52 protein-coding genes (2 of these 52 only partly in view) are annotated in these 57,671 nt (G+C 55.0%); 40 read left to right on the top strand and 12 right to left on the bottom strand.

The window, feature by feature from the left end; all coding sequences use genetic code 11:
* Together MIH19_RS05925 and MIH19_RS05930 are read left to right on the top strand one after the other, a co-directional pair.
* A protein-coding gene (locus MIH19_RS05925; RefSeq protein ID WP_249014199.1) for a hypothetical protein crosses the window boundary here: on the top strand, nt 1-228 show its 3' portion. Its footprint begins 69 nt before the window's first position; only the last 228 of its 297 coding nucleotides appear in the window; the start codon falls outside the window, past its left edge; it ends in the stop codon at nt 226-228.
* Nucleotides 229-265: 37 nt separating this feature from the next.
* Nucleotides 266-2,596 (top strand): DEAD/DEAH box helicase, encoded by a 2,331-nt coding sequence (locus MIH19_RS05930; RefSeq protein WP_249007985.1) that lies wholly within the window; start codon nt 266-268, stop codon nt 2,594-2,596.
* Nucleotides 2,597-3,245: 649 nt separating this feature from the next.
* On the opposite strand, the gene MIH19_RS05935 is transcribed toward MIH19_RS05930, so the two are convergent.
* Both MIH19_RS05935 and MIH19_RS05940 read right to left on the bottom strand, forming a co-directional pair.
* The gene (locus MIH19_RS05935; RefSeq protein WP_249007986.1) at nt 3,246-3,968 is read right to left on the bottom strand and encodes a nucleotidyl transferase AbiEii/AbiGii toxin family protein; all 723 of its coding nucleotides are present in this window, start codon (nt 3,966-3,968) and stop codon (nt 3,246-3,248) included.
* Nucleotides 3,969-3,978: 10 nt separating this feature from the next.
* On the bottom strand, nt 3,979-4,647 hold the full coding sequence (locus MIH19_RS05940) for a transcriptional regulator (protein ID WP_249007987.1): 669 nt from the start codon (nt 4,645-4,647) through the stop codon (nt 3,979-3,981).
* A 496-nt stretch (nt 4,648-5,143) separates the two neighbouring features.
* Here MIH19_RS05940 and MIH19_RS05945 point away from each other — a divergent pair, with 496 nt between their 5' ends.
* The 4 genes from MIH19_RS05945 (at nt 5,144) to wecA (ending at nt 9,251) form a co-directional block, all read left to right on the top strand.
* Nucleotides 5,144-6,166 carry an NAD-dependent epimerase/dehydratase family protein gene (locus MIH19_RS05945; RefSeq protein WP_249007988.1) on the top strand — a complete coding sequence of 341 codons (1,023 nt, stop codon included), beginning with the start codon at nt 5,144-5,146 and terminating at the stop codon, nt 6,164-6,166.
* Nucleotides 6,167-6,202: 36 nt separating this feature from the next.
* Nucleotides 6,203-6,946 (top strand): YdcF family protein, encoded by a 744-nt coding sequence (locus MIH19_RS05950; RefSeq protein WP_249007989.1) that lies wholly within the window; start codon nt 6,203-6,205, stop codon nt 6,944-6,946.
* A gap of 215 nt (nt 6,947-7,161) precedes the next feature.
* Nucleotides 7,162-8,205, top strand: a complete 1,044-nt coding sequence (locus tag MIH19_RS05955) for an SDR family oxidoreductase (protein ID WP_249008953.1) — start codon at nt 7,162-7,164, stop codon at nt 8,203-8,205.
* Nucleotides 8,202-9,251 carry a UDP-N-acetylglucosamine--undecaprenyl-phosphate N-acetylglucosaminephosphotransferase gene (gene wecA / locus MIH19_RS05960; protein ID WP_249007990.1) on the top strand — a complete coding sequence of 350 codons (1,050 nt, stop codon included), beginning with the start codon at nt 8,202-8,204 and terminating at the stop codon, nt 9,249-9,251. Before MIH19_RS05955 ends, wecA begins: the two co-directional genes overlap by 4 nt.
* Nucleotides 9,252-9,737: 486 nt before the next feature.
* Here the strand turns inward: wecA and MIH19_RS05965 are convergent, their stop codons facing one another.
* Together MIH19_RS05965 and MIH19_RS05970 are read right to left on the bottom strand one after the other, a co-directional pair.
* Nucleotides 9,738-11,108, bottom strand: coding sequence for a TrkH family potassium uptake protein (locus MIH19_RS05965; RefSeq protein WP_249007991.1), 1,371 nt, complete (start codon nt 11,106-11,108; stop codon nt 9,738-9,740).
* Nucleotides 11,105-11,758 (bottom strand): NAD-binding protein, encoded by a 654-nt coding sequence (locus MIH19_RS05970; protein ID WP_249007992.1) that lies wholly within the window; start codon nt 11,756-11,758, stop codon nt 11,105-11,107. The genes MIH19_RS05965 and MIH19_RS05970 overlap by 4 nt, the downstream gene beginning before the upstream one ends.
* Nucleotides 11,759-11,929: 171 nt before the next feature.
* On the opposite strand from MIH19_RS05970, the gene MIH19_RS05975 reads away from it, so the two are divergent.
* The 8 genes from MIH19_RS05975 to MIH19_RS06010 all read left to right on the top strand — a co-directional run bounded on the left by MIH19_RS05975 (nt 11,930) and on the right by MIH19_RS06010 (nt 20,304).
* Nucleotides 11,930-12,856 carry a LysR substrate-binding domain-containing protein gene (locus MIH19_RS05975; RefSeq protein WP_249007993.1) on the top strand — a complete coding sequence of 309 codons (927 nt, stop codon included), beginning with the start codon at nt 11,930-11,932 and terminating at the stop codon, nt 12,854-12,856.
* 286 nt (nt 12,857-13,142) lie between these two features.
* A complete protein-coding gene (locus MIH19_RS05980) occupies nt 13,143-13,802 on the top strand; it encodes a cysteine hydrolase (protein WP_249008954.1) in 660 nt (219 codons plus the stop codon).
* Between the two features lie 9 nt (nt 13,803-13,811).
* Nucleotides 13,812-14,660: a DUF2877 domain-containing protein gene (locus MIH19_RS05985; RefSeq protein ID WP_249007994.1), complete on the top strand. Its 849-nt coding sequence runs from the start codon at nt 13,812-13,814 to the stop codon at nt 14,658-14,660.
* A 49-nt stretch (nt 14,661-14,709) separates the two neighbouring features.
* Complete coding sequence (fdrA, locus tag MIH19_RS05990) at nt 14,710-16,245, top strand: acyl-CoA synthetase FdrA (protein ID WP_249007995.1); 1,536 nt, start codon at nt 14,710-14,712, stop codon at nt 16,243-16,245.
* A gap of 45 nt (nt 16,246-16,290) precedes the next feature.
* Entirely contained in the window at nt 16,291-17,700 is a 1,410-nt protein-coding gene (locus MIH19_RS05995; protein WP_249007996.1) for a DUF1116 domain-containing protein, read from the top strand.
* A gap of 9 nt (nt 17,701-17,709) precedes the next feature.
* Nucleotides 17,710-18,684: a carbamate kinase gene (arcC, locus tag MIH19_RS06000; protein ID WP_249007997.1), complete on the top strand. Its 975-nt coding sequence runs from the start codon at nt 17,710-17,712 to the stop codon at nt 18,682-18,684.
* Nucleotides 18,677-19,060 carry a hypothetical protein gene (locus MIH19_RS06005; RefSeq protein ID WP_249007998.1) on the top strand — a complete coding sequence of 128 codons (384 nt, stop codon included), beginning with the start codon at nt 18,677-18,679 and terminating at the stop codon, nt 19,058-19,060. Before arcC ends, MIH19_RS06005 begins: the two co-directional genes overlap by 8 nt.
* 2 nt (nt 19,061-19,062) lie before the next feature.
* Nucleotides 19,063-20,304 carry a cytosine permease gene (locus MIH19_RS06010; RefSeq protein ID WP_249007999.1) on the top strand — a complete coding sequence of 414 codons (1,242 nt, stop codon included), beginning with the start codon at nt 19,063-19,065 and terminating at the stop codon, nt 20,302-20,304.
* Here MIH19_RS06010 and MIH19_RS06015 read toward each other — a convergent pair.
* Nucleotides 20,282-22,897 carry an EAL domain-containing protein gene (locus MIH19_RS06015; protein ID WP_249008000.1) on the bottom strand — a complete coding sequence of 872 codons (2,616 nt, stop codon included), beginning with the start codon at nt 22,895-22,897 and terminating at the stop codon, nt 20,282-20,284. The two genes, MIH19_RS06010 and MIH19_RS06015, sit on opposite strands and share 23 nt — an antisense overlap.
* A 196-nt stretch (nt 22,898-23,093) precedes the next feature.
* Nucleotides 23,094-24,101, bottom strand: a complete 1,008-nt coding sequence (locus MIH19_RS06020) for a hypothetical protein (RefSeq protein WP_249008001.1) — start codon at nt 24,099-24,101, stop codon at nt 23,094-23,096.
* Between the two features lie 182 nt (nt 24,102-24,283).
* Between MIH19_RS06020 and MIH19_RS06025 the strand changes: the two genes are divergently transcribed.
* Complete coding sequence (locus MIH19_RS06025; protein ID WP_249008002.1) at nt 24,284-26,050, top strand: autotransporter assembly complex family protein; 1,767 nt, start codon at nt 24,284-24,286, stop codon at nt 26,048-26,050.
* Nucleotides 26,051-26,145: 95 nt separating this feature from the next.
* Nucleotides 26,146-29,847, top strand: coding sequence for a translocation/assembly module TamB domain-containing protein (locus tag MIH19_RS06030; RefSeq protein WP_249008003.1), 3,702 nt, complete (start codon nt 26,146-26,148; stop codon nt 29,845-29,847).
* An 18-nt stretch (nt 29,848-29,865) separates the two neighbouring features.
* Here the strand turns inward: MIH19_RS06030 and MIH19_RS06035 are convergent, their stop codons facing one another.
* Nucleotides 29,866-30,585, bottom strand: coding sequence for a type 1 glutamine amidotransferase (locus MIH19_RS06035; RefSeq protein ID WP_249008004.1), 720 nt, complete (start codon nt 30,583-30,585; stop codon nt 29,866-29,868).
* Nucleotides 30,578-31,579, bottom strand: a complete 1,002-nt coding sequence (locus MIH19_RS06040; RefSeq protein WP_249008005.1) for an amidoligase family protein — start codon at nt 31,577-31,579, stop codon at nt 30,578-30,580. The genes MIH19_RS06035 and MIH19_RS06040 overlap by 8 nt, the downstream gene beginning before the upstream one ends.
* Nucleotides 31,580-31,781: 202 nt before the next feature.
* On the opposite strand from MIH19_RS06040, the gene lexA reads away from it, so the two are divergent.
* Together lexA and MIH19_RS06050 are read left to right on the top strand one after the other, a co-directional pair.
* Nucleotides 31,782-32,390 (top strand): transcriptional repressor LexA, encoded by a 609-nt coding sequence (gene lexA, locus MIH19_RS06045; RefSeq protein WP_007348730.1) that lies wholly within the window; start codon nt 31,782-31,784, stop codon nt 32,388-32,390.
* A gap of 42 nt (nt 32,391-32,432) precedes the next feature.
* Entirely contained in the window at nt 32,433-32,897 is a 465-nt protein-coding gene (locus tag MIH19_RS06050; protein ID WP_249008006.1) for a SulA-like leucine-rich domain-containing protein, read from the top strand.
* Nucleotides 32,898-32,939: 42 nt separating this feature from the next.
* Here the strand turns inward: MIH19_RS06050 and MIH19_RS06055 are convergent, their stop codons facing one another.
* Both MIH19_RS06055 and MIH19_RS06060 read right to left on the bottom strand, forming a co-directional pair.
* Complete coding sequence (locus MIH19_RS06055; RefSeq protein WP_249008007.1) at nt 32,940-33,218, bottom strand: hypothetical protein; 279 nt, start codon at nt 33,216-33,218, stop codon at nt 32,940-32,942.
* A gap of 48 nt (nt 33,219-33,266) precedes the next feature.
* Complete coding sequence (locus tag MIH19_RS06060; RefSeq protein WP_249008008.1) at nt 33,267-33,743, bottom strand: DUF6586 family protein; 477 nt, start codon at nt 33,741-33,743, stop codon at nt 33,267-33,269.
* Nucleotides 33,744-34,114: 371 nt separating this feature from the next.
* Between MIH19_RS06060 and MIH19_RS06065 the strand changes: the two genes are divergently transcribed.
* The 22 genes from MIH19_RS06065 to MIH19_RS06170 all read left to right on the top strand — a co-directional run bounded on the left by MIH19_RS06065 (nt 34,115) and on the right by MIH19_RS06170 (nt 56,194).
* A complete protein-coding gene (locus MIH19_RS06065; protein WP_249008009.1) occupies nt 34,115-34,441 on the top strand; it encodes an SOS cell division inhibitor in 327 nt (108 codons plus the stop codon).
* Between the two features lie 153 nt (nt 34,442-34,594).
* On the top strand, nt 34,595-36,046 hold the full coding sequence (locus tag MIH19_RS06070) for a sigma-54 dependent transcriptional regulator (protein WP_249008010.1): 1,452 nt from the start codon (nt 34,595-34,597) through the stop codon (nt 36,044-36,046).
* Nucleotides 36,047-36,313: 267 nt separating this feature from the next.
* Nucleotides 36,314-37,543, top strand: coding sequence for an ATP-binding protein (locus MIH19_RS06075; RefSeq protein ID WP_249008011.1), 1,230 nt, complete (start codon nt 36,314-36,316; stop codon nt 37,541-37,543).
* A 71-nt stretch (nt 37,544-37,614) separates the two neighbouring features.
* Complete coding sequence (locus MIH19_RS06080; RefSeq protein ID WP_249008012.1) at nt 37,615-39,105, top strand: sigma-54 dependent transcriptional regulator; 1,491 nt, start codon at nt 37,615-37,617, stop codon at nt 39,103-39,105.
* Nucleotides 39,106-39,396: 291 nt separating this feature from the next.
* Nucleotides 39,397-39,765 carry a flagellar hook-basal body complex protein FliE gene (gene fliE, locus MIH19_RS06085; RefSeq protein ID WP_249008013.1) on the top strand — a complete coding sequence of 123 codons (369 nt, stop codon included), beginning with the start codon at nt 39,397-39,399 and terminating at the stop codon, nt 39,763-39,765.
* Between the two features lie 85 nt (nt 39,766-39,850).
* Nucleotides 39,851-41,548, top strand: coding sequence for a flagellar basal-body MS-ring/collar protein FliF (fliF, locus tag MIH19_RS06090; RefSeq protein ID WP_249008014.1), 1,698 nt, complete (start codon nt 39,851-39,853; stop codon nt 41,546-41,548).
* Nucleotides 41,541-42,584: a flagellar motor switch protein FliG gene (gene fliG, locus MIH19_RS06095; RefSeq protein ID WP_249008015.1), complete on the top strand. Its 1,044-nt coding sequence runs from the start codon at nt 41,541-41,543 to the stop codon at nt 42,582-42,584. The genes fliF and fliG overlap by 8 nt, the downstream gene beginning before the upstream one ends.
* Nucleotides 42,584-43,360: a flagellar assembly protein FliH gene (locus tag MIH19_RS06100; protein WP_249008016.1), complete on the top strand. Its 777-nt coding sequence runs from the start codon at nt 42,584-42,586 to the stop codon at nt 43,358-43,360. Before fliG ends, MIH19_RS06100 begins: the two co-directional genes overlap by 1 nt.
* On the top strand, nt 43,341-44,780 hold the full coding sequence (gene fliI / locus MIH19_RS06105) for a flagellar protein export ATPase FliI (RefSeq protein WP_249008017.1): 1,440 nt from the start codon (nt 43,341-43,343) through the stop codon (nt 44,778-44,780). The genes MIH19_RS06100 and fliI overlap by 20 nt, the downstream gene beginning before the upstream one ends.
* Entirely contained in the window at nt 44,780-45,223 is a 444-nt protein-coding gene (gene fliJ, locus MIH19_RS06110) for a flagellar export protein FliJ (protein ID WP_249008018.1), read from the top strand. Before fliI ends, fliJ begins: the two co-directional genes overlap by 1 nt.
* A gap of 178 nt (nt 45,224-45,401) precedes the next feature.
* A complete protein-coding gene (locus tag MIH19_RS06115; RefSeq protein WP_249008019.1) occupies nt 45,402-46,706 on the top strand; it encodes a flagellar hook-length control protein FliK in 1,305 nt (434 codons plus the stop codon).
* 80 nt (nt 46,707-46,786) lie between these two features.
* Nucleotides 46,787-47,296, top strand: a complete 510-nt coding sequence (locus MIH19_RS06120; protein ID WP_249008020.1) for a flagellar basal body-associated FliL family protein — start codon at nt 46,787-46,789, stop codon at nt 47,294-47,296.
* 71 nt (nt 47,297-47,367) lie between these two features.
* Complete coding sequence (gene fliM / locus MIH19_RS06125; protein WP_249008021.1) at nt 47,368-48,363, top strand: flagellar motor switch protein FliM; 996 nt, start codon at nt 47,368-47,370, stop codon at nt 48,361-48,363.
* On the top strand, nt 48,363-48,881 hold the full coding sequence (fliN, locus tag MIH19_RS06130; protein WP_249008022.1) for a flagellar motor switch protein FliN: 519 nt from the start codon (nt 48,363-48,365) through the stop codon (nt 48,879-48,881). The genes fliM and fliN overlap by 1 nt, the downstream gene beginning before the upstream one ends.
* 61 nt (nt 48,882-48,942) lie before the next feature.
* Nucleotides 48,943-49,383, top strand: coding sequence for a flagellar biosynthetic protein FliO (fliO, locus tag MIH19_RS06135; RefSeq protein WP_249008955.1), 441 nt, complete (start codon nt 48,943-48,945; stop codon nt 49,381-49,383).
* Complete coding sequence (gene fliP / locus MIH19_RS06140; RefSeq protein ID WP_249008023.1) at nt 49,367-50,146, top strand: flagellar type III secretion system pore protein FliP; 780 nt, start codon at nt 49,367-49,369, stop codon at nt 50,144-50,146. The genes fliO and fliP overlap by 17 nt, the downstream gene beginning before the upstream one ends.
* A 45-nt stretch (nt 50,147-50,191) precedes the next feature.
* Nucleotides 50,192-50,461: a flagellar biosynthesis protein FliQ gene (gene fliQ / locus MIH19_RS06145; protein WP_249008024.1), complete on the top strand. Its 270-nt coding sequence runs from the start codon at nt 50,192-50,194 to the stop codon at nt 50,459-50,461.
* Nucleotides 50,462-50,464: 3 nt separating this feature from the next.
* Nucleotides 50,465-51,244, top strand: coding sequence for a flagellar biosynthetic protein FliR (gene fliR / locus MIH19_RS06150; RefSeq protein ID WP_249008025.1), 780 nt, complete (start codon nt 50,465-50,467; stop codon nt 51,242-51,244).
* A gap of 33 nt (nt 51,245-51,277) precedes the next feature.
* Nucleotides 51,278-52,411: a flagellar biosynthesis protein FlhB gene (flhB, locus tag MIH19_RS06155; RefSeq protein ID WP_249008026.1), complete on the top strand. Its 1,134-nt coding sequence runs from the start codon at nt 51,278-51,280 to the stop codon at nt 52,409-52,411.
* 20 nt (nt 52,412-52,431) lie between these two features.
* On the top strand, nt 52,432-53,217 hold the full coding sequence (locus tag MIH19_RS06160) for an enoyl-CoA hydratase/isomerase family protein (protein WP_249008027.1): 786 nt from the start codon (nt 52,432-52,434) through the stop codon (nt 53,215-53,217).
* Between the two features lie 2 nt (nt 53,218-53,219).
* Nucleotides 53,220-55,364, top strand: coding sequence for an acetate--CoA ligase (locus tag MIH19_RS06165; protein ID WP_249008028.1), 2,145 nt, complete (start codon nt 53,220-53,222; stop codon nt 55,362-55,364).
* Between the two features lie 26 nt (nt 55,365-55,390).
* Complete coding sequence (locus MIH19_RS06170; RefSeq protein WP_249008956.1) at nt 55,391-56,194, top strand: enoyl-CoA hydratase-related protein; 804 nt, start codon at nt 55,391-55,393, stop codon at nt 56,192-56,194.
* A gap of 265 nt (nt 56,195-56,459) precedes the next feature.
* On the opposite strand, the gene MIH19_RS06175 is transcribed toward MIH19_RS06170, so the two are convergent.
* Together MIH19_RS06175 and MIH19_RS06180 are read right to left on the bottom strand one after the other, a co-directional pair.
* Nucleotides 56,460-57,098: an SCO family protein gene (locus MIH19_RS06175; protein ID WP_249008029.1), complete on the bottom strand. Its 639-nt coding sequence runs from the start codon at nt 57,096-57,098 to the stop codon at nt 56,460-56,462.
* A gap of 33 nt (nt 57,099-57,131) precedes the next feature.
* A protein-coding gene (locus MIH19_RS06180) for a hypothetical protein (RefSeq protein WP_249008030.1) crosses the window boundary here: on the bottom strand, nt 57,132-57,671 show its 3' portion. It continues 312 nt past the right edge of the window; only the last 540 of its 852 coding nucleotides appear in the window; the start codon falls outside the window, past its right edge; it ends in the stop codon at nt 57,132-57,134.

Consider the following 57,671-nt stretch of genomic DNA (forward strand, 5'->3'; position numbering starts at 1 on the left):
CTTGAGAGATTGAAGACGAACGCTGCGCAGTGGCTGAAAACCGAACGGTTACGACAATATATCGATGCGGTAGAACAGTCTGCGGTCAGGAATGGCGAGCTAAGCGAGAAGCTTACGGTCTGGATTAGCTGGGCGCGGATAAAAGCAGATTGCATTGACCCATTGGTAGCGGTATCCGATGCTATTCTGGACACCTCGGAACTAAGGTCGCCGGGCTACTATTACTGAATGGGTGGGTTTCACTTGTTAGGAGTCAAGTATCCGAATGGAAGAAGAGCTCGCAGCCATTGCACTGAAGTTATCCGAGCTTGAGAAGGAAAAGGCAGCCCTTCTTTCCCGGAGAAATGAGCTTTATCGCATTGCGCAACGTCCCGCAGGAGCGCAGCTAACACCCGTTCAAAAAGCCGAACTGTTCCAGAAGCTCTTTCGTGGCAGGAGCGATGTCTATGCGTTTCGCTGGCAGGGTTATGGTGGCCGTTCCGGTTATGCTGTTGCCTGTGAGAATGAGTGGGTACCGGGCATCTGTCAGAAACCCCGGATCAAGTGCGGGGAGTGCCCGCACAAAAATTTCAAGCCTCTGGATTTCAATGCGGTGTATGACCACTTGTCCGGCAAGCATGTGGTTGGGTTATATCCTTTGTTGCCGAACAGTTCCTGTTATCTCCTGGCTGTAGATTTTGATAAGGAGGACTGGAGGGCGGACGTTCGTGCGTTGGCCCAAGCTTGTCGTGGTGAAGGCATCCCTTATCTTGTTGAGGTCTCCCGCTCCGGTGCTGGTGCACACCTATGGGTCTTCTTTTCGGACGCCGTACCGGCCTGGTCTGCGAGGGCTTTGGGGTTCAAGCTGCTGGATCAAGCCATGGAACGCCACCCGGGCTTGTCCTTTGAGTCCTATGACCGTTTATTTCCCAACCAGGACACGATGCCCGATGGTGGGTTTGGCAATTTGATTGCTCTTCCGCTTCAACATCAGGCGCGAAGTCGTGGATGTACTGTTTTCGTCGATGATGAGCTAAATCCTTACTCGGATCAGTGGGCACAACTCAGTCGGCAAAAGACACTTTCACCGGTCCAGCTTGGAGAGATGGTCGGAAATGAGCCTGGAACTGAAGTTAGAGAAGAGGTGGTGTTGCCGTGGGAACAGTCGTTAACGGTCGGGACTGATATGATTTCAGGATGCCCTGAGATCATCACGCTCACTCTGGCCAATCACATATACATCAAGTTGTCAGACCTACCGGGGAAGCTGGCTGCGCGAATTAAGCGCATGGCGAGTTTTGCCAATCCGGTATTTTTCAAAACCCAGGCACTTCGTTTCTCAACTCACGGAATCCCTCGCTACATATCCTGTGCCCGGATTGAGCAAGGTTATCTCTCGGTACCGAGAGGCTGCTTTGATGAGCTTCAAGTATTATTGCTGGAACAAGGTATAACGGTAGACATCGATGATCGCAGGACCCAAGGACAGCCTCTGGAGGCTGTCAGCCTGAAAGCAACGTTGCGTGGTGATCAGAAGGCGGCTGTAAAGTTGCTTGCCGCCCACGATACCGGAATACTTCATGCTCCGACCGCTTTCGGCAAAACCGTAACCGCCATTGGCATTGTGGCCAAGCGGCAGGTCAACACACTGATCCTCACTCACAGTCGCCAATTGCTTGATCAATGGAAGGAGCGCCTGGAAACCTTCCTTGAAGGCGCCTCCGTGGGGGTAATTGGCGGTGGCAAGAAGAAACCTACCGGTCAGATCGACGTTGCAACCTATCAAAGCCTGATTAATAAGAACGACAATACGGTGTTAAACCTAGTCCGGGAATATGGCCAGATCATCATCGATGAATGTCACCATATCTCAGCTCCCCGTTATGAGATGCTGCTAAACGAAGTCTGCGCCCGATATGTCGTAGGCCTTACTGCAACGCCTGACCGCCAGGATGGCCACCAAAAAATCATGTTTATGGTTGCGGGACCCGTTCGCCATAAAGTCCGGGCTGATCATGGTTCCCGGTTTGTCCAACGCGTTATCGTTCGAGAGCGTCACGAAATGCCCCCCATTGACATCTGCCAGTCTGGTCAGCGGCCTCACATAGCATCAGTTTACCGTTGGCTTGCCGAGAGTAACGCCCGGAATCAGGGCATTGTTCAGGATGTCGTACGCTGTGCGCAAAACCAGGCAAACTGCCTTCTGCTGACTGAACGACGAGAGCATGCTGAGACGCTGGCAAAGCTGCTGGAGGCTGAATCCGTCTCGTCGGTCGTGTTGCGAGGAGGGATGCGTGTCAGAGAGCGCCGGGCGACGGACGCGCAGTTACATGAAGCACAGGTTGTCGTTGCAACCGGAAAATTCATCGGAGAAGGTTTTGACTTGCCTCGACTGGACACTTTATTTTTAGCTCTGCCCATCGCCTGGAAGGGAACGCTGTCGCAGTACGCTGGCAGAATCCATCGGGATGTTGACGGCAAGCAGGAAGTCACTGTCTATGACTACTTGGATACTGGCCTACCCATGCTTGAGCGCATGTTCCGAAAACGAGAGAAAGGCTACAAGGCGATGGGGTATCAGCTGGAGTCTTCTGAGCATCAATCCAGGTTGCTCTAGGCTTTAATACAAGCAATTACCCCTCTCAAGTTATCAAAACCTTAGCTGAAAGAGCCTGTGGTTTGTTGGCTCAGCCCAGGGAGTAATGACCGATTTGGTTTGCTTTCAAGACGTATGTGATTGGACTCGATGTTTTAAAATCAAAATCGTCTTGAGTTGTAAGGTTGCATGGGTTGGCGCTGATGGGGCAAGAGGTTACTTTACTGCAGCAAAGTGGGCTCTGAATGCATGAGCTTAGCGCTGTCGCCGTCAGAATAGTGTCCACTTATCCAATGTACATTCAGCATGAACAGCGCGGTGTGTTGAGGAATAAGAATAGAATCTAAGTTTTATCAAACTTTATTGTCAGCGGTTGATTAGAGTATCGTGCGGCTAGGACGAAAAAGTATCAAACTTTCACATCTTTGAATGTTGAAAATGCGTGAAATTGCGGGTTATTTTTATCAAACTTTAATACACTCTGACAGCAATTGTGGAATCGTAATAAAGTCGGTAACAATATTATAGAGTTGGTAACTCTTTCCCGGTGGTTATGTACGTCAACCTCGACGCTGTTTTTTCTGGCGACACTATGGTTCCCGTGGCGCAAAGGATTCGCTGGTCGAGCGATGGTTTTGACCATAAAGCACCCCATTCACAATAGAATCACTCAGGGCTGAAACAAGATCAAATTGCTGTCGTCCCCGCGGTTATCATTCCACTTCTCGATAACATCCAGATCACCATAAAGGCGCCCATTCAGAATACTATCCACCTTATAGGCGTCTGCGTAGCGCATCATAAGCGCTTCAGTATCCGCAAAAAAGACCTCAAGATCGCTAATGGTTTCATCCGACAGATCATCTTCGTACTCACTGGCAATAAACGCCAAGTCGTGCAGATCCCTTGCTGCTGTTCGATACGGCATCTCCGGGTTTGCTTGAGCCGCGAGTAACTTGAGTCGGGCTATCTCGTCAATGTTGTAAACCCTGATACCGTTTAGCTCTTGGACAACACTCGGATCAGGTAACCGTCTGGCCGAAATCTCCAGCTTCACACTTACCGGCATCTTTTCCCCCGGCAATTTGAATAAGGCGCGAGCACGATGGGTTGTATCAGTCATTTTGAGATCAGCAAATTTACTCAGCTCAATTCCTTCTCCCTGCTTGTTAAGTTTTTTCAGGCCATCCTTACAAATGCTTTCAAGGTTCAGGTGCGTTTTCAGTTCACGCAAAAGATCGAAGTCCAAACCCTCACTGAACCGGTCTATCTGGTAGCAGAGCATCAAGGCGGTGCCACCCTTCAGCACCAAAGGCTTATTTCCCGCTCCGATTACCTCACAGATCGCCCTCATGATCTTTGCGTGGGCTTTTTCGCGCTCAGACAGTTTCATGGCCACCACCCTAATGATTTATCCACTTGAGCATCGTGCTTGCCCCCTTAGAAGACAGGAACGGGCGAAAGTCCTTCACCCACTGCTGAACCTTGCCCATGTTCACCACATCATCGATATCGCTGACTTGGATGTTAGGCATTGGTTTCTGGCGCACTTCGAAGAAGTGATACATCAGATCGAACAACGCACGCTCATGTGTCGCTGACCAGATCCGTGCAACCTTGACCCCGAGACTTTTGATTTCTTCTGTCGCATCCCAGAGCTCATGAGCCCCGAAAAGATGACTGGCGCCATTGATGCCTGCACCGGCTATCTGCCAACGACTTGGATTGGACAATGATGATGAATACCAGAGCGCCGGCATTTCGCCTTCTTTAGCCAGTGATAGTGCTGAGGCCCCGGTGAGGTAGTGCTGTGGAACCGAAGGATTGGACGCAGGCGAGGTCATGACCAAATCAAACAGCCACTGAAGACCTAATGCCTGAGCGACAGCACAGTAACTGCCAAATGCTACCGAAGGATCACCCTTTTCAATTTTCGTCAGCGTCCGCCGTGATATATCAACGCGGTCAGAAAGTTCGCTGCCACTTTCCGTGCCCCGAGCCAAAGCAATAGAGCGCCCCAATTCTTCATAGAAGGGCTGCGACATCTCCTTTAATGCTACGGCCGTACTCATGATTGATCCTCCAGTAACCGTCAAATACGCGCAACATTATACGCATGGCAGTATTATGCCACATTTAGTAGGGATGTAGAAAGCAAGTGTTTACCCTGTAAATGTGAATTCCCTGGCCATGACGAAAACGAAGCTTGCCAAATTCACTCTGGATACAGGCTGGGGAATGCTGGAAATCATATTAACGAGGTAACCAGAGTCTTAGCCTGAAATTGGAAGCTGGAATTCGTCGTGCCAGCCAAGTTTTAATAGTTACCGACTTTATTATCATGCAGTGCCAGCTCTGCTACTTGGGCCGACTCCAAAGTTACCAACTTTATTTTCGTCACGTCGATGTTGAGGTTAAAATGCGTGCCCTACAGCAACTTTTAGTTACCAACTTTATTCCTATCCCACAGCAATGTGCCTAGACGCTATTATCAGCCCGCCATCTGGACCGAATTAGTGAAAATTGGCTCGTAAATGCCTATCTTAATTTTTTCTGCATGAGGATTTTATGACAAAGTATCAAGAACTAAAAAATACGCTGGCCGGTACTCCTAAAATCTGGTTAATCACTGGTATAGCCGGTTTCATTGGCTCTAATCTGTTGGAGCACTTGCTGAAGCTCGACCAAACCGTTGTGGGTCTTGATAACTTTGCCACAGGGCACCAGCACAATCTGGATGAGGTGCAGTCCCTGGTCACTGAGTCGCAGTGGGCAAGGTTTCGGTTTATGGAAGGGGATATTGGCAATCTGGTGGATTGTCAGATCTCTTGTAGGGGAGTCGATTATGTGCTCCATCAAGCTGCTTTGGGTTCTGTTCCACGCTCTATTAATGACCCCATTGCCACCAATGCTGCTAACGTTTCCGGTTTTCTTAATATGCTCGTGGCGGCGCGGGATGCCGGGGTGCAGAGTTTTACTTATGCCGCATCCAGCTCTACTTATGGCGATCACTCCGCCTTGCCCAAGGTAGAGGGTGTGATTGGTAAGCCGCTGTCGCCCTACGCGGTGACCAAGTATGTGAATGAACTCTACGCCGACGTGTTTGCGCGCACCTATGGGTTTAAGGCTACGGGGCTGCGCTATTTCAATGTGTTTGGCCAGCGCCAGGATCCAAATGGGGCCTATGCGGCGGTTATTCCCAAGTGGGCTGCGGCCATGATTGCGGGCGAGTCGGTCTATGTGAATGGCGATGGCGAAACCAGTCGGGATTTTTGTTTTATCGAGAACGCGGTGCAGGCGAATCTTTTGGCGGCGACTGCACACGAGGCTGCAAGGGGCGAGGTTTACAACGTTGCTTTTGGTGACCGAACCACGCTGAATATTTTGTTTGAATCTCTCGCACGCGCACTGACAATTCTTGGGCGCCCTTACGAAAAACAGCCGGTGTATCGAGAGTTTCGGGTGGGTGATGTTCGGCACTCCCAGGCCAGTATTGAAAAAGCTAAAGACAACTTGGGATATGTGCCCGAATTTCCGATTCAAGAGGGCATAACCAAAGCGATGCCCTGGTACCGCGCCAACGTCGATTGAAGAATTTAATCCTCCGTGTAGCTATCGGGTACCCGTATGTTTTTTATGTCAAAACTCGTCATATTTTTAATTTCCCCACTGGGCAGTGCGTTGCTCTTGGGAAGCTTTGCTTTGCTGTGTTCGGCTTTGCGTTTCCGTCGCCTGGCGATGGCGTGCGGGTTGTTTGCATTGTTGTGGCTGTGGGGCTGGTCTTTACCGGTGGTGAGTTTGTGGGCGCAGCAACATCTGGAGGCGCCTTACCCTGCGTTGACGATGAAGCAGTTGCCCAGTGCTGCAGCAGCTGTGGTGTTGGGTGGGGGTGTTCGCCCTGCGAGTTATCAGGAGGATTATCCAGACCTGGGGAGCAGTGCCGACCGGGTGTGGCATGCGGCCAGGCTTTTTCATGCGGGTAAGGTGCCATTGTTGGTGCTGGCGGGTGGCAGCGACGATCGGTTTAGCCGCATGTCAGAGGCAGAGGCGATGCGCATTCTGTTAGCGGATTTTGGAGTGCCTGCTTCGGCAATGGTGTTGGAGGAACGAAGCCGTACCACGGGCGAGAATGCGGTGTTTGTACGCGAAATTTTGGCAAAACGGCAGATTGATCGGGTGTTGCTGGTGACCTCGGCTTTGCACATGTCCCGCGCGTTGGCGTTGTTTCAGGGGGTGGGATTAGAGGTGATTGCCGTAGCGACGGACCACAGTGCCTATCCCGCACCGCGCTGGCGGCTATGGTTGCCGTCGGCCAGGGCGCTGGATGACAGCGCTGCGGCGCTGAAGGAGTGGGTTGGGCGCCTGGTATAAAGCGGGGGCAGATTCATTTTTTAAAAGGGGACAGATTTGAAATCTGTCCCCTTTTTCTTTTTTCCTCTCTGTCATTAATTTGGCGGCATTTTTTTGCCTAAAAAGTACTTGAAACGAGTAATTGTCGCAATGTATTCTACTCATAATGAACTTATGTATTCTTTTTTAGGTTTATAAGCCGATGTCGACTGCATTTTGATAAGGATGATCTGATGATGAATGCGTTTTTAATCCGCCGTAACCACCTTAGGGAGAACCCTAAGGTGTGGTTAGTGACTGGCGTAGCCGGTTTTATTGGCTCTCATTTGCTGCAGTGGCTGCTGGAGAATGGCCAGTCTGTGGTGGGACTGGACAACTACGCAACCGGGCACCCGAAAAATCTGGCCGAAGTGCGGAATTTGTTTGAGCCGATGCAATGGAAAAATTTCCTGTTTATCGAAGGTGACATCTGCGATCTGCAGACCTGCAAAGACGCGGTGAATGGTGTGGACCATGTTCTGCACCAAGCGGCGCTGGGTTCGGTGCCGCGCTCCCTAGCGGATCCTATTAATACCCATAACGCCAACATCACTGGCTTTTTGAATGTGTTGGTGGCTGCCCAAGAGGAAGGCGTATCAAGTTTTACCTACGCCGCGTCTAGTTCCACCTATGGTGATCATCCGGCGTTGCCAAAAGTCGAAGACCAGATTGGTCAGCCTTTGTCGCCTTACGCAGTGACCAAACTGGTTAACGAGCAATACGCGGCGGTATTTGCGCACAGTTACAAATTTAATTGCATAGGGCTGCGGTATTTCAATGTGTTCGGTCCGCGCCAAGATCCCAATGGCCTGTGTGCGGCGGTTATCCCAAAGTGGACAGACGCCATGCTGGCGGATAATCCAGTGAATATTAATGGTGATGGTGAAACGTCTCGCGATTTCTGTTTTGTGGCCAACGCGGTGCAGGCCAATATTTTGGCCGCTACAGCGGAAGAAAGTTATAAAAACGAGGTTTATAACGTTGCCATTGGCGATTGCACGTCGTTGATCCAGCTCTTCGATGTAATTGCCAAAGTGTTGGCAATTAACGGCATTCATTACAAGCAAGAACCGGTTTACAACGACTTCCGCGCCGGCGATGTGCGCCATTCGCAGGCGGATACCTCCAAAATCTCCCGCTGTCTGGGATACAAGCCTAGCCACAACATTTTTACCGGTCTGGCTGTGGCCGTGCCCTGGTATATGGCCAGGCACCCGCAACGTTTGGTAGTTGCATTATGAATACGCTTTTTTTTCTTTCGACAGCGATAGGTGCTGCGTTTTTGGCATTGATGGTGTTTAAAGCGCTTGCGCCCGCGATGGGTTTATTAGATACGCCTTGCGAGCGTAAACAGCACGTCGGCGCAGTTCCGCTTGTTGGCGGAATCAGTGTGTTCGTCGGTTTGCTGTCGGCGTGGTTTTTGTGGATGCCGCTGATGTCTGAATACGTGGTGTTCTGGCTGTGCGCGCTGTTGCTGATGGTAGTGGGTGCTCTGGACGATGCGCGTGACCTGTCGGCGCGGTTCCGCCTGCTGATTCAAGTGGTATTGGGCGCTGTGCTGGTGATTTACTCGGGGGTGCACATTACGCATCTTGGGGATTTGGTTGGGTTTGGGATGATTGAGTTGGGGTGGGTGGGGCCATTTTTGACCATTGCCGCGATTATTGGTGCCACTAATGCGTTTAATATGACCGACGGCATTGACGGCCTGGCGGGTAGTTTGACGCTGATAACACTGGTTTCTTTGATTGCATTGTATGCTGCTAACAGCAGTATGTTGGTGGAAACTATGTTCGCAGCGGGTCTGGCATTGGCGATGGTGCCTTACCTGATGGCAAATTTGCGCATAGGCCCTTGGCGCTGCAAAGTTTTCATGGGTGATGCAGGTTCGATGTTCATCGGCTTTTCCGTTGTGTGGTTGTTGGCTGAGGGAGTTAGCCAAGATGCGCCGGCTATTCGCCCGGTAACGGCACTGTGGATTATTGCGGTACCGTTGATGGACATGGTGGCCGTGATGATTCGCCGCTTAAGCCGCGGGCAGTCGGTGATGACAGCAGGCCGTGACCATCTGCATCATATTTTTTTGCGTGCAGGGTTGAGCGACAAAGAAACTCTAATTTTAGTCACACTTCTGGCGATGATAATGGCCTTTGTCGGTTTGATTGGTGAACTGTATAAGGTTCCGGAAGTGTTGATGTTGCTAGCGTTTTTGATGGTGTTTGTCGTGTATGAATGGGTGCTACGGCAAGCATGGCGCTCTATGGTTGTTTTGCCAATCAAAGAATAAAAATACAGTTTAGTCGGTTCGTTTAAAACCCCTCCCCGGTGAAAGTCGGGGAGGGGTTTCTATTTTATGGGTTCAGTTATTTGTACATTGCGCTGAGAAGTTCGTTGGTGCTGTTGTTCGCTTCGGGAAAGCGTTACCACGCGGATCTCAATGGGGCGTACAACATCGCTGCCCGAGGGGAGTGGTCAGTTCCAGGGTGAAAACCGCAAGCGTTTGGCAGACAATGTCACCCAGCTGATTAGCAGAACCAGCGCCAGGCCAGCCGCAACGAGTAGTGCCTGGCAGCTTCATGTGTGTGTGGGTTTGCCATCAGGCTGGCCCGCCAGAGTTGTGAATGAGCGCCGTGAAGGCATAGCCTTGATTATGGTATGTTTTCAGCGGCAACGGCAGCGCGTTTTGTTTTTTGACTTTGCTTCGCAGCCTTCTTGGGACAGATTTATTTTCGAATTAACGATCCGTGTTGGCAGAACTTCCAGTGATGTAATGTCAGCCCACTGGAAACTCGGTAGTCGCATAACGCACGTGAGATTTACGCCGGACCGTTAGGGTGTACCCCAGGGTTAGCGGCCCCAGGCGACCAATCAGCATCACTGCCATAATCACCAGTTGGCCTGCGCTGCCAAGTTCGGCAGTGGTGCCGCGTGACAAACCAACGGTGCCAAAGGCCGATACGGCCTCGAAGGCAATGTCTAAAAAGTCGTCGTCTACTATTATAGCGAGAGCCAGTACCGCAAAGAACACGGTAATCATTCCGATGGTGACCGCAGCCAGTGCCTTCAATACGGTTTCCTGGTGCAGGGAGCGGCGGAAGAAGCTCACGTTCAGATTGCCCCGCAGAAACGAACGGGTGGCGGCCAGCAGAATCACAAAGGTGGAAATTTTTATACCGCTGGCGGTGGAGTTTGGCGCGCCACCAATGAACATTAGCACCAACATCAACGTGCTTGTGCCCGCTGTAAGGGCGCCTATATCCAGCGTGTTGAAGCCTGCGGTGCGCGGGGCAGTGCCTTGGAACCAGGCGGCCAGCAGTTTGTCGCTAAAACCGTCAAGAGCGCCCAGGGTTGCGGGGTTGCCGTATTCCAGCAACAGTATGGCGATGGTGGCCAGCAGGTTGAGCAGCAAAGTGGCGCCCAGAATTATTTTTACGTATACCGACAGCCTCGACCAGCGCCGTTTCTCGATCACTTCCATAACCACGATGTAACCCAGCCCGCCGGTGATAAACAGCGCGGTAACCGTCAGACTGATGCCTGCGTGCCCCACATACGCTGACAAGCTATCTGGCGACAGCGCAAATCCGGCGTTGTTGAACGCGGAAATGGTATAAAAAAGGGCCTGATACAAACCCTCTGTCCAGCCAAATTTGGGTACGAAGAAAATGCTTAACACCGCGACACCGATGAGCTCCGCGGTCAGCGCGAACAGGGCAATAGAGGCTCCTGCCCGCTTGGCGGTTTGCAGTGACACTTCGTTAAAGGCTTCTTTCACCACCACTTGATGGCTTAGGCGCATGCGGAACCCAAGCGCCAATGCGGTTAATACGGCAAACGTCATCAAACCCAATCCGCCGAGCTGAATCAGGATTAAAATAACCACTTGGCCAAACAGCGTGAACTCGCTGCCGGTATCTACTACGGCCAGCCCGGTAACGGTAACCGCAGACGTTGCGGTGAAGGCGGCCTCTAACCAACTGATGGGCGCCTCGGTGGCCAGCGGGAGTTTTAGCAGGCAGGCACCCAAGCCAATCAGAACCAGAAATGATTCTAGCAGCAATCGCGGCGGGTTGATCTGGCGCTTTTTTTGCGAGCCCATGGTGGCGCTGCGTTGTACGAGTAAATCCAGTAGTTTTGACTTCATAGCCGATGAATCAGCGCGCGTAAGTCGTTTAGTTGGCCGCCCAGCACGAGGCGATCGCCACTTTGTATATCCCAGCTTGTATCTGGATGGGTGTGGGCGGTTTTCATCCGTTTGGCGACCAGGGCGCTGACGGGCAAGTTGCCGATCAGATCACCCACAGTTTTGCCAATCAGGTCTTTGGTGGTTTGGAACTCCACCACAAAATAGTCATCACCCAGGCTCAGGTAATCGTGCACCATGGGATAGTTCAGCTCCTGGGAAATGCGCACGCCCATTTCGTGTTCGGGCGAGATAACCCGGGTGGCTCCCAGCCGTTCCAGAATCCGGTGGTGCTGCAGGCTCAACGCTTTTGCCCATATTTTTTTGACGCCCAGTTCGTGCAATTGCAAGGTGGCCAGCATGGTGGCTTCGGCGTTGCGCCCAATCGCCACAACCCCAACGTCGTAGTTGCCAGCGTTCAGTTCAATTAGCGCACTTTCATCGGTGACATCGGCGATAACCGCGTGAGTAATGTCTTGCGCAAGGCGGTCTACCCGCTGTTCGTCAATGTCCAGGCCCAGAACATCGTGGCCTAACCGCGTCATTTCCTGGGCCACGGTGGTGCCAAATACGCCGAGGCCAATAACGATTACCTGCTGCTTTTTGACCATGATCAGGCTTCACTCCAGAGCGGATTTTACGATGGCCACCGGGCCGGGGAAGATATGCCGGGCCACCTCGCGTTATAGTAGGGGAACGCCGAGGAAAATTCCCCACAAACTCTGTGGTCGCTGTCGGCGATTTCCTCAAACGCCCATTCATCCTGCGCGACCAGGATGATTATGTTCAACAACGCGATAGCCTTCATGTCATTTTCCCGAGACGCCCTGACTACTCTTCACGTTATTGCCAAATCCGGCAGCTTTGCGGTGGCCGCGGAGCGCCTTAATCGGGTGCCGTCAGCGGTCAGCTACACCGTCAAAAAACTGGAGGAAGAATTGGGCTTCCCGTTGTTTGACCGCAGCGGGCGCCAGGCCAAACTGACCGCTGCCGGGCAGTATTTTATCGAGCAAAGCCAGTGGATGGTGGATTCCTACGAAGAGCTGGTGCGCAACACCGCGATGATTAGCGCGGGAACGGACGTGTCGTTTTCAGTGGCTATTAACAACATTATCAATCGAGAAGGCTTGGTGGATTTTGTCGGCCAGCTCGACAAGCAGTTTCCGGCTACCCAGGTGAGCGTGAAAACCGAGGTGTATAACGGTTGTTGGGACACGCTTTACGACCGGCGAGCAGATTTGGTAATTGGTGCGCCCCACGCCGCACCGAAAATGGAAGGTATTGTTTGCCAGTCCATCGGCAATATTGACTGGGATTTTGTGGTTGCACGGCAGCATCCGCTGGCCTGGCACACCGAGGTGTTAACCGCGGAAGTTCTGCGCGCTTACCCGGCCATAGTCGTGAAAGATACGTCACTTCACATTTCACCCCAGGATACTTGGTCGCTGGTAGGCCAGAAGATCATTTATGCACCGGAACTGACCACCGCCATTAACATGATCGAGAGCGGCTTGGGCATTGGTTATGTGCCTCATCACCGCATTCGCCAATGGCTGGATGAAGGCCGGGTGCTGAAAAAAGCCATTGTTGAACACAAACAGCCGACTCAGTTGTTTTATGCCTGGCATGCAAATCGCGAGAGCCCGGTTTTACAATGGTGTATTCATTATCTGACCCGGCCTGAAAACCGGGTGCGCTGGTGCTCTTAATCTGCTTGTGACTGAAGTCAACTTTTCGCCCTGGCATCGGGGCGAAAAGTCAAAATCACTCATCAAAAAATTCGATCAATGCCTTTGTTCAAGGTCTCTCCGAAGTCGGTTTTTGATTTTTAAGGCCTCCCCGCAAAATATTTCGCGAGTTCCATTAACGCATCAAAAAAACTGATTTATTCCCTCAACTTTACTCACTGTTGCTGCTTCGCTCGTGGGTCTAGTATCGTCGGTATGCTCACTGTTATGCGTAGAGTTTGCCCACTAACGAAGGGACATAATCATGATGAAAACATTCCAAGCCGATCCGTTTGCCCTGGATTTTGATCCGCAAACCACCGCTCTGGTCGTGATCGACATGCAGCGTGACTTTGTTGAACCCGGCGGATTTGGTGAAGCCCTGGGTAACGATGTATCGCTGGTGCGTACGGCTATCGAACCCTGCAGCCGCGTTCTGCAAGCCGCCCGTGATAACGGCCTGATGGTCATACACACCCGCGAAGGCCACCGGCCGGATCTGACCGACTGCCCACCGGCAAAACTGACCCGCGGCGGCAAAACTTTTATTGGTGAAAAAGGCCCGAAAGGCCGCATTCTGATTCGCGGCGAAGGCGGCCACGATATTATTCCCGAGCTGTACCCTATCGCCGGTGAGCCCATTATCGACAAGCCGGGCAAGGGCGCGTTCTATCAGACCGACCTGCACCTGATTCTGCAAAGCCGCAATATCAAAACGCTGATCGTGTGTGGCGTGACCACCGAAGTGTGCGTGAACACCACCGTACGTGAAGCCAATGATCGCGGTTACGAGTGCATCATTCCTGAAGACTGCACTGGATCCTATTTCCCCGAGTTCCAGAAATACGCGCTGGAAATGATCAAGGCTCAGGGCGCTATTTGTGGCTGGGTAACCACTGCTGACAACATCATCGCTGGCCTGAAGTAGGTTAACGGGATGATCGTCGCCCATAGTCGCGGATATCTGTGCCCCAGCCAGTCGTTTGATGGCCAGGTACATAGCGTGTTTGCCAGGTCGGTGAATATCGCCACCAGCCTGCGCCAGACGCCTTGGGTATCGGTGCTGGACAGTTCTTTGCCGGCAACACCCACCAGCTTTCAATGCAGCTTGGGTGCAGTGGGCAATCTGACGGCAAAACTGCAGGTGGGCGACGGCGCTTTTATGCGTGGTGGCATTATTCGTTTTAAACCGTCACGCAGGGTGCAGATAAACACCTTGGCGGCTCTTAGCTGGCAGCCCGAACCTGCGCTCAGTCAACTTGATCACCCGTTGCTAAAGCGTAATTTGCAGGCGGTCGAGCAAGCGCTGCTGGGCCACCTCGGCAAGGAGACGGGCCAACCCGTAACGGCTTTGGACGACTATCTGAAACTGTCTGGGTTGGCTGTGCCAGAGCGCCTTGGTGCAATTCCGGAAGCGCTGTTTGACAACCTTGGCAAAGGTTGCGGCCTGACGCCAGCGGGTGATGATTTTCTGTTGGGTGTATTGGCGGCGGCCCATGGCCTGCGTCCGCTGTGGCCCCAGGCCGATCAGGTTGTTCAGCGCCTGGCGGCCCCGGGGTTGTTCAACGCCTACCAGACCACTTCGGTCAGTGCCCATTATTTGCAACTGGCCCTGGCCGGTCATTTTTCGCAACCGGTGCAACGGCTGGTCTTCCACCTGTTACAGACCGCAGACGCCACACAGGTGCAGCAGGCTCTGAGCGCCACCTTGGCGATTGGCGCCAGTTCTGGCGCAGACACCAGCGCCGGCATTGTTTACGCCATCGGGCAGCTACTACCGCACTAGATTTAAAAAAAGGTTAGTGCATTAAGACTTTCAAAGAACGGGGTTTTTTATGGCAACGCAACACAAAGTATTTAAAAACTTGTATCAGGATTCGGTATCGCTGATGCAGATCTCCTCCCGCCTGGACAAGATGGAAGGAATTCAAGGCGCTTCGGTGGTCATGGGTACCGAAGCCAACCTGGCGCGCATTGCCGACGCCGGTTTTGGCGAAGGTATTGTTGCTAAACCCAATGATCTGGTCATCGCCGTTCAGGGTGATGCCGAGGCTTGTGAGCAAGCCATTACTGCAGCCGAAGAGGCTTTGACAGCCAAGCCGGACGACAGCGGAACTGGCGACTCCGCGGCACAGCCGCTGACCAGTTTTGCCTTGGGTCTGGAACAGCATCCAGAGGCCAATCTGGCGCTGATTTCAGTGCCTGGCGAATACGCCACCGCCGAAGCCATCAAGGCACTGAACCTCGGCATGAACGTGATGATGTTCAGCGATAACGTGTCGATCGCTGACGAACGCGTTATCAAGCTGTTGGCGGTCGAAAAAAACCTGATGGTGATGGGCCCGGATTGCGGTACCGCCATTGTTAATGGCGTTCCTCTGGGCTTTGCCAATGTGGTTCGCCGCGGCGCTATAGGCGTGGTAGCCGCTTCCGGCACTGGCCTGCAGGAAGCGACCTGTCGCATTCACCAGCTCGGTGAAGGTGTGTCTCAGGCGCTGGGTACTGGCGGCCACGATTTGCATCAGGATGTGGGTGGGCTGTCTATGTTGCACGGCCTGCAAGCGCTGGCAGACGACTCGCAAACCGACGTCATTGTGTTGATTTCCAAGCCGCCCGCGCAGGCCATTGCCGATAAGATTCTGGCCCGGGCAGCCGCCATCGCCAAACCGGTGGTGGTGAACTTTCTGGGGCAGGGCAGCCCGAATGTGAATCCTGAGGGCGTGTTTTTTGCTGACTCCCTGGCCCACTCGGCCGAAGTGGCCGTCGCTCTTTACCGCAAGCAGCCTGTTCCCGAAGCCCGGCAAAGCAGCGAATCCGACAAGCATCAAGCGGCAGGTCTGGCCAGCCGTTTAAATCCCCAGCAGCGCTATATTCGCGGCGTATTTGCTGGCGGCACCTTCTGCTACGAAGCGCAAATCATCGCCTCCGGTTACGGCATTCAGGCATTTTCCAATACGCCATCGAAAGGCAACAGCCCGCTGGCAGACCTCTGGCACAGCCAGGGCCACACCATTATTGACTTGGGTGATGACGACTTCACCCAGGGCCGGCCGCACCCGATGATTGACCCAACGCTGCGCAATCAGCGCTTGTTGCAAGAGGCCCAAGACCCGCAAACGGCTGTGTTGCTGTTCGATCTGGTGTTGGGCTACGGCGCTTCTGAACAACCGTTGACGGATTTGCTGACGGTGATTGAACAGGCGCAACAGCAGGCAGCGCCGCCGGTGATGATTGCCCACGTGTGTGGCACAGATGCTGATCCGCAGTCGCGGCAGCAGATTCAACAGGCGTTGACCGATGCGGGCGTGCAATTGGCAGACAGTAACGCCGATGCGGCACACCTGGCGGCCCGCATTGTTTCCGGGCTTTAAGGTTGTTTTGCCCTGTTTCCATTTTTTAGCTGAAAGGTGAGCACAGTGAACGCACTCTTTACACAGCAACTGACGGTTCTTAACGCCGGTTTGCAGAGTTTTGCCGACAATATTACCCGCGCCGGTGGTACCGCCGTTGCGCTGAGTTGGCAGCCACCCGGCGGCGGCGACCGCGCCGGCGGTATGGTGTTGGCGAACTTGTTGAACCAACCAGAAATTGAAGCCGCCAATCAACAGGCCATGGAGCAGTATTTGACCGCCCAGCCCATGTTGGTTGACGTGATGCGCGCGGGCGATGCTATTCCGGCATTGGCCGAGCACAAACGCATTCTGCACGCAGGCCCCCCCATTGCCTGGCCGGATATGTGTGGCCCGGTGCAGGGCGCCATTCTCGGCGCCATTTTGTACGAGCAGTGGGCAGACACTCTGGAGCAGGCGGAAGCGCTGATCCAACAGGGCGAGGTGAGTTTTGAACCTTGCCACCACTACGATGCCGTTGCCCCTATGGCCGGCATTATCAGCCGCTCCATGCCGCTGTGGGTTATTGAAAACGCCGAAAACCATCAGCGCGTGTTCTGCAACTTTAACGAAGGGCTGGGTAAGGTGCTGCGCTTTGGTGCCAACGGTGCCGAAGTGATTGAACGCTTGCAGTGGATGGGTACGGAACTGGCAGATGCCATGAAAGCGATGCTGGCCGAATCTGGCCCCATCGAGCTAAAGCCGATTATGGCTCAGGCCCTGCACATGGGTGATGAGGTGCATAACCGCAACATCGCTGCTACCGGCCTGCTGTTGAAGCAACTGCTGCCGGCTCTGTTGCGCACGGCCTTACCGGCTGACCAGATTCAGCGGGTGGTGAGCTTTATCACCGCTAATGATCACTTCTTCCTGAACCTGTCGATGGCTGCGTGCAAGAGCATGCTCAAAGCCGCCGAAGGCGTGCCCCACAGCACCATGGTGACGGTGATGGCGCGTAACGGCGTGAACTTTGGTATTCGCCTGTCTGGCACCGGTGACACCTGGTTTCAGGCGCCGGCCAACCCGGTAAACGGTCTGTTCTTCCCCGGCTACGGGGTAGAGGATGCGGCAGCGGATCTGGGCGACAGCGCGATCACTGAAACCGCGGGCGTGGGCGGTTTTGCCATGGCGTCTTCGCCGGCCATTGTTAAGTTTGTAGGTGGCACCCCCGCCGATGCGACCCAAAACAGCCGTTCCATGCAGCGCATTACCCTGGGCGGCAACCCGGCCTTCACCCTGCCAGCGCTGAATTTTGCACCCACCGCTGCGGGTATAGACGCGCGCAAAGTGGTGGACAGCTCCATTCTACCCATCATCAACACCGGCATTGCCCACAAGAAAGCCGGCGTGGGCCAGATTGGCGCCGGCATTACCACCGCCCCCATGCAGTGCTTTGTGGATGGCTTAAGCGAACTGGCTCGGCAGCTAGGCCACTAGGAGAACACCATGACCAACAAACCACTTGCGATTGTCGCCTTTGGTGGCAACGCCCTGATTGATGATGACGCCCGTTGCTCAATAAACGACCAGTACCAGACGGTCAGTAACAGCGCAAAGTATCTGGTGGATTTGATCGAGCAGGGCTGGTCACTGGTGCTTACCCACGGCAACGGCCCCCAGGTTGGCTTTATTTTACGCCGCTCGGAGCTGGCAGCTCACGAGGTAGACCCGGTACCGGTGGATTACGCTGTGGGGGACACCCAGGGCGCCATAGGTTACATGTTCCAGAAAGCGTTAATGAACGAATTGCAGCGCCGCAATCTGCAGCGCCCGGTGGTCACCCTAGTGACCCAAACCCGGGTTAGCCGTCAGGATCCGGCGTTTGCCAAACCGAACAAACCTATTGGCGCTTTCATGAAAAAAGAAGTGGCCGAGCAGTGTGCCGCCGAACTGGGCTGGACCATTATGGAAGATTCCGGCCGTGGTTGGCGGCGCTGTGTGGCCAGCCCCCAGCCTCAGGAAATTATTGAAATAGAAAGCATCCGCACCTTACTGGACTGCGGCTCGCTGGTGATTGCCTGTGGTGGTGGCGGCATTCCGGTTGAGCGCGACGCCGAGGGCAATTTGCACGGCGTAGAAGCGGTGATTGATAAAGACGTGTCTTCGGCGTTGCTGGCCAGTGAGTTGGGCGCAGACATGCTGATTATTCCCACCGGTGTAGAAAAAGTAGCCATTAACTTTGGTCAGCCTAACGAGCAATGGTTAGACAATCTGACGCCTTCCGAAGCCCGCGCGCTCAGCGAACAGGGTCAGTTCGGTGAAGGCTCAATGAAGCCAAAAGTAGACGCTTTGCTACAGTTTTTGCAGGGCAACCCGCAAGGTAAAGGCCTGATCACCAAGGCCAGCACCCTGATGCAAGCTATTGGCGGCCATACCGGCACCTGGATTTCAAACCATTCTTCGGAGCAATCTAATGACTGATACCACCTTGCTGGCCGTGAACGGCACCTTGATGCGCGGCCTGAAATTGAATCCGAACCTGACCAATGCCGGCGGCGTTTTTGTGCGCGAAGATAAAACCGACGGCCACTACCGCCTGTGGTCCATCAACGATGATCACCCAGCAATGATTCGCACCATAGAGCCTGGCAGCCAGGTAGAACTGGAAGTCTGGGAGTTACCACTGGCGGCGTTTGCCACCGTGCTCAGCAACGAGCCGGCAGGTCTGTCCATCGGTAAGGTAAAGCTTGAAGACGGCAGCGAAGTGCTGGGCGTTCTGGGCGAACCCTGGCTGGTAGACGGGCAGCGTGAAATCACCGAAACCGGCGGCTGGCGCAACTACACAGAAGGTAAGTAAACATGAGCAGAGCAGCGGACACCTCAACCAATACGGCCTCTGGCTTTCAGGTGGCCATCATTCTTTTGGGCATACTGGCCACTCCTGTGTTGCTGGCGTCGTCCAGCCTTGGCAGCCAGCTTACCTTAGGCAAAGCGGCGGTGGCGATTGCGGTCGGAAGTCTGATTCTGGCGGTATTGGCGGCCATCAATATATCGATAGGTGAGCGCGCGCGCATACCTACTTATGGCATCGTCAAATTTTCATTTGGCCGTAAAGGCGCCATCGCCATCAATATCGTGATGGCGATCAGCCTGTTCGGATGGATTGCTGTTACTGCCAACACCTTTGGCCAGAGCGCTCAAAACCTGTTTGCGCAGCAATTTGGTCTGGACTTGCCACTGCCGGTGTTTGTCGCCTTTGGCTGCGTGATTTTCGTGGCGTCCACCGCGTTTGGCTTTGAAGTGCTGGGCAAGGTGGCAAAGTTTGCGGTGCCAATTATTGCTTTGTTGATGCTCTTTATTCTTTACCTGGCGTTGACCAGCTCGGTGCCGCCAGCCATCGCAGAGAAGATCAGTGATCTGAGCTTTGGCGCGGCGGTGTCGTCCATCGTTGGTACCATAATTGTGCTGGTGGCCACATCGCCAGACTTTGGCGCTTTTGTGCATAACCGCAAGCATGCCATCATTGCCGGTGTGCTCACCTTTGGCCTGGCCTATCCGATATTGTTCCTGGTAGGCGCGGTGCCTGGCTCCATCACGTCACAGGGTTCACTGCTGGCCGCAATGGCAATTATCAGCACCACGCTGCCGGCCACCATACTGCTGATTTTCGCCTGCATTACCGGCAACGCCGGTAATATGTTCCAAGGCACGCTGGTGGTGTCTACTTTGTTCAGCGCTTTCAAGAAATGGAAGATTACCGTAGCGCTGGGTATTCTGGCTGCGGTGGTCGGCAGCATGGACATTATGGCCTGGTTTATTCCGTTCCTTTTGTTCCTGGGAATCACCACACCGCCCATCTGCGGCATCTACATTGCCGATTACCTGATTAATCGCCGCAAGGGCTATGACGAAACCCGTCTGGAAATGGATTCGGCCATTAAGCCGATGACGTTCGTGGCTTGGGGTGCGGCTTCATTTGTAGGGTTCTGTACGGTGAACGGCTGGTTTACGCTGACCGGTATTCCGTCGGTCGATTCGATTCTTGTGGCGTTTGTAGGGTATTTTTTATTTTCAATCCTTAGCCCTTATCGCGATCTATGATCCACTGCTCCAGGGCGCTGGCCTCCATGGGCTTACTGAGATAGTAACCTTGGATAGTGTCGATGCCCTGTTCCACCAGGAACAGGAACTGTTCTTCGGTTTCCACCCCTTCGGCCAGCACCCTAAAGCCAAGGCTGTGGCCCAAAGCCAAAACGGTTTGGATAATGGCCACGTCATAGGCGTCGTCTGGCAAGTCGTCTATAAACACCTTGTCAATTTTGAGGCAGGTTACCGGCAGGTGCTTGATATGGGCCAGGGACGAATAGCCGGTGCCAAAATCGTCGATGGCCAACAGAACGCCCATGTCCCGCAGCGCCTGTAACAACCCGATGATGCTGTCATCCCGCTCCAGAGCGCCTTCGGTAATCTCGAGTTCCAGCATACTTGCTGGCAATTGATGTTTGGCTAGCAGGTCGCGGATATGGTCGGCGAAACCTAGCACCAGTTGCTGTGGCGCAATGTTCACCGCCACCTGCGGAACAGGGTGGCCTTGGTCGCGCCAGCGGGCCATTTGAGCCATGGCTTTTTCGAGTACCCAGTCGCCCAGTAACCCGATTAACCCAAGCTCTTCGGCCAACGGAATAAACGTGGCGGGTGACATCAACCCGTTCACCGGATGCTGCCAACGCACCAGCGCTTCAACCCCGAGCAGTGCCGCAGTCTTGCAATCTACCTGAGGTTGATAATTCAACGTCAGTTCGTCATTTTGAATTGCCCGGCGAAGCTCGCTGGCCACCTCGAATTTACGTTGCAGGCGCTCGGCCAGCAACGGTGTAAACAGCTCAATGCTGGATGGCCCGCGTTCCTTGGCAAGATACAACGCGGTTTCTGCGGCTTGCATTAGCCCCTGGGCGTCGGTGGCATCTTCGGGGTAGAAACTTATGCCCACGCAAGCGGAGGGAATCAGTTCATGGCCTTCCAGCTTCAGTGGTTTGGCTAGCGCATTGAATAGCGTCTGCACTATAACCGCAATGCCGTCACGGTTTGTGACCTGCTTCAGTACCAGCACAAACTCATCGGCGCCCCAGCGGCACAACAGGCCATTTTTTGGGCAAGCTTCGGTCAGGCGCTGGGCGACCGCTCGCAGAAAGTTATCACCGGTGTGATGGCCCCGCGCATCGTTGAGCAGCTTGAATCGGTCAATGTCCAGAAACACAACGGCCACTCCCGTTACAGCCTGAGCTCTTTCCGTAATCACATGGCTGACTTTGTCCAGGCAGTACTGACGGTTGGGCAAGCCCGTAAGCGGGTCATGGTTCTGAGCAAAAAACAGATTATTTTCGGCTTCTTTGGCTTTGGATACGTCGGAAAAAACCGCCACATAGTTGCGAATACTGCCGTCGTCGTTACGGACTATGGAAATGCTGCCCAGCTGAGGGTAAACCTCGCCATTTTTGCGGCGGTTCCAGATTTCACCTTTCCAACGGTCTTTTTCGCTCAGGGAGCGCCACAACTCATCATAAAAATGAGCCGTGTGAATCCCTGATTGCAGAATCGAAGGGTTATGTCCTATCGCTTCCTGCGAGGTGTAACCGGTAATTTCACAGAACGAGCGGTTAACGGACTGGATCCGTCCATCGGCACCGGCAATAACCACGGCTTCAGACGTCTGGTCCAGAAAGGTTTGGCTGGTAACCGGTTGCTGCTCATGGCGCTGTAAATCCGGCAACTTGATGGAAATTGTTCTGCCGATAAATTCGTACAGCTCCCGCTCCCGCAGGGTTACATTTTTCGGGGTGGTGTGATGACACGTCAGCATGCCCCACAGCCTGCCATTCTGGGTCAGTGAAATGGTCAGAGCAGCTGCTACACCCATATTGCCCAAATATTCCAGGTGAGCCCGTGGCAGCGAACGGTATGCCGAACAGGTCATGTCCAGAGACTGGTCGGTACCGATATCCGGGGCGCCATGCACAGGCACCGTGGCGCACTTTCTGTTGGCTGTCACCGACGTCAGGTTTTGGCTATTAAGCGCCCGGGTCTGGGCTGGAATATCCGACGCCAGAAAACGGTTTCCCAGATAGCTGTTCATTTGCGCTGAACGGCTTTCTGCGATTACTTCGCCATCCCGGTTGTGATCGAACTGATACATCATCACCCGCTCGTAACCGGTCACCTGGCGCACCAGTTCTGCCACTTTCTGGGTGTAACTGTGTAGGTCCTGCTCGCGGTTAAGATGCCACAGCAGGTCCCGTGTGGGTATAAAAACCTGATCGAAAAGCGCGCTCTTATCCTCGGCCTGAACCTGCAGTTCCAGTTCTACCAGCCAGTGGTGGTTGTCATAAGAGACCGCTGCGTTGCAGTTCAACCAGTTGTTGCCCCGGCGCATGTGCAGATTCAGCACGACTGAAGAGCGCCAGTCGCCGAGGCCTTTCAGGCTGCGTATCTGTTCAATGTCGGCGGCGTTGGCGAACTCGTTGAAATTGCGCCCGAGTACTGCGGCGTAAGGTAATTGCAGCAATTCACCGACGTTTTCACTGCAGTACTGGATGAAGAATTGGCTATCGAGTGCCAGTAACACACCCTGGGGTTGAATGGATCCGGTTTGCTGTAACCGCTTTTTTTCTGATTCGGCGGGTTTCTGCGGTGACATGTCCATCCAGAAATTGTGAAATTAAAGAAAATAGGCAGCAGGCGTAAACGCTAACTTATTGTTGATTAGACTTATTTATTATAACAGCGGACCTACAGGTTTGGGTCACAGAATTACTGAATAGTGACTCTAACGTTAGAACAAAAGAGCAGCAAGCCTGGGTGTTCTTATTGGCACCCGGGTTTGGCCCTTATTATCACGGTAGGTTTTCGCGCCAGCGTTTGACTTTCACTTGCGTTTTGACGGCTTCCAGAATTTCCTGAATCATCTCTATCAGCGCCTGGTTGGCCTGGTGCCCTTTGCGCGCTGATTCGCTGTTTGGCAACACAGCTGCCACCAAGTCGCCGATAAATGCGTGATTGGCGCTTGAGGCCAGGTCTTCCAGAATCTGATGAACAATGTTAGCGACAATATCCCCCACCGAGTCTTCCAGGGTGCGGGCGATGGTTCCACCAACCACCGGTAACAGCTTCAAGCGCGACAGTTCGATGTTTTGCTGCAGAGCGTGGTCAACCCGGGTTTCCAGATAGTTGCGCAGGGCACCGCGATTTGGCACATAGCTTTCTGCAGCGGCTTTTGCAACCCGGGCAGACAGCCAGTTACTGATCATTTGCCGTCGCGGATACAGCACCTGCTGTTGAATTCGGCTCACCAGCGGAGAACCCCGGCCGGCTTCGTATTGAATGCCACTGATGACTTTTAGCACGATACGGTCTGAAAGCTCTTCCATGAACGCTTCGTAATAGAAGTTGATGAACTGATAAGCCCGATTCTGGGTAACATCAACGATGCCGTAGCGGTGCAACCGGTGCACAATCGAGATCACGCGCAGCAAGCGTAAAATACGGAAGCCGCCAACCGGTATACAGCCCACCAGGTCGTACCAGTGAATGAACGGGTAGAAGTACCAGCGGCCGTATTCGCGAGTTTTCACCGCGTGAACCCAGCGGACAAAAAATTCCGTCAGGAACACCGCTACAAATAGTAGGTCGTAAAAAATAAAGTTTTCGTGAATCGGCTGATAAGCCGCTTGCAGTGCCGGGAAGATTTCTTTCAAGGTATTTTGAATGGCGACAAAGCTGTAAATCGAATCCCAGATGATGAAGGCCATATTCGCCATCAGCAGGCCCAGCATCAGAAAATCCAGCAGAAACCAGATAAACTCATGGCTGGATCTGAGTTTTTGACGGTTTATATTTAACATGATGAAAGAGGTCCGGCTGGTAACTTGTGATCGTTTTAAAGACGGTTGCCCGCCAAGGTTAGCGCATTTTAGGTGGCTAAACGACTTGCCAGCAGTGGGTAAGCTACACTGCGGCATCTTATAAAATTTCAGGCACACCAGGTTACATAGACCCCTGGCGGCCTAAGAACAGAATTCACTCCATGGCATCACAAACAATTCGGGCCTGCCTGCGGCGCACCGGGCTTGCAATGCTCGCACTGGTTGGCGTGTCAATGCCGGCTTTGGGCCAGCAGGTGAAAGTACAGGTGCAGGGCGATTATCCGCAATTGCAGGATAACGCCGAAGCGTTTATTGGCGATGTGGAAGGGCGCAGCGCCAGCAATCTGAGGCGTTATGCCTCTACCGCGATAAGTCAGGTCAGCGAAGCGCTGCAGGCACTGGGTTATTACAACCCAGAGATCAGCTGGAAGCTGGAGCCGGGCGATGCCGATGCCGCTGACAATCAGCCACGCCTGCTTCTAACCATCGTGCCTGGTGAGCCGGTGCGGGTGAAAACACGGCAAATCGATATTAGCGGGCCGGGGGCAGAAGACTCCAAATTTAGTGGCAACCTGCCGGCCAAGCCGGCGTTGGGCGACGTGCTTAATCATGGCGAATACAACGCCCTGCGTGACACTTTCCCTACCCGTGCCCGCCGCCGCGGTTATTTTGACGGCAAACTGACCACTCATGCACTGATCGTAAACCCGCAAACCCTCGAAGCCGACATTGCGCTAGCGTATGACAGCGGTGAGCGCTATCGCCTGGGCGAGGTTGCCTTTGCCGAAGGCCACTGGTTTGAGTTAGAACTTCTGGACAAGTTTGTCAGTTTTGAGCCGGGCACCCCCTATCACGCCGATGAAATTGCCAAGCTAAGCAGCAACCTGTCCGCAAGCGGTTATTTTGCCGGGGTTAATATTGACGCCGTGCCAGAGAGTGCGGAAGACGGCGTCATTCCGGTTCGGGTTGAGCTCACCCGTCGGGAGCGTCGCTCCTTGTCTACCGGCGTGGGTTTCTCGACCGACGTAGGGCCGCGTTTCCGTGGTAACTGGCGCGAGCACTGGGTAAACCCGCAGGGTCACAGTCGTGGTGCCGACACCGAACTCGCGCAGCTGCGACAAAGCGTCAGCGCCTGGTATGAAATCCCGCTGGACCCTCCAATGACCGACCGCCTGCGTTTCGGTGGCGGTTTGCAGCGTGAAGACATCGAAGATGTTCAATCGGAGCTGGCCACCTTGGGCATGCAGTGGCAGCACCGGTTTGAAACCGACTGGTTACAGATTTTGTCGCTGCGCTGGGAGGGAGAGCGCTATACCATCGGTAACGATGACGAATCCGATATCAGTAGCCTGCTGTTGCCAGGCGCGGGTTATTCCCGGCTGGTTCAGGACTCGGCGCTGGATCCTTCGCAAGGCTACAACCTGCGCTTTGACATCAGCGGTGCTCACCGTGCCTTGCTTTCTACCGCCGACATTCTACACATAAAGGCTTCCGCCAAGGGTTTGACTACCCTGGCGTACAAGCACCGTTTTCTGGCGCGTTTCCAAATCGGCGGCTTAGCGACTAACAGCTTCACGGATGTGCCGCCGTCGTTACGGTTTTTTGCCGGTGGTGACCAGAGTGTGCGTGGTTACGGCTATGAAACCCTGTCGCCACTAAACGCCAACAACGCCACCGAAGGCGGGCGCTATCTGATTGCTGGCAGCGTTGAGTACCAGTACGAGTTTGTTAATAATTGGCGTGCTGCGCTATTTGTCGACCACGGCAACGCCGTTAATAATCTGCTTGACCCACTGGCCACCGGTGCGGGCGTTGGTGTGCGCTGGATAAGCCCGGTAGGGCCGCTGCGGCTGGATCTTGCCAAGGGCCTGAACCCGGAATTCGGCGGTGGCTGGCGCATACACTTTTCCATGGGGCCGGAATTGTGAGTACAGACCAGAGTCAAGAACGGCAACAGCCGCCAACCAAATCCGCAGCCACGAAAAAACCGCGGCACCGGCGCTGGTGGTTTTGGGTGCTCATTGTGGCTGCCATCCTACTGCTCTTGCCGCTTTTGCTGTTGACTTTTGTGCTGCTGGCGCTGCGATCGGAAACCGGCACGGCCTGGGTTATTGAACAGATCCCCGGGCTGGAAGTGCAAGCCGGGCAGGGCTCGTTGTTAGGCCGCTGGCAGGCCACATCCTTAAACTGGCGCGGTTATGGCGTTGATTTGCAATTGCAGGCGCCGGATTTGCAGTGGTCGCCGCAGTGCTTGCTGCAAAAGCGGCTGTGTGTGGACTATCTACGGGTGCAAGCCATAGAGCTGAACCTGCAGCCGTCTGCCGACGAAGGCGATGGCCCCAGATCGGACATCCAGCTGCCCGACATTGGTCTGCCGTTGGGTATTCGTGCTGACCAGATTCGCCTGGGAGAGTTTTTCGTTAACGGCAACAAAGTCTGGGACACGGTAGAATTGGATGCCGGCGGCGCCGGTGAAAGTTGGTTGATAGACCGGGCGTTTTATCAGCTTGACGACATTCAGGTAACCGCATCCGGGCGTGTTCAAACCCGCGGCGACTGGCCGATTGATCTTGAGCTCAGTGCGTCGTTACCACCGCCCTCGGGGGATCACTGGAATATAGACTTGGCTTTGGCTGGCAGCGTGCGCGACCTGCGCGTTAGCGGCAGCAGTCAGGGTTACCTCGACGCAATTCTGGATGGCCGTGTTGAGCTCCTTCAGGCAGACCTGCCCGCTAGCCTGAACATTCGTTCCGATGCATTTTTGGCAGCCCCCTCTTTACCACCAACACTCACGCTGAACAGCCTGAAACTGGCGCTGCAGGGTTCTTTAGCCGACGGTTTTGAAACTAACGCCCAAGCTACTTTGCCCGGTACCACCGGCCCAGTTGAGCTTAACCTGGCTGGAAAAGTGACCACTCAGGGCGCCGACAATATTGAGCTGATACTGGCTGCAGACAACGCCGGGCGCGACGGAATCTTGGCGCTGACCGGCAGCGCAACTTGGCTGCCCGAGCTGGCCGCCGATGCCAATCTAACCATGAACGCCTTTCCCTGGCACACGTTGCTGCCGGATATGCAGGAACCCCCGGTCAACATTGATACCTTGAAGCTGCGTGCAAACTGGCAAGACCAACGCTACACCGCCACGTTGGCGGCTACTGCCGGCGGCCCTGCCGGAGATACCAGCTTGGAGTCGGAACTTGAGGGCGATCTGCAGCAACTCACTATTTCCCGCTTACAGGTGCAAACCGGCGCGGGCACTTTAACGGGTAATGCCAACGTTGGCCTGGCGCAGCCACTATCGTGGCAGGCTACGTTGGAGATGCAGAAATTCAACCCGGGTTATTGGGTGCCGCAATTGCAGGCCAGTCTGGATGGCAGCATTCGTTCCAGTGGCCAGTGGCCAGAATCAGCGAGCATGCCGGAGATGTCGGCAGAGGTAGATCTTGCTGGTTTGTGGCGTGGGCAAACCACCCGTATAAAGGTTAAAGCCAGTGCCGCAGACGGGCTCTGGCAGGTGCCTGAATTAAATGCCGTTATTGGCGATAACACTTTGGTCGGCAAAGGGCAGTGGGGTCAGCAATTACTGGCCGAGCTGGATCTGAATTTGCCTGAGCCGGAAGCGATTCTGGAAAGTCTGCGTGGGCAGGCCAGTGCCCGTTTAACCTTAAAGGGCACGGTACAGCAGCCCCAGGCGGATATTCGGATTTCAGCAACGGCTTTGGCCTGGGAAGACCAGCTGCAACTCGCAGAGATGGAACTCAGCGCCAGCCTTGATGCGGCGGGGGCAATCCGCAGCCGGCTTCAAGCCCGAGGTATTGAAGCCGGTGGCCAGACCGTTGAGCGGGTGGACGCAACGCTGGATGGCACGCGCCAGAATCATGAGCTGGTTCTGGAGATGATTCACCGCGAGGTTGAAGTTCGCTTGGCGCTGGCGGGTGCGGCGGGTGAGCATTGGCAACAATGGCAAGGCGAGCTCAGCCGCGGTGAGGTGCTGGTAACCGGGCAGGACCAACGCTGGCAGCTGCGCCAGCCCGCAGCCCTGTTTTTCAAGGCCGCGACAGGCGGCGCCGAGCCTCTACTGACCGTTGCCGAACATTGCTGGCAGTGGCAACAAAGCGCCTTGTGCGCCGGCGACCAGACCCTGCTGCCGGTGGCAGATGTTCAATACCGCATCATTAACTTGCCGGCGAAGGCGCTGGCGCCATTGTTGCCGGAAAATCTGCGCTGGCAGGCTAATATCAATGGCAGCATCGATTTTTCCATGGGCGCCGGAGGCCCTAGCGGCGCGATTGAGCTGGATGCCGGCGCGGGTGACTTCGAAATTCTGCTAGATGGCGACTGGGAAACCCTGCGCCATAGCGCATTGTCTACCCGCTTGGCGTTGCAGCCGTCTGAGGCGCAGTTAATGTTGGCGTTGGCCGGGCCGAAACTGGGATCACTAAAAGCAGACCTGAGCATTGACCCGGCTACGTCCGAGCGCACCCTTAGCGGCGACTTCCAGCTCAGCGGTATGGACATCGCGCTGTTGGGTATTTTCACTGGGCTGGAAGAGGTATCCGGCCAGATTAACGGCCGGGGTGAGCTGTCTGGGCCGCTAATGCGGCCCGCGGTGAATGGCGAATTAACCCTGTCTGACGGCCGGGTGATTGACCCACGTCTGCCCCTGGCCATGGAGCAAATCAACGTTACCGTTGAAATGCTGGGCTACAACGCCAATATTAACGGTTTGATTCGAGCCAATGAACGCAGCGAGCTGGTGCTTCAGGGCGAGCTTGACTGGCAAAGCGACTTGCCCAGCGGCAGTGTGTCTTTGCGCGGCGAGCGCCTGCCCATCAACATTGAGCCTTACGCCGAGCTGGAAGTAGCGCCGGACTTGACCATCGCCTTTTCCGGCGGGGAATTGTTGGTCAACGGCCGTGTTGACGTGCCCCGTGGAGCTATCGAAATCCGGGGGCTGCCGCCGCGGGCCGTATCGGTGTCTGATGACGAAGTGATTGTGGGGGTTGAAAAACCCGAGCCGGTGATTCGCTCGTTAATGATGGACGTGGTGGTGAACGTAGGCAGCCCCGATGACAAGGTCACGTTTGCGGCGTTCGGCGCGACGGGGGATCTCAGCGGCACCCTGCGCATTGGCAACAATATGGATACCCGCGGCACGTTGCGGCTCAACAACGGTCGCTTTGAGGCTTATGGCCAGGATTTGACCCTGCGTAAAGCCCAGTTGCTGTTTGTAGGCAACCTGAGCCAGCCTTATCTGGAACTGGAAGCTGTGCGCACGGTAGGGTCGGTCGTCGCAGGGCTGCGGTTGAAGGGCCCGGTGCAGTCGCCTGAGACCGAGGTGTTTTCCAGCCCGGAGATGCCGCAAACCGATGTGCTGTCGTACCTGATTCTGGGTCGGGCCCCGCAAAGCCAGCAGGACGACGGCCAAATGAGTCGCGCAGCGCTGTCATTGGGTTTGAACCAGGCCAACAAGATTACCGGCGCGCTGGGCGCAGAGTTTGGCATTCGTGATTTGACCCTTGAAGCCCAGGGCAGCGGAGACCAGACCGCGGTTGTGGCCAGCGGTTATCTGACCGACGAACTCAGCATTCGTTACGGCGTGGGCATTTTTGAGCCGGTGACCACGGTGGCCCTGCGGTACGATTTAGGGCGTTATTTTTATCTTGAGGCCGCCAGCGGTCTGGCGGCCTCGCTGGACATTTTCTATACCCGGGATTTTTAAAAAACGGCTAAAGTACTGTTAAAGCTCGGCGTTCAGTCTGGCCATTTTCAGGCGACAGGCTTCGTCTACAAAATGGCGGAATATACGGCGGTGGCCGCTGTGATAAAGCAGATACTCAGGGTGCCATTGCAGTCCCATTAGCCACTGGCCACGGGTATTTTCGATGGCCTGCACGAACAGATCGTTATCCACCGCCACTACGCGCAGGTCTTGCCCCAGTTTTTTAATGGCTTGGCTGTGGATACGGTTTGCACCGATAACCGGCGCGCGCATGATCTGGCTCAAGCGAGTGTGATCCACCACATTCACGGTTTGCAGAGGCAGCAGCAGCGGGCGATGGCGGGTGTGTTGGCGCAGTGGGGTCACGTTCTGGCACAACGAGCCGCCACGATGCACGTTAATCAACTGTGCGCCGCGGCATATACCCAGCACCGGCAGGTTCAGGATTTCAGCTTCTAACAGCAGGCGCTGGTCGGTTTCATCGCGGCGTTTATCGTAATTCGCCGTTACCATCGGATGCTGCCCATACAGTGCCGGCTGCACGTGAGTGCCGCCGGAAAGCACCAGGCCGTCCAGCAGGCTCACGTTTACCTGGGCGCCGGGGCGTATGTAGTGGGTGCGCGCACCCTGCATGCGCAGCGCCAGCGTAATCAACCGCTGGGCCGGTCCGCGTCGGCGCGGGCCACTGACTCCAATGGTCAGCCCGGGCGGGGAGTCTTGTTCCATCCGTTCAGACATAGCCTTTGTGTTCAAGCCAGTGGTGAATGGTTTCCGGTTTGCTGTGGGTCAGACTGTGCAGGGTGATAGTACCGGAATCGCGAAACTGAGCCCGAAGCTGCGCCAAATCTTCGCTGTTGTTGGCAATGTCGTCCAGTATTACCCAGTCATTCCATACCGAAGAGAAATTCCACTGCGGGTTGTCGATGTCGCAATCCGGTAGCCGGTAATGCAGGGTAGGCCGTTTTTTGATGCGCGGGTCTTGTACATGTCGGGCCAGCAACGGCGCATCCAGATGGGCAAACAGCGGCAGCAGATCCAGTGCGCGGTTTCGGGTGGGGTTGTGCTGCAGGTAGTCTTCCATCAGCTGTTTCAACGATGGCGCGTAGTCGTCTTTCATCAGCAGTTCTGTATAGCGAGCCGCCCAGGGCTCTATGTAGGGCGTAAAACGCCGGCTGACATCCAGTTGATGGCGGTTTTTCAGCCACTCGTACAAGCCTGCAAACGCCTGTAAATAGCGTGTAATGGTGGACGCCTGTAAATCCGGCAGTTCCGGGTTCAGTTGCAGTCCGAAGGCATAATAAATGGACTCGCGGCTGCCCAGAGCACCAAGGCTGCGTAGTTCTTTGATCAGCCGCTCAACCTCTTCCACCTGGGAAAAACCGATGGGCGGCCCGACAATTTCCAGCGGCACAATACGCTCGGCCGCGGCGTCAATCACGTCCATAGCCTGGCCGCCCAGCTCACGCAGGATTTCCGGCACGTCAGCTCCGGTCAGGTCCAGATCTTTAATAGGGTCAGAATCCAGCTCGATCACAAACTCACCCAGCGGTGTATCCACTGCGGTTACGTAGCGCGACCGCGGTTGCGGCGCACCGTTGAGCAGGCTGGCGACTTCGCGCACCAGCGTTTCGTAGCTTAAACCTGAAAGCTCGATTTCCACACCAACCCGGCGCTCTGCTCCGCTGGCAGTGTGAGTTACAGAGGGAATTTTGCAGACGTTCTTTTGCGTCATTATTACACCTTTCAATCAGTCTTAAGCGCTTCAAGCGCGGCTTATAAGGGCAGAATTACCATAGCACATTAGGTGTCTGACGCTGGTAACCGAGCAAGTGGGGGAAATGCCATAAACAGGGTTTACACTGGATAAAACACTGTATATAGTCGAATCACTGTATAAACAAACAGGGTATGTTATGACACAGCGGATCCCAAACATGAAACTCACCGCCAGGCAGTCCCAAGTGCTGGATATCGTCCGCCGCTATCTGGATGAAACCGGGTATCCGCCCACCCGCGCCGAAATTGCAGCTGAGCTGGGTTTCCGCTCCGCCAATGCGGCGGAAGAGCACTTGCGGGCTCTGGCACGCAAAGGTGCCATTGAAATGGTGCCCGGCGCTAGCCGCGGTATTCGCCTGCCAGAAAGCGAGCAGGACCTGGGTTTGCCAGTGATTGGCCAAGTGGCAGCCGGTAGCCCGATTCTGGCTCAGGAGCACGTGGAAGACCACTGCACTTTAAAACCCGGCTTTTTTTCGCCGGCGGCGGATTACCTGCTGCGAGTACGTGGTATGAGCATGAAGAATATCGGTATTCTAGACGGTGACCTGCTGGCAGTACACAGCACTCAGGACGTTCACAACGGCCAGATTGTGGTGGCCAGGGTAGGTGATGAAGTGACGGTGAAGCGCTTCCGTAAAGAAGGTAATAAAGTGTATCTGGTGGCGGAAAACGACGACTTCGCGCCGATTGAAGTGGATCTGACCGAGCAGGATCTGTTCATTGAAGGGTTGGGCGTTGGTGTTATTCGCCGCTCCGACTTGCACTGATCCGTAGCGACAGAAAACCGACATAAAGAAGGGCGGGGAATCATGGAACAACTGAGCTTTAACGGCAATCTTGCATACCAGCAACAGATCGCAGCGCGAGTGGCAGAGCAGGCGCAGCCTGTGCGAGTTCAGCCCCGGCCAGACCCGGTGTGTGCTGGTAACGTCACCGAAATCATCTTGCCCCAGGGTCAGGTGGAAAATTTTCAGCTGTTATTGCCAATGCTGACCCAGCTGAACCAGGAAAAGCGCTGGTTGGCATGGATTGACCCACCTCAGGAGCTGGTCAGCAAATGGCAAAAAATGCACGGTATTGTTGCCGGTGAGCTGCTGGTTTTGCGTTCCAGCGCCGAGCATCCGGCGCGCAAGTTGGCGGAGCGGGCGCTCAGGGTGGGCACATGTCATGCGGTGGTGTTGTGGACCGAAAAGCTGAATAAAACGTGTTTCGAGGCACTTCAGGCGGCATCCGCCGCGGGCAACAGCCACGGCGTCGTTTTGCGTCAGCGTTAGTAAAGAGTATTGCGCCAGCGCTAATAGAGTTCTGCGCTAGCGTTAATGCAGCGTCGGGCTGTGGGGCGCATCAAACCACTCCACGTCGCTGTCGCTAACACTGTCATTGCTATCCCAGTCCAGGTCCTGGGCGCTATCGCCCGCGGCGTCAATGCCTGCCGCAATCATGGCTTTGGCCACTTGCATCTGGCGGTCGTCCATCATGTCTTTGGCTTCTTCGGAAAAACTGATACGCACCAATGGCGCGCCGTCGTCGTCAACGCGGCGCAAAGCGTAATCGCCGTTGCTGAGTTGAATAATTTCAAAAAACGATGGTGACATGATCCGAACCTTTATGTTCGCCAACGAAAAAGTACGCGCGGGGATGTTTTACCACTCGCTGTGTCTTGCTTCCACATCGGCTGAAAATTGCTTTATTGCGCTTAGGCTGGCTTGAACCGATGCCAGCGAACGGTCTGCGCCAACGGCCGCAGTGATGGCAATAATGTTGTCGTTGCTGACGGTTTTTTTTGCCGCAGGTGGCCGGTTCTGCGCGTCTCCAAGTTGCTCCAAATGGTTCCACCAACTATCAGCGTTGGTTTGTAATACCAGCAGTTGCTGAACTTCCGGCGCAGCGGCTCCGATCAATTTGCCCAGTTGGTCAATGCTCTGGGGTTGCCCTTTGCGTTGCTGATAACACACTGCCAGGGTATACAGCAGCAGCGTTCTCGATCGCAGCATGAGTTCAATGGCACCTTGTTTGCAGGCTTCCTGCTGTAAGGGCTGATTGCTGTTAACAGCAAGTCGTAATAATGTCTGCGCCAGTGCCAGTTTGCCGGCAAGATGGGAATGCCACGCTGCTGCCATATACCCTCGCAACTGTTTCTGCTGTTAATGTTGGCGTAATTGGCCCTGTGAAATTCACCAGCACCGAAATTCGCTGAAACCTGAAATAAGCCAAGTATTATAACAGTTTCAAAGCCGCGTTGTCCGCTGTCTACTTCCGTTTTGAAAATTTGCCTGAACAATCAAAAACCGCCTAAAAAATCGTAGCTGTGTCTTGAAATATCCGTTCAAATCAAACAACAAATATCTGAGATGTTTACCGGGGTTAGGTCATGGCGATTCACCGCGGCTGCCGTACGTCGTGCTATGCGTCGCTAAGGTGTAACATGGTTAAGTGTAAGTACACTGGGCTTCGCACCCGGTTGCAGATCACTGAACAGGAGCAATGAACTATGGCCGCAGACCATCCTGCAATGGCACATCTGGACCAGCTGCTCGAGCACATGCAGCAGGCGCTGAAAGACCAGGATTGGGAGCTGATTAGCCGCCTAAATCCAGAGATGAAGCCCGCTATAGAACCCTTGCTTGAAGCGTTGGAACAAGGGCAACTGCCGGCTGAAACCGTGCGCAGTCAACTACAACGGGTGCAGGAGTTTGTCGACGCCGCTGATAGCTCTGCCCGCCAGGCCAAGGCCGCAGCGCAGCTCGAATTGAAAGAAGTCAACCGCAACAGCAGCGCAGCGAAAGCCTACCATAAGGTGTCCTCGTCCCGGCCTTGAGCCAGGCACACACTAACTCAGCGGTCGAATTGCGTGAAGCGCCAGATCGCCGGCGCGTGTGAACGAGATTTTGTGGGGTTTGGCGTCATAAAATTGACTACAAGCCGGTTAAGGTCTTAAATACCGCTCAAAGCCTATAAGAGATTGCCTGGAATGTTGAAGCCCAACACAGTGCTGGTGTTCAGTGATGCTGCTGAACGCTGCCGCGATATTACGACTATCCTCGAATTTCTTGGCGAAGAAGACTGGTTGGCTGGCAGTAAGGCCCGCGATGTGTTGTCAAGTGCCAACGACGCAGACGCGCAGGCGGTCTCGGTGGTCATTGTGCAAGGCGACGATGCCAGCGCCGAAGCCACGATCAAGGCCTTGTGCAAATGGTCTCTCTGCATCCCCGTGTTGTGCATTGGCGACCCTGATTTTACCGGTCTGAATGACGAGCAGCGCGGGCGAATCATTGCCCGCCTGGAGTGGCCATTTGGCTATACCAAATTTATTGATTCGCTTTACCGCGCCCAGGTGTTCCACGATCATTACAGCCGAGCCCGCGAGCGCGGCCAGATGCGTGGGGTGCAGCTGTTCCGCTCACTGGTGGGTACTAGCCGCAAAGTGCAGCAGGTACGCCAGCTGATGGAGCAGGTAGCAGACAAAGAAGTCAGTGTGTTGGTGACGGGCGAGTCCGGTACCGGCAAAGAAGTGGTCGCACGTAATCTGCATTACCATTCAAGCCGCCGCGACAAACCCTTTGTACCGGTAAACTGCGGCGCCATTCCTGCGGAACTGCTGGAGAGCGAGCTGTTTGGCCATGAAAAAGGCGCGTTCACCGGCGCGATAACCGCTCGTGTGGGCCGTTTTGAGTTGGCCGAGGGCGGCACCCTGTTTCTGGACGAAATAGGCGACATGCCGTTGAATATGCAGGTGAAGATTTTGCGGGTTTTGCAAGAGCGTACGTTCGAGCGGGTCGGGAGCAACCACACTAAATTTGCCAACGTGCGTATCATTGCCGCCACCCACAAACACCTGGAAGATATGATTCAAAGTGGGAGCTTCCGCGAAGATCTGTACTACCGGCTGAATGTGTTTCCCATTGAGATGCCGGCGTTGCGGGATCGGGTTGAGGACATTCCGCTGCTGATCAACGAACTGGTGGCGCGCATGGAAAAAGAAAAACGCGGATCGCTGCGGCTGAATTCCGCTGCCATTCTAAATTTGTGTCGTCACGACTGGCCCGGCAACGTGCGTGAGCTGGCCAACCTGGTAGAGCGTCTGGCAATCATGAACCCGTTTGGGGTGATTGGTGTGCAGGAACTGCCGAAAAAATTCCGCTACGTTGACGACCATGACGAAGATCACGCCGATATTGATGAACCTGACCTGCCATCTTTCTCGTCTGGTCTGGTTGGGTTAGATTCACCTGCGTTATTGCCAGCCAATGGGCTCGATTTGAAAGATTATTTGGGTAACCTGGAGCGTGAACTGATCCAGCAGGCGCTTGACGAAGCCGGCGGCGTAGTGGCCCGGGCTGCGGAAAAATTGCGTATTCGCCGCACCACCTTGGTGGAAAAAGTCCGCAAGTATGGTCTTCGTGAGGAGGTGGGCGAAGCCTGAGGGCGTTATTCCCCAGAGGTTCGATCAGCCAGCTGAAAACACCAATGCAGAAATCCTAAAACGGCGTCAACGGTTTGTAACCGCTGGCGCTTTTGTCTTTTTAAAGTGACGGAAACCCGTCATCTGCCTTTTTCGGAAAATCCTTTCCTATTGAAAAACCTAAAAAATATTGAGTTGGCATGAAGCTGGCTTGGTGAATCTTAACGAATCACCAGTGACCGGTCTGCGCAGTGGCAATATCGGTCACCTTGGGTAAGGGAAAGGGTTATGAATCACGCACAATTTGCAATCGGGCAGACCAATGCACCGGCTAACGCCGCTGCCGATGTGAATGGCAAGGTAACGGCGCTGTTCCCGCAGCAAAGCGATGACGCGGTAGACTCCGCTTTGGACATGTTCAACCGCATGTCGCGCCAGATTACCGATTCTTACCGCACTCTGGAATCTCGCGTTAACCAGCTTTCCGGCGAACTATCGGAAGAGAGTCTGCAGCGTCAGCAAGAGCTGGAGAAAAAAGAACAACTTGCCGACCAGCTCACCACGTTGTTGAAGGCCTTGCCAGCCGGCGTGGTGGTGCTAGACAGCCAGGGTGTGGTTACCCAAACCAACCCTGCGGCCGTTGGCCTTTTGGGTGAGCCGCTGGATGGCGAACACTGGATTGATGTGATTCAGCGTTGCTTTGCGCCGCGCCAAGATGACGGTCACGAAATTTCACTGAAAGACGGGCGCCGGGTCAGTATTGAAATTCGCACCATGGAAAATCAGCCCGGCCAGTTAATTTTGCTGACGGATATGACCGAAACCCGACAGTTGCAGTCTCAGCTGGCCCATGCCCAGCGCTTATCCGCGATGGGCAAGATGGTAGCGTCATTGGCCCATCAGATTCGCACGCCGCTGTCGGCGGCGATTCTGTACGGCGGTCACCTGACCGAAGCCGATCTGGATGAAGAAATGCGCCAGCGCTGTGCCAATAGACTTATGTCGCGCCTGTCGCATCTGGAACAGCAGGTGCGCGACATGTTGATTTTTGCCCGCGGTGAAACCCGTTTGGCGGAAGAGCTGTCGGTAATCACTCTGGCGGTTGCACTGAAGTCGGCGGTAGACGCCATTGCCGAGCGCAGTGGTGCTGAGCTAATTCTCGACGCCCGGGGGGCTGAGGGCCACCTGTTGTGTAACCGTGATGCCCTGGTGGGTGCCTGTACCAATTTGGTCAACAACAGTATTGAAGCAGGGGCCACCAGCGTGCGCCTGGACCTCAGCGGTTGTGATCATGAGTTGGCCATCGAGGTAAGCGATAACGGCCCGGGGTTTGATCCGGCTATGGCTCCGCGATTGCAAGAAGCTTTCTACACCACAAAATCCCAGGGCACCGGCCTTGGCCTAGCGGTCGTACTTGCGGTGGTGAACGCACACCAGGGTCGCTTTGCGATCAACTCAAACGGCCAAGGTGGGGCTCAGGCCATGATTTGCCTGCCACTGTTAAATCGCACTAATTAATAGCAGCACTTGATTAACTCTGGCGGGCCGCACCGGCACGTACCATCGAACACGCAGTGGAGAACAGCACCATGACCAAGCCCCGGATTCTGATTGTTGAGGACGACCGTGACCTGCGCGAAGCCTTGGTGACAACCCTGGAGCTGGCCAAATTCCGCGTTCACGAGGCGGCAGACGGCCACGAAGCCTTGCGGCAGCTGTCCCAGGTGCCGGTTGATATGGTGGTTAGCGACGTTAATATGCCAGGATTGTCTGGCCACGAATTGCTGGCTGAAGTACAACGCCTGTACCCGGGCCTGCCGATGATGCTGATGACTGCTTACGGCCAGATCAGCCACGCAGTGTCTGCTATGCAGGCCGGTGCCATTGATTATTTGGTAAAGCCGTTCGAAGGCCATACCCTAGTCGACGCGGTCAGCAAAATTACCGGTCACAAGCGCCAGGCTGACAGCGATCGGCCGGTGGCGGAAGACCCGATCAGCAAACGCATGTTTCAGCTGGCAGCCAAAGTCGCCAACAGCGACTCAACGGTCATGATTTCAGGTGAAAGCGGCACCGGAAAGGAGGTGCTTGCGCGCTACATTCACCAGCATTCTCCCCGCGCCAACAAACCGTTTATTGCCATCAACTGCGCGGCTATTCCGGAAAACATGCTCGAAGCCATGCTCTTTGGTCATGAAAAAGGCGCCTTCACCGGTGCCATCGCGTCATCACCGGGCAAGTTCGAACAAGCCAACGGCGGCACGATTTTGCTGGATGAAGTGTCGGAAATGGACCCAGGCTTGCAATCCAAATTGCTGCGAGTGCTGCAGGAGCGGGAAGTAGAGCGAGTAGGCGGGCGCAAAACCATTGTGCTAGATGTGCGGGTGATTGCCACCACCAACCGGGATCTGGCCGAGCACGTGCGCGAAAGCCGTTTTCGTGAAGACCTTTATTATCGCCTGACGGTGTTCCCCATGCATTGGCAACCGTTGCGCGAGCGGCCGCTAGACATTCTTCCTCTGGCTAATGCGGTGTTGAAAAATCACAGCCGTAAATTGAAACTCAATGGCGTTAGTTTTGCTGCTGATGCCCGCGAGGCAATGCTGGCTCACCCCTGGCCGGGTAATGTACGCGAATTGGATAACGCCATACAAAGAGCGCTGGTGTTGCACCAGAGCAATGTGATTCATGTTGACGACCTGTGCCTGGACTTAGGCATCAGCGCGCGCCCGGCGGCACCCGTTGCCCCAATAGCGCCCATGGTATCAGCGACCGCAATAGTAGATGCAGAATCAACTACCGCTGATTCGCACTCAGTTGAGCTGGTTTCGCAGCCGGCAGTGCTCGACGCAGTTGGCACAGCGGGAGCCATGGCAAACCAGCAAGGTTCCCTGGGGACACTTGAAGGCGATCTGCGCCAGCAGGAGTTCCGACTTATTATTCAAACTCTGCGCCAGGAGCGTGGTCGCCGTAACCGCGCCGCCGAGCAGTTGGGTATTAGCCCCCGCACCTTGCGCTACAAGCTGGCGCAGATCCGTGAAGCAGGTATTGACCTGGACGCGGAAATGGCCTTGGCCTGATTTAAGGGCCGCCGGTTCCCCTAATCGCTTTTTTACGCAGCACTTCTTTTTATTCGGCACTCCTTCCTGGCACCCTTTTGGGTGCCTTTTTTGTTCGGCCGCCGGTTCCCCGATTCCTGTCAAAACTTCGACGCTTATCCGTTTCAACCTTTTGAAGACGAGGTTTTAGCGCGTTAAAGAAAATGTATATAACTGATTAAAAACACTTTTAAAAAGTTGGTCTGGGCTTTGCTGATTCTTCGGTAACGAGACAAATCACCCAGTTTCATATGGGTAGCCCGGGAGAAAGTTATGGTTCAGCGTGCCGATATCAACAGTGTTCTTGCCGACATCCGCAACCTGCGTTCGCAAATGACGCAGAACCAGCAGGTAGAGCAGAATCAATCTGTGCGCGGCCGTATTGATGGCCCGCGCCAGGTAGGCGAAACCGACGGAACGGCAAGTTTCAGCTCCATGCTAGGGCAGGCTGTGGGCAATGTGGCGGACGCGCAGAAAACCGCGGGTGATCTGCGCACAGCCTACGACATGGGCGAGCCCAACGTGGACATTACCCGGGTAATGATTGCCGCGCAGAAATCATCAGTGTCGTTTGAGGCGCTGACCCAGGTCCGTAACCGGGTAGTCAAAGCTTACGAAGACATCATGAACATGCCGGTATAACCGGCGCGCTTTATTTTAGAGCGTTTCAGAAAGTTTCAGAATTTTGATAGTCCATCGGGTCAAGGTTTAACCGGAGAGCAGCATCATGGCCAGCGTGCCTGCACAGACCACACAATCGAATTTGCCGGCGACCTCCGCAGCAGACAGCACAGGCGAAGGTCGCAGCCGCGCCTTTATGGGTTTCAACAGGCTGGATCTGCTGCGTCAGATAGGCCTGATGGTGGGCTTGGCGGCCAGCGTTGCGTTGGGCGTGGCGGTGGTGCTGTGGGCCCAAGAGCCTAACTATCAGCCGGTGCTGGGTGACTTGTCATCGTACAACCCGCAAGACGTGACCAGAATTCTGGACACCAACGGAATCGATTATAAGATGGACCCGCGCACCGGTGCACTTCTGGTGGTAGCTGATCAGGTTTACAACGCACGCCTGAGGCTGGCGGCGGAGGGCGTTACTGATCAAAAAACTCTGGGTTTCGAATTGCTGGACCAGGATCGTGGTTTGGGTACCTCCCAATATATGGAAACCATCAGCTATCGCCGCGGTTTGGAAGGCGAATTGGCGCGTACCATCGCCAGTATGCGCGGCATTCGCAGTGCCCGGGTACATCTGGCCATTCCGGAGCGCTCGGTGTTCATCCGCGATGCCCGCGAGCCTTCAGCCTCGGTGTTTCTGGAAGTGTTTGCCGGGCGCCGCCCGGAGCAGGAGCACATTGCCGCCATTGTTAATCTGGTGGCGGGCAGCGTGCCGATGATGACCAAGTCCGGTGTGACCGTGGTTGATCAGAATGGCAATCTGCTGACAGGCAGCGACGCTAAAACCGACACCGATCGCATGTCCGACCAATACGACTTCACCGACAGGGTGGAGGAGCGCCTGAGCCACCGGGTGTCGTCGCTGATTTCGCCGATTGTGGGCGAAGGCCGCTATCGCACCGAAGTGTCCGCAGATCTTGATTTCTCTTCGGTGGAGCAAGCTGAAGAATTGTTCAACCCGGAACAACAGGCGGTGCGCAGCGAGCGCAAGTTAACCGAAAGCCGCGGCGCTGGCGGCGCACCCATTGGCATTCCCGGAGCCCTGTCGAATCAGCCCCCTGCTAACGCCACCGTGCCACAACAGGCCAATGCCGCCGGTGCCGAGCCTGCACCAGCGCCGGTAGATGTGCGCAGCGAATCCACCCGCAATTACGAGATAGACCGCACCGTTAGCTACGTTCGCCAGGAATTGGGCCGGATCAAGCGTCTGACCGTCGCCCTGGCGGTGGATGACATGAAGGTAGTCAATGCCGACACCGGCGCGGTCACCTACGAGCCCTGGCCGGAACAGGAATTACAGCGCCTGAGCATGCTGGTTCGCGACGCAGTGGGCTACTCTGCGGCCCGCGGCGACAGCGTTACAGTGATGAATACCGCGTTTGCTCCGGAACAGGTCGTGGCCTACGACGCCCCCGGTTTTTGGACTCAACCCTGGTTTTGGGACCTGATGAAGCAGGTTCTGGCCGGTCTGGTGGTATTGGTGCTGGTATTGGGTCTGCTGCGGCCCACCCTGAAAAATCTGTCGAACGGCAATAAAGGCCTGGCTGGCGGCGATAATGAAGGTTACGGCGATCTGGACGGCATCGAAGGTGGCGATTCCCTGCGCCAAGCCATGGCCAATCAGGACGACCTGCTTTTACCCGGTAGCACAGGGGGCTATGATAGGCAGCTGAACGCCCTAAAAGGGCTGATTGCCGAAGATCCGGCACGGGTTGCACAGGTAATGCGACAATGGGTGAATGTTGATGACTGATCAGGCAAACCAGAGCGTCGGCAGCGCGCCGGCGAAACCCGCACGCAAAATTTCGAGGGTAGAGCAGGCGGCCATTCTGTTGATGTCGCTGGGCGAAGGCGACGCCGCGGAAGTGCTAAAGCACATGGGCCCGAAGGAAGTGCAGAAGGTTGGCGTGGCCATGGCACAAATGCGCGATATCAGCAAAGACGACGTCAGCGGCGTACTCAACAACTTTATCGACGCCGTGGGCGGCCAGACCGGACTGGGCGTGGGCAACGACGATTACATTCGTGCCATGCTGACCCAGGCCCTGGGTAACGACAAAGCCGCCAGCCTGATTGACCGTATTCTGATTGGTGGCAATACCACCGGGTTAGACACTCTGAAGTGGATGGAGCCCCGCGCGGTGGGCGATATCATCCGGTACGAACACCCGCAAATTCAGGCCATCGTTATTTCCTATCTCGACCCGGACCAGTCTGCCGAAATTTTGGCCGCTCTGGACCCGAAAGTGCGATTAGATGTGATGATGCGCGTTGCGACTCTGGAAACCATACAGCCCCAGGCGTTGCAGGAGCTGAACGACATTCTGGAAAAACAGTTCTCTGGCAGCTCCTCGACGCAAACCAGCCGGATTGGCGGCATAAAGCGCGCCGCTGACATCATGAACTTTATGGACCGCAGCATCGAATCCAGTCTGCTGGAATCCATCAAGGAAACCGACCCGGATCTGGCAACCACCATTGAAGACCTGATGTTTGTATTCGACAATCTGAAGGACGTGGACGACCGTGGCATTCAGGCCTTGCTGCGTGAAGTGTCGTCTGAAGTGCTGGTGATTGCGCTCAAGGGCGCCGATGACGATGTCAAAGACAAAATTTTCAAGAATATGTCCAAGCGTGCCGCTGAACTCTTGCAGGACGATCTGGAAACCAAGGGCCCTGTTAAAGTAAGTGATGTAGAAAGCGCACAAAAAGACATCATAAGCATCGCCCGCCGCATGGCCGAAGCCGGTGAAATCACCCTCGGTGGCGGCGGCGAAGAAATGATGTAATGGCCGACTCCCGCAACGACCGCAGCCGCATCCCGAAAGAACAGCTCACCGCTTACGAGCGTTGGGAGTTGCCCCTGCTTGACGCCCGTGGCAACGAAGTTCCCCGCGAAGAAGAGCGTGATATCAAACCGCTGACCGCCGCGGAGCTTCAGGATATTCACCAACAGGCGGAAGCGGAAGGCCACGGTGCCGGGCTTGAAAAAGGTCATCAGGAAGGTTTTGCCAAAGGCCGCGAAGAAGGTTTTGCTCAAGGCGTGAAGGCTGGCACTGTCGAAGGCCGCGAGAAAGGCGAGCGCGCGGGGCGCGAACACAGCCAGCAGCAGATGCAGGCGTTGGAAAAGCGCCTGGACTCAGTGATGGAATCACTGGTATTACCCATTCGCCAGCAGCAAAACGACCTGGAAGAGGCGTTGGTTCAGCTTGCGACGGCGGTGGCCAAAGCGGTTGTCCAGCGCGAGCTATCCCAGGACTCCAGCCATATTCTGCAGGTTGTTCTCCAAGCTATGGCGGCACTGCCATCCACCACTGAAACCGTGCGCATCAGCGCCAATCCCCAGGATATTGAGCCGCTGCAAGCGTCTTTGGCGCGGCTTGATGCGTCCACGAAGCTGGTGGAAGACACCGCCGTCAGCCCCGGCGGTTGCCGCGTGGAAACCCGCTACTCGCTGGTGGATTTCACCGTTGAAAAACGTTTTCAACAGGTGGTTCACGCCTTGGTAAACGATGCCAGCACAAACGAATCCCAGGAGCCCGGCGATGACAGCTCCGCCCTCTGATGCCCTATCTGACCGCTCACCTGGTAGCTTGTCTGGCACCCTTGCCGAACGCCTGAACCGGCGTAGCCGCAACGTACAGGCACAACAAACACCGGAACTGGCTGGCCGCCTGACCCGCATGGTCGGGCTTACGCTGGAATGCGTGGGCGTGCCTATGGTGGTGGGCGACCGCTGCGTTATTCAGAGCCAAGGCAGTGGCGTGGTCGAAGCCGAAGTGGTCGGCTTTGAAGATGAAAAAGTGTATTTGATGCCACTGACCGCCATTGAAGGCCTTCGCCCTGGCGCATTGGTGGTGCCCTTGTCTACAACCAGTCGGGTGCCGGTGGGCAATCAACTGCTGGGGCGAGTGGTTGACGGCAGTGGCGAGCCGCTGGACGGAAAAGGCCCGCTGCACGCTGAAGCCCGCGTGTCGCTCAGCGGCGACATCATCAACCCGTTGAACCGAGCGCCGGTGCGCCAACCTATGGACGTGGGCATTCGTGCCATAAACGCGCTGCTTACCGTGGGGCAGGGCCAGCGCCTTGGCCTGTTCGCTGGCAGCGGCGTGGGCAAAAGTGTGCTGCTAGGCATGATGACCCGATTTACCAACGCCGACGTCACCGTGGTCGGGCTGATTGGCGAGCGCGGCCGCGAAGTGAAAGAATTCATTGAAGACATTCTGGGTGAAGAAGGCTTGGCCCGTTCCGTGGTGGTGGCTTCACCCGCCGACGATTCACCTCTGATGCGTCTGCGCGCGGCTATGCTGACTACGCGCATTGCCGAATTTTACCGCGATCAGGGCAAGCGTGTGCTGCTGCTGATGGATTCGTTGACCCGCTATGCCCAGGCCCAGCGTGAAATTGCCCTGGCGGTGGGTGAGCCACCGGCCACCAAGGGCTACCCGCCATCGGTATTTGCCAAATTGCCACAGTTGGTGGAGCGCACCGGCAACGGTCGCCCCGGCGGCGGGTCCATTACGGCCTTTTACACGGTGTTGACGGAAGGCGACGATCAGCAAGACCCGATTGCCGATGCCGCCCGCGCCATTCTGGACGGCCATATTGTGTTGTCGCGGCGGCTGGCGGAAGAAGGCCATTACCCGGCTATCGATGTTGAAGCGTCCATCAGCCGGGTTATGCCCCAGGTGACCGATCCTGAACACTTCGCCCGGGCGCAGCGGTTTAAACAGGTGTACTCGCGCTACCAGCAGGCGCGGGATTTGATCAGCGTAGGCGCTTATGTCAAAGGCAGCGACCCGGAAACCGACTTTGCCGTTGCGCACATTGCCAATATGCGGCAGTTCCTGAAGCAGGGACTCAGTGAAAAAACCTCGCTGACCGACAGCGTTGAGCAACTGCTTGCCGTGGTGCCGGAGCGGCGTTCGCCCGAACGCATGCAGGTGGCTGCGCCAAATCCGACTGCCGCCGGGAGTAATCCGTAATGCAGCGTTCGCAACGCCTTGGCGTGGTGCTGGCGGTGGAGCAACGCAAAGAGAAACAGGCGCTGGAACGCATGGGCGAGGCTCGCACCCTGATGGCTCAGCGGGAACAGCAAATTCAGGAACTTCAGCGCTATCATCAGGAATATCGCCAGCAAATCCGTGACGGCCAGCAGGGCGTGATTGCGGTTAGCCGGTTGCAAGCCTGGCAGGCGTTTATGGGTCAGCTTGACCAGTTAATCGGGCAGCAGCAGGTTCAGCTTGAACAGGCAAATCAGGTGTTTGAAGTTCGTCGCAACGAATGGTTGAAAGCCTGGGAAAAACGCCGTGGCATGGAGAATTTCATCACAACCTGTCGCCAGCAGGAGCAACGTGAGCAAGATTCCCGCGAACAGAAGCAGGCCGACGAAGTCGCTGGCCGGGCGTTTCTGCGCCGACCCCGCTGACGCGCTCTGGCATCGATCTTGCTACACCTCTTTTAGCTTTGTTACTTATGCGGAATAACGGCCATTGAACGCCGTTTTCCGGTTTTTGGATTACTTTCAAGCTACTTTCAAGCTACTTTCAAACTACTTTTAAGCTACTTTCAAACTACTACGCGGCCACACGCGGCAAGAGGTTGCCATGTCCCAAATGCTTCTCCCCCAAGGCTCTGCCAGCGCAATCAGCGAACAGGCGGCCAGTCGCTCGGCAAAAAGTCGTGACGGCGGTTACGCCGACAGTGGCAACGGCGGCAACAGCCGTTATCAAGACGTGTCCCGTGAACACACGCAAACCCTGGTACGTCAGGATCAGGCTAAAAACCGGTCTGCCGCTCAGCAAGCGGTTGCGAAAGACTCAAAAGCCGACGCCCAGAAAGCCAATGCAGCGGATAAAAACGCTGCTGCCCCCCGGGCAGCGGATACCGCCAAAAAACCTGCCGATGCTGACCGTAGCCGCCAAGCCGAAGCGGATGACGTTGGCAAGGTCAATGAACCCCGCAGCGACAACATCGAGCCCGGGGCTATAACCAACCCGCAGAACAACGCTGCCGAAAATACCGACACCGAAGACCTGCCCGACCCGGAACCGGTGGCACTCACCTTTATGGAATTGCAGGCCATGCTGGCACCGGTGGCGCCGGCCCCCGGTGCCGCTGGCAGCGCGGTGGTTATGAATAGCGCCGCCGGCGTTGCCTTGGCCAGTGCCGGCGCCATGCCGGCCGCAGGCATTCCAGGGCAATCACTGAATCCGCTGGCGGCGCCTGGCGTTATAGAGGCCGGCACAGAGGGTGCAGCGACCGGCTTGAGTGCCAGCCAAGCTGCGGGCCTGGCCCTCACCGACACATTGCGCAACGGGGAAAGCCTGCGCCCGGTAGACGGCGCCAATTTGGTGGCCGACAGCCGTCTGCAAGGCAGCGCCGACAGTCTGTTGCAGCAGCCCAACAGTGCCGCCCGGGTGCAGACCGATCCCGCGCTGGCTCTGCGCGGTTACACAACGTCTGTAGACGTGCCGGTGGGCCAGGCCGATTGGGGCGACAAAGTAATGGGTAAACTCACTTGGCTTACCGCACGCAACATGTCGATGGCTGAAATTCATCTGTCCCCGGCAGACCTGGGCCCGATGGAAGTAAAGGTGCGTATGCACAACGATCAGGCCAGCATAACGGTGCACGCGGCCAACCCGATGGTACGCGATCAGTTAGAGCAGCATTCCCACCGTTTGCGTGACATGCTGAGTGAGCAGGGCGTTTCGCTGGAGCGATTTGATGTGTCTGACCAGCCCCGCCAGCAATCCGGTGAACAAGGCAATGCGGAGGCCGGCAGTAACGGTGGCCAAGGCCGCCGCGGTGGCGATGGCCTGGCGTCTGAACTGGGTGGTCAGGATGTTATTTTAGCAGGCGGGCAGCTGGATTTGAGCTGGCGTGGTGAGGTTGACGTGTTTGCCTAGGCAAACTGTTTTGCCCAAGGCTGAGCTGAACGGTAAACTGCGCGCAACGGCTTATTTGGGCTTCACAGGATCGATTACTTATGGCAGAGAACACCAGCGCTGATGAACCCGTAGCGAAAAAAAGCAAACTCAAGCTCTTTGTGTTGCTGGGCTTTTTGATTTTGTTGGCTATTGGTTTGGCTGTTGCCGGTGCGCTCTGGTTTATGAATGGCAGCCTGCCCGGCATGGGCGGTGACGAAACCGTTGAAGAACAGGCCAAAGAACCGGAATATCTACCCAGCGTTTATCTGGAGCTGGAAAACCCCTTGCTGGCCACCGTGCAAGCTGAAGGCCGCCAGCGTTACGCCCAGGTGTATGTGTCACTGGAAGCGGAAAGCCAGGCGGTGCTTGATGCCGCCAAAGTGCATTTGCCATTGCTGCGCAGCCAGCTGATTCAGCTAATGGGAAATCGCAGCTTTGACAGCTTGCGCGCTTCGGAAGGCCGCCAGGAGCTGGCACAGGCGATGACTGACAAGGTCAATGAGCTATTGGCCAACGAGAACGTAGCCGCTATTCGCCAGGTGTTGTTCAGCAACTTTGTTGTTCAGTAATTTTGTGGTTCAGTAAGGTGGACGTTTGATATAGCCGCCATGCGGCTGGAATCTTCACGGCGGAATTGACTATGCAGGACTTGCTGTCTCAGGACGAAATCGATGCGCTCCTTCATGGAGTAGACGACGTTGACATCGACGCCTACGACGACACCGACAAAGACGGCGTAAAAAAATACGATTTGGCCAGCCAGGACCGGATCGTCCGCGGGCGCATGCCAACACTGGAAATGATTAACGAGCGTTTTGCCCGGTACACCCGCATCAGCCTATTCAATATGCTGCGGCGCACCGCCGATGTGTCAACCAGCGGCGTTCAGATCATGAAGTTCGGCGAGTACGTGCACACCCTTTATGTGCCAACCAGTTTGAACCTGTGCAAAATCCGTCCGCTGCGCGGCACGTCTTTGTTTGTGCTGGATGCAAAACTGGTCTTTAAACTGGTGGACAACTTCTTCGGTGGCCAGGGCCGTCACGCCAAAATTGAGGGCCGCGAATTCACCCCTACCGAAAACCGCATTGTGCAGATGATGCTGAATCAGGTGTTCCACGACATGCAGGAAGCCTGGCAGACGGTGTTAAAAGTGAATTTCGAGTATCTGAGCTCGGAAGTGAACCCGTCTATGGCCAATATTGTCAGCCCCAGCGAAGTGGTCGTGGTGAGCACCTTTCATATAGAACTGGACGGCGGTGGCGGCGAGCTGCACTTTGCGCTGCCATACTCGATGATTGAGCCCATTCGCGATGTGTTAGACGCTGGCGTGCAAAGCGACATCGACGACACCGACGAACGTTGGGTAAGCGCGCTTCAGGAAGACATCAAGGCGGTGAGTGTGGCGGTGAACTCTACAATTTGCCGGCGTCACATTTCACTGCGCGAAGTGGCCAAGTTTAAAGCCGGTGACATTATACCCATTGAAATGGCAGATCATTTAACCGTCACCGCTAACGGTATTCCGATATACACCGCAACGTTGGGCACCCGCGATGATAAATTGGCATTGAGAATTCACGGACGGGCGACGTTGCCCAAGGTCAAGAAACAACTGAAGGTAGGGCGCACCTAATGGCTGACGACGATAAAACAGACGACCAAAATATAAGCGAAGACGAAAAGCTGGCAGCGGAGTGGGAAGCCGCGATGGGTGAGTCTGGTGCAGATTCCGGTGTAGAGCCTGACAGCACCGAAGACGACTGGGACGCGGCGATGGCCGAGGCGGCTGGCGCCGGGAATAATGATAAAGAAAGCGACAAAAAAAACAACGTGCGTGCAGCGCCCATGGAAGAGTTTGGTTCAGACAGCGTTAACACCTCAAAAGGCTCGCCAGATCTCGACGTGATCATGGACATACCGGTGACCATCTCGATGGAAGTCGGCAATACCATGATTCCCATCCGCAATTTACTACAGCTGAATCAGGGTTCGGTGATCGAGCTTGACCGTCTGGCCGGCGAGCCGCTGGACGTGCTGGTGAATGGCACCTTGATTGCCCACGGCGAGGTCGTGATGGTTAACGATAAATTTGGCATTCGCCTGACTGACGTCATGAGCCCGGGCGAGCGCATTAAGCGCTTGCAGAAATAGTATGACGTTAAAGCTCTTGCAGGCAGTCCCTATATTCTGGTTGATGGCGGCATTTCCGGCCATGGCAGAGCCCGCTGCGTCGCAAGCGCAAACACAACTAAGTGGGGCGACGCGCACTCCGGATACCCTATCTACACTGGTGAGCCTGGGTTTGGGCTTGCTGGCGGTGATTGCGATTATCTATGGCTGTGCCTGGCTGATCCGCCGCATGACCGGCATGACCGGCATGAACAACAGCGCCATTAAAGTGGTATCGGTGATGGCCCTGGGCGCCCGCGAACGCATTGCGGTGGTGGATGTGGCTGGCCAGCAGTTGCTGCTGGGTATTACTCCCAGCACCATTCGCACTCTGCACGTGTTTGATGAGCCAGTCGTGAGTGTAGGCAGCAGCGCGCCCAGCGGTGAATTTGCCCGCAAACTCCACTCCCTGATGAATAAAACCCAGGCCCCGAATGCGGCGGCCGACAGTTCTGGCAGATCGACCGATGACCGCAAGATTTGAACCTGTGCGCCTGCTAAAGGCGCTATTGCCGTTACTGACCGTCATCGCTGCCATGGTCTGGGCGCCGCTGGCTCAGGCAGACCTGCCCGGCATACCCGCGTTCACCGTAGAACCCGGTGCCGGCGAGGGCCAGCAGGAATATTCGGTGACCCTGCAGATTCTGGCGCTGATGACGGCGCTGACGTTTTTGCCGGCGATGTTGATGATGATGACGTCGTTCACCCGCATCATTATCGTATTTTCCATATTGCGCCAGGCCCTGGGCCTGCAATCGGCGCCGTCCAATCAAATTTTGCTGGGGCTGGCGTTGTTTATGACCATATTCATTATGAAACCGGTGCTGGAAGAAGCCAACCAGGTAGGGTTGCAACCCTACCTGCAGGAAGAAATGACCTCGCTGGAAGCCGTGGAAGCCGCGTCGGAGCCGTTCAAAAAGTTCATGCTGGCACAAACCCGCGAGAGCGACCTGGGCCTGTTCATGCGCATGGCTGACGAGCAGTTTGCCGGCCCCGAAGACGTCACATTCTGGGTGCTACTACCGGCGTTTGTCACCAGTGAGCTGAAAACTGCGTTTCAGATCGGTTTTATACTGTTCATACCTTTTTTGATCATCGACATGGTGGTGGCCAGCGTGCTGATGGCCATGGGTATGATGATGCTGTCGCCGATTATTATCTCGCTACCGTTTAAAATCATGCTGTTTGTGCTGGTAGACGGTTGGGCGTTGATAATGGGCACCCTGGCGGCCAGTTATGGCCTTTAGTGTGCGCGGCGCCGAATGCCATGAAGAGCTAAATGGAGACCACCTATGACCCCGGAAACCGTCATCGATATTCTGCGCGAAGCGCTGTGGATGATTGTGCTGCTGGCCACAGTGATCATTACCCCGGGCCTGGTGATTGGTTTAGTGGTGAGTACCTTTCAGGCTGCCACCCAAATCAACGAACAAACCCTGAGCTTTCTGCCGCGCTTGCTGATTACCCTGATCGTTATTATTGTGATGGGACCGTGGATGCTGACACAGCTGCTGGACCACGCTAATGCGCTCTTCTCCCGCATTCCCTTTTTGATCGGCTGACCCATGCTGCCTACCGAACTCGGTGCCGATCTGATAGGCCAGTGGGTTGGCCAGCATTTATGGCCACTGTTCCGCATTGCCAGCTTTCTGATGGTGATTCCCATTTTTGGTACCCAGTTGGTGCCCGCGCGCGCGCGTCTGGGTCTCGCCCTGTTGATGACCATTATCGTGGTGCCGATAATTCCCCCGGTGCCCCAGGTAGAAGCCTTAAGCGCCGATGCAGTGGTAATTACCCTGCAGCAGATATTGATTGGTGTGGGGTTGGGCTTCGCGCTAACCGCTCTGTGGCAGCTGTTCGTGATTGCCGGCCAAATGATTGCCATGCAAATGGGCCTGGGCTTTGCGTCTATGGTGGACCCCGCCAACGGCGTGAACGTGGCGGTGCTGGCGCAAATCTACACCATCACCATCACTTTGTTGTTTCTGGCAATGAATGGCCACTTGGTGGCGTTTGAAGTGTTTATCGAGAGTTTTCGCACCTTGCCTATTGGCCTTGAAGGCCTGGGGCAGGCCGGGGTGTGGCAATTGGCGCACCGTATCAGCTGGATGTTTGTATCGGCGATGCTGATGGCGCTGCCGGCGGTAACGGCGGTGTTGATTGTCAGTATTTCTTTTGGGGTGATGACCCGCGCCGCGCCGCAGATGAATATTTTTGCCCTTGGCTTCCCCATTGGCCTGATTTTTGGATTGTTTGCTATCTGGGTGTTGCACGCCAATTTTCTACCGCATTTCGATGTTTACACTCGGCAGACGTTTGATTTCATGCGCGAGTTGCAGCAGTAGTCATAAAAGCACCAACACCAGGGTATTTTGATAATGGCCGACGACGACAACAGTCAGGAGAAAACCGAAGAGGCCACCCCCCGAAGGCTGGAAAAGGCTAAGGAGGATGGCGAGACTGCGCGCTCCAAAGAACTGGCAACCATGTCGGTATTATTGGCCGGTGCCGGCGGCCTACTGATTTTTGGCACCCATCTTGGTGCCGTTCTGGAAGGTATTATGCGTGACGCCTTTACCATCGAGCGCAGCGCTATTTTTGATATGCGCCACATGAGCGTGCAGTTAATTGCGTCCGCCAAAGCCGCGGCTTGGGCGTTGTCGCCCATTCTGGCCGTGCTGCTTGTGGCGGCTATAGCGGGTTCCATCGGCATCGGTGGCCTACTGTTCAGCGGCAAATCCATTGCGCCCAAGCTTAGTCGTATGAACCCTATAAAGGGCATTGGTCGCATGTTCTCTGCACGCTCGCTGATCGAGCTGTTTAAAGCCATCGCCAAAGTGGGTCTGGTACTCACCATCGCTATTCTCATTCTGCAAGTGCGAACGGTGGACTTGCTGAGCATCTCCGCAGAACCGACGGTTCCGGCTATGGAGCATGTACTCTGGACCCTGGGTTGGAGCTTTTTTTTGTTGTCCTGTGCGACCATCATTATTGCTGTGATCGATGTGCCCTTCCAGATTTACGATCACCAGAAAAAGCTCAAAATGACCATGCAGGAAGTAAAAGACGAACACAAAGACAGCGAAGGCAAGCCCGAGGTGAAAGGCCGTATCCGCCAGCTGCAGCGAGAGATGTCGCAGCGACGGATGATGCAGGACGTGCCCACCGCTGACGTGGTCATCACCAACCCGACCCACTACGCGGTGGCGCTGAAGTACGACCAGAACAGCATGGCCGCGCCTATGGTGGTGGCCAAAGGCGGTGACGAACTGGCCTTCAAAATTATGGAAATTGCCCGCGAAAACAAGGTAGAAATTCTGCGCACACCACCGTTGGCGCGGGCGGTGTATCACAACAGTGATATTGGTCAGGAAATACCAGACGGCCTGTACATGGCCATCGCCCAGGTGCTGGCCTATGTATTCCAGCTGCGCCAGTTCCGCAAAGGCCACGCCGACAAACCCACCATGCCAAACTTCCCGATACCGTCGGACTTGCGACGCGACACCTGATGAGATAGAGGAAATTTATTGTGTCATTTGAAACCCTGATTTATACCATCAAAGACGGCTATGCCGAGATTCGCTTCAATCGTCCCCATCGTTTAAACGCCGTTGTTGAGCAGTTTTACAAAGACTTATTGGCGGCGTTGAACCAGGCAGAAACCGACCCTGAGGTCAGAGCCGTTTTATTAACCGGTGAGGGGCGCGCCTTTTGTGTTGGCGCCGATATGAAAGAGCACGGTTCCGGCGAGCGCAGCCAGTATCAGCGTCGGCAGTATCTGCAATTGGCTAATGACGCTTGCGAAGCGATGTTTCGACTGAGTAAGCCGGTGGTTGCGGCCATTAACGGTTATGCATTAGGTGCGGGGGCCGAAATGGCCTGCTCCTGTGATTTTATATTTATGGGCGAGACGGCAAAAATCGGCTTTCCCGAAGTCAGCATTGGCACCTGTGTCGGCGGCGGTGTGACCAGTTTTCTGCCGCGTTTGGTTGGGTTAGCGAAAGCTCGTGAGCTGATCTTCACCGGCGTTAAAATTGACGGCCCCGAGGCTGAGCGTATCGGCTTGGCGACTCGTTCTGTAGCCGATGAGGCATTGCTTGATGAGGCAGAAGCGTTTATCAAACAGCTGGCCACCAAGGCGCCAATCTCCATGTCATTGGTCAAGAAGCTATTGAACAATGCCTCGCACGCAGATCTAGATGCGCAGCTTCAGCACGAGTTAGACGGCGTGTTCATGTGCACGACAACCCAGGACTGGCAGGAAGGTGTTGATGCCTTCGCTCAAAAACGCTCACCAGTCTTCAAGGGCTGCTGATTATGAAAAGTTCATTGCACGATTTCCTGGCACCCGATTCGATCGCGATTCTGGGTGCCTCATCCGACCCCACCAAGCGCGGTTACAAGGCGATGGTTGGACTTGTTAACGACGGCTATGAAGGCGCGATCTACCCGATCAATCCGAAAGCCGATACGATTTTGGGTTACAAAGCCTATCCGTCGATGGAATCACTGCCGGGCCCGGCGGCGTTGGCTTTGATCTGTACGCCAGCGAAAACCATCCCTGACCTGCTGGGCCAATGTGGCCGCAATGGAACGAAAGGGGTGATTATCCTGGCAAGCGGTTTTGGCGAGGTGGACGAAGCCGGCGCCAAGTTGGGGCAGGAGGTATTAGAAGCCGCTCAAAAAGCCAACGTACGTATTGTTGGCCCCAACACATCCGGGGTGTTCAACCTCCACAAAAAAGTAAACCTGCTGGCTCTCGACAACGTCAAGCCAGGCGACATCGGTATTATCTCCCAGTCGGGCAATATGCTGCTGGCGCTGGCGCTTGAAGCGCAAAGCAACGGGCATGTGGGTTTCAGTACCTATGTGGGGCCAGGCAACCAGATTGATTTAGGTTTTGCCGATTATCTCCAGTACTTGGGCGAAGACGAGAACACGCGTGTGGCGACCCTTTACGTGGAGGGTTTCAAAGACGGCCGTTTGTTTTTAAACGTTGCCAAAGAAATCGCGAAAACCAAGCCTGTGGTGGTTTATAAGTCGGGCTCAACCGAGGCCGGCCAGAAAGCCGCCAAATCACACACGGGAGCCTTAGCCGGCAGCTATGCGATGACGGTTGACCTGCTTCGTCAGGTGGGCGTAACCGTGGTCAGCCAGTCTGACGAGATTTTGCCGGTTGCCGAAGGCTTGGGTCTTTTGCAGCAGGCGAATGGTAACCGGGTTGCAATTTTGGCTGACGGTGGTGGTCAGGCAACCATCGCTTCTGACCGCTTATCGGAAGCGGGGCTGGAGCTGGCTGAGCTGTCTGATGCAACCCGATCAGCGCTGCGGGACATTCTTTTTCCGCAGGCATCGTTGGTCAACCCGGTTGATGTTGCCGGTAGCACCGACGCCAATCCGGCATTGCTGGCTGATTGCATGAGCATCCTGGTTAAGGATACGAACGTTGACATGGTGTTCCTGGTCGGCATGTTTGGTGGCTACGGCATTCGCTTTGCAGAGGAACTCAAGGCGGAAGAGCTTCAAACGGCCGATGCGATCGCTGGGTTGTCTGGCCAGACCGATAAGCCGTTGGTGGTTTACAGTCTTTACAGCCATGTTCGGCCTGAGCCGCTGGTAAGGCTGCGTGAAGCGGGGGTGCCTGTTTACAATTCGATTGAGCACGCGGTTCAGGTGTTGAAAGCGCTTAGTGAACGGGGTGCCTATATTTCACGTACCGAGCGGGCGGAGCGGGCGCATCCTCTTAGCCCCAATGCCGACGTTGTTGCAACGTTTAAGCAGGCTCAGAAAAGTGGTCGGGACTTGTTTGAGTTCGAGGCTAAGTCACTGCTGCGCGCTTACGGGGTGGACGTGCCGAAAGAGTGGATTGTCCGGAACGAGGCCGAGTTTTTAAAGGCGGTGGCTGAGTTTGGTCACACGTCATTAGCGATGAAAGTTGTCTCCAAAGACATTCTGCATAAATCGGATGCCGGCGGAGTCAAACTTAACCTCAGCGGCGAGGCCGATTTACGCCGTGGGCACGCTGAAATTCTGGCCTCATGCAAGCTCTACAAGCCCGACGCCGAGATAGAAGGTGTTTTGTTAGCGCCCATGGCCCGTAAGGGCACCGAGGTTATTATCGGGGTAAGCCGTGACCCAATGTTCGGGCCGGTGTTGATGTTCGGTCTGGGCGGTATTTTCGTGGAAGTCTTGGAGGACGTGGCGTTTCGCGCCATTCCATTGAGCCGCGATGATGCCCGTTCCATGGTGGGCCAGATTAAAGCCCGCAAAATATTGGAAGGGGCCCGTGGCGAACCGGCGGTGAGCAAAGATGCGTTGGTCGAGCTGCTGTTGAAGGTTTCCAGTATCGTTGATGCACATTCGGAAATCCTTGAGCTGGATCTTAACCCCGTGATTGCCTACAACGACGGTTACGCGGTGGTTGATGCCCGAGTGATCGTTCGCCAGGAAGCACCGTTATGAGCCAATTAAATACGAGCCAGCCAAATATGAGCAATCTGCCACAGTTAGTTGATGCATTAATTACTCTTGAGAACCGTGTTGCGACCTTAACGCTTAACCGTCACGACTTACGGAACGCCCTTACTGGGTCGCATTTGATCGACGATATCGTTACCACAGCCGAATGGGTTAATGGCTGCGCCGATGTCTCGGTATTGGTTATTACCGGTGCCGGTTCAGCCTTTAGTGCGGGCGGTAACGTTCGTGATATGGCGGAGCGCGGCGGCGATTTCGCCGGTGATGCAGCGGAATGCGCCGAACGCTATCGTAAGGGCATTCAGCGTATCCCGTTGGTCATGCAGGCTGTCGAGGTGCCGATTATCGCCGCGGTGAATGGCCCGGCCATTGGTGCCGGTTTTGATCTGGCGAATATGGCGGATATCCGCATAGCATCAGAAAAAGCCAAATTTGGCGAAACCTTCCTTAACCTTGGAATTATTCCGGGAGACGGCGGCGCCTGGTTGATGCAACGCCTGATCGGCTACCAACGGGCTTTCGAGTTAACCTTATCTGGCCGGATTGTTGATGCGAATGAAGCCAAAGAGCTTGGAATTGTTCTGGACGTGGTGCCTGCTGATGAGCTGATGCCGACGGCTATGAAGTTAGCCGAGCGGATAGCCAGCCAGCCGCCTAAAGCAACTCGGATGACCAAGCGCTTGATGAAGATGGCGCAGCGGATGGAACTAAAAGACTTTCTGGATCTTTGCGCTTGTTTCCAAGGCATGTGCCATAACGAGCCAGAGCACCTGGATGCGGTGAATCGGATGCTGGAGTCGATGGCGCGCAAATGACCTAGCGTCAGCCCGACAAGCCACGGATGGCAAACGGTTTTCTTTCATTTAGGGCCGGCTCGTTACTTTGACATCTAGGCTGATAGTTTCACTGCTGCCAAACGTCAGCGTAAGCGGCAACGTGCTGCCTTCAGCGGTTTACGCAGGCGCCAGCTGAACCTGCTTGTTTGAGCCAACCACAATGGCGTTGATCGGCAGCATTTTCATCGATTAATCCTTTTATTTTTTGATTGTCTTTTTGATGCGGCAGTTAACGAGACGAGTATTAGAGCAAGCTTATTACTTGGTCTTTCATATCATCAATCGGTGTGCCCACGTAAAAGAAGCCTCGCACCCGGCTTTTCGTATCGATAATAAATATCTTTGCACTGTGGGAGTAAAGGTATCCTTCCTGCGCTTGTTCTTCGCTATCTACGGAAAGTTTTTTAAATTCTGTTGTTACTTTTTCATTGGCAAGCTTGCTGTATTCAGCATGGTAAAGCTGTGCAACGTGATTAATTTTTTCTTTTTCATCCACTAAGCCAACGAAGCTCGGGTCAAAGTAACTTAGGTATTTGTTCAGGTGTTCCGGCGTGTCGTAGTCCGTGTCTATGCTGATAAAAAGAACTTGTACTCTTGCCCGCTGCTCTGGAGTGAGCCGCTTGACCATTTGACTGATATGGGCAATCGTTGTGGGGCAAATGTCAGGGCAATTGGTATAGCCAAAAAATAACATGACCACTTTGTCTTGATAGTCTGACAGGCTGACCTCAACCCCTTTACTACTATTCAACGTAAAATCGCCGCCTATACCTTTAAGAACAGGCATCTGCGCCATAGCGGCGTTGCTGAAAAAGATCATCACCAAGCACAGAATTGCCGCGGATATTCCTTTGCCCAGAATAAAGCGTGTATTGTTTGTCATAGTTAACTCCTGATAATGCGATGGCCGAGCGCCTTAGCAGCGAACTTCTGCCCCTAGATCCGTTTTTGGCGCAAGATATTGCTCCGTATAAACGTGCACTAATACTTTGCCGTCTACGACGCTTAAGCGCAGGGAGGCGCCAATACCCGCGATCTCGGTTTCACCGTCGCCGTTGATCGCGCTCCATTGATATTCAAATTCAACCTGGTATTGCTGTTCGTCTAACGGGCTTATTTTCAGATTTCTTATCACTCGACGGCTTTGGGTTAACCCTTGCGCCTGCATATGGGCCTGATAGTCACTTAAACCCGCTACCTGCGTTTCAGCCAGGTTCACCTCGGCGTCACTCGCAAGCCACTGTGTTAGCGATGCTGAGTCAGGCTCATCCAGCCCTTGAGTCCAGTTATAAAGAAATGCGCGAATTAAATTTGTATCGGCGCTGGCAATGTAGCGAGATTCAAAATCATCGCGCTCATTCATTTCGGTTTCTACCTTGAACACTTGCTGGTAATCAGGGCTGAAGGTGATCAATTGTTGCATATACTGGCCGGTTACGTGATCGGAGTCCGCAGC

It is taken from the genome of Marinobacter sp. M1C, from assembly GCF_023314135.1.
Taxonomy (GTDB): Bacteria; Pseudomonadota; Gammaproteobacteria; order Pseudomonadales; family Oleiphilaceae; genus Marinobacter.

Bases quoted from the DNA above. Each gene is read 5' to 3' on its own strand.
- flhB (WP_249008026.1), top strand. From the start codon at position 51,278: ATGGCCGACGACGACAACAGTCAGGAGAAAACCGAAGAGGCCACCCCC.
- MIH19_RS06015 (WP_249008000.1), bottom strand. From the start codon at position 22,897: ATGTCACCGCAGAAACCCGCCGAATCAGAAAAAAAGCGGTTACAGCAA.
- MIH19_RS05950 (WP_249007989.1), top strand. From the start codon at position 6,203: ATGTTTTTTATGTCAAAACTCGTCATATTTTTAATTTCCCCACTGGGC.
- MIH19_RS05940 (WP_249007987.1), bottom strand. From the start codon at position 4,647: ATGAGTACGGCCGTAGCATTAAAGGAGATGTCGCAGCCCTTCTATGAA.
- MIH19_RS05970 (WP_249007992.1), bottom strand. From the start codon at position 11,758: ATGGTCAAAAAGCAGCAGGTAATCGTTATTGGCCTCGGCGTATTTGGC.
- fliE (WP_249008013.1), top strand. From the start codon at position 39,397: ATGGTTCAGCGTGCCGATATCAACAGTGTTCTTGCCGACATCCGCAAC.
- MIH19_RS06025 (WP_249008002.1), top strand. From the start codon at position 24,284: ATGGCATCACAAACAATTCGGGCCTGCCTGCGGCGCACCGGGCTTGCA.
- MIH19_RS05965 (WP_249007991.1), bottom strand. From the start codon at position 11,108: ATGAAGTCAAAACTACTGGATTTACTCGTACAACGCAGCGCCACCATG.
- fliQ (WP_249008024.1), top strand. From the start codon at position 50,192: ATGACCCCGGAAACCGTCATCGATATTCTGCGCGAAGCGCTGTGGATG.
- MIH19_RS06100 (WP_249008016.1), top strand. From the start codon at position 42,584: ATGGCCGACTCCCGCAACGACCGCAGCCGCATCCCGAAAGAACAGCTC.
- MIH19_RS05975 (WP_249007993.1), top strand. From the start codon at position 11,930: ATGTTCAACAACGCGATAGCCTTCATGTCATTTTCCCGAGACGCCCTG.
- arcC (WP_249007997.1), top strand. From the start codon at position 17,710: ATGACCAACAAACCACTTGCGATTGTCGCCTTTGGTGGCAACGCCCTG.
- MIH19_RS06080 (WP_249008012.1), top strand. From the start codon at position 37,615: ATGACCAAGCCCCGGATTCTGATTGTTGAGGACGACCGTGACCTGCGC.
- MIH19_RS06010 (WP_249007999.1), top strand. From the start codon at position 19,063: ATGAGCAGAGCAGCGGACACCTCAACCAATACGGCCTCTGGCTTTCAG.
- MIH19_RS06070 (WP_249008010.1), top strand. From the start codon at position 34,595: ATGTTGAAGCCCAACACAGTGCTGGTGTTCAGTGATGCTGCTGAACGC.
- MIH19_RS06055 (WP_249008007.1), bottom strand. From the start codon at position 33,218: ATGTCACCATCGTTTTTTGAAATTATTCAACTCAGCAACGGCGATTAC.
- MIH19_RS06165 (WP_249008028.1), top strand. From the start codon at position 53,220: ATGAAAAGTTCATTGCACGATTTCCTGGCACCCGATTCGATCGCGATT.
- MIH19_RS06040 (WP_249008005.1), bottom strand. From the start codon at position 31,579: ATGACGCAAAAGAACGTCTGCAAAATTCCCTCTGTAACTCACACTGCC.
- fliO (WP_249008955.1), top strand. From the start codon at position 48,943: ATGGCAGAGCCCGCTGCGTCGCAAGCGCAAACACAACTAAGTGGGGCG.
- fliM (WP_249008021.1), top strand. From the start codon at position 47,368: ATGCAGGACTTGCTGTCTCAGGACGAAATCGATGCGCTCCTTCATGGA.
- MIH19_RS05955 (WP_249008953.1), top strand. From the start codon at position 7,162: ATGAATGCGTTTTTAATCCGCCGTAACCACCTTAGGGAGAACCCTAAG.
- fliI (WP_249008017.1), top strand. From the start codon at position 43,341: ATGACAGCTCCGCCCTCTGATGCCCTATCTGACCGCTCACCTGGTAGC.
- MIH19_RS06060 (WP_249008008.1), bottom strand. From the start codon at position 33,743: ATGGCAGCAGCGTGGCATTCCCATCTTGCCGGCAAACTGGCACTGGCG.
- MIH19_RS06170 (WP_249008956.1), top strand. From the start codon at position 55,391: ATGAGCAATCTGCCACAGTTAGTTGATGCATTAATTACTCTTGAGAAC.
- wecA (WP_249007990.1), top strand. From the start codon at position 8,202: ATGAATACGCTTTTTTTTCTTTCGACAGCGATAGGTGCTGCGTTTTTG.
- MIH19_RS05985 (WP_249007994.1), top strand. From the start codon at position 13,812: ATGATCGTCGCCCATAGTCGCGGATATCTGTGCCCCAGCCAGTCGTTT.
- MIH19_RS06075 (WP_249008011.1), top strand. From the start codon at position 36,314: ATGAATCACGCACAATTTGCAATCGGGCAGACCAATGCACCGGCTAAC.
- fliP (WP_249008023.1), top strand. From the start codon at position 49,367: ATGACCGCAAGATTTGAACCTGTGCGCCTGCTAAAGGCGCTATTGCCG.
- lexA (WP_007348730.1), top strand. From the start codon at position 31,782: ATGAAACTCACCGCCAGGCAGTCCCAAGTGCTGGATATCGTCCGCCGC.
- fliR (WP_249008025.1), top strand. From the start codon at position 50,465: ATGCTGCCTACCGAACTCGGTGCCGATCTGATAGGCCAGTGGGTTGGC.
- MIH19_RS05945 (WP_249007988.1), top strand. From the start codon at position 5,144: ATGACAAAGTATCAAGAACTAAAAAATACGCTGGCCGGTACTCCTAAA.
- MIH19_RS06120 (WP_249008020.1), top strand. From the start codon at position 46,787: ATGGCAGAGAACACCAGCGCTGATGAACCCGTAGCGAAAAAAAGCAAA.
- MIH19_RS06065 (WP_249008009.1), top strand. From the start codon at position 34,115: ATGGCCGCAGACCATCCTGCAATGGCACATCTGGACCAGCTGCTCGAG.
- fdrA (WP_249007995.1), top strand. From the start codon at position 14,710: ATGGCAACGCAACACAAAGTATTTAAAAACTTGTATCAGGATTCGGTA.
- MIH19_RS06115 (WP_249008019.1), top strand. From the start codon at position 45,402: ATGTCCCAAATGCTTCTCCCCCAAGGCTCTGCCAGCGCAATCAGCGAA.
- MIH19_RS05980 (WP_249008954.1), top strand. From the start codon at position 13,143: ATGAAAACATTCCAAGCCGATCCGTTTGCCCTGGATTTTGATCCGCAA.
- MIH19_RS06050 (WP_249008006.1), top strand. From the start codon at position 32,433: ATGGAACAACTGAGCTTTAACGGCAATCTTGCATACCAGCAACAGATC.
- MIH19_RS06175 (WP_249008029.1), bottom strand. From the start codon at position 57,098: ATGACAAACAATACACGCTTTATTCTGGGCAAAGGAATATCCGCGGCA.
- fliF (WP_249008014.1), top strand. From the start codon at position 39,851: ATGGCCAGCGTGCCTGCACAGACCACACAATCGAATTTGCCGGCGACC.
- MIH19_RS06005 (WP_249007998.1), top strand. From the start codon at position 18,677: ATGACTGATACCACCTTGCTGGCCGTGAACGGCACCTTGATGCGCGGC.
- fliN (WP_249008022.1), top strand. From the start codon at position 48,363: ATGGCTGACGACGATAAAACAGACGACCAAAATATAAGCGAAGACGAA.
- MIH19_RS06035 (WP_249008004.1), bottom strand. From the start codon at position 30,585: ATGTCTGAACGGATGGAACAAGACTCCCCGCCCGGGCTGACCATTGGA.
- MIH19_RS06020 (WP_249008001.1), bottom strand. From the start codon at position 24,101: ATGTTAAATATAAACCGTCAAAAACTCAGATCCAGCCATGAGTTTATC.
- MIH19_RS05935 (WP_249007986.1), bottom strand. From the start codon at position 3,968: ATGAAACTGTCTGAGCGCGAAAAAGCCCACGCAAAGATCATGAGGGCG.
- fliG (WP_249008015.1), top strand. From the start codon at position 41,541: ATGACTGATCAGGCAAACCAGAGCGTCGGCAGCGCGCCGGCGAAACCC.
- MIH19_RS05930 (WP_249007985.1), top strand. From the start codon at position 266: ATGGAAGAAGAGCTCGCAGCCATTGCACTGAAGTTATCCGAGCTTGAG.
- fliJ (WP_249008018.1), top strand. From the start codon at position 44,780: ATGCAGCGTTCGCAACGCCTTGGCGTGGTGCTGGCGGTGGAGCAACGC.